Origin of the sequence: Sphingobacterium sp. (genome assembly GCF_032065005.1) — a bacterium.
In the GTDB taxonomy this organism is placed as follows: Bacteria; Bacteroidota; Bacteroidia; order Sphingobacteriales; family Sphingobacteriaceae; genus Sphingobacterium.
This window is the reverse complement of sequence record NZ_DAMBMM010000002.1, coordinates 57,672-115,342: the sequence shown is the minus strand read 5'-3', so window position 1 is coordinate 115,342 and position 57,671 is coordinate 57,672. Positions and strand designations below refer to the sequence as shown.

Genomic DNA, 57,671 nt, shown 5'->3' with positions numbered 1-57,671 from the left:
AGGCATCATTTTCAAATTGAATATTGCCCTTGCTTTTTTAGTGGTCCTGACAGCGGGTTTATGGCAATATGTAAAACCATTTCCACTCAATAACCTAATCGGACATGCCTGGTTATGGATTTTTCCTGTAATCGCTGGGGTAGGTTTGATAGGTCAGTTCTGGATCAAGAAATTTAAGAAAGATGGTATGGGATTTCTTTTCTCTACCTTGTTTATCCTGGGAAGCTTTGCAACGACCGTTGCTTCACTCTTCCCAAATGTACTGCCATCAACAAATTCCGTCAATCCATCCCTAACGGTCTACAATGTCGCCGGCCATGAATACGGCCTATCCGTGGGTGTAAATTGGTTCGTGATAGCCTTCCTGCTGGTAGTCATTTACTTTATCATCCAATTCAGGGTATTTAAAGGCAAGCTGGATGATGTGGGGTATCATTAGGGCTAGATGTGAGATGGGAGATATGAGATTTGAGAACCTTCAAACGAGTAGTTTTTGAAGATTTAAAGGAAGATGTAAACTTAAATGAGATATGAAATTTTTGACAGTTTATTCTATCTCAAATCTCACATCTCAATTCTAATATCTACGATTTAGTACCCCCTCGCTTGGTCATCGCCTCTATGGTCGGCTCCGGTTTGGAGTTTTCCGTTTTTGAGGATAACGATGTTTTCTACGCGGCCGATAGCACCTCTTTTATTGATTTTGTAACCGTCTTCTTCAAGGCTTTGGCGTGTTTTGTCGTTGATTGCTTTTTCTTCAACGTCGATTACGTCGGGTTGCCATTGATGGTGGAAACGGGCTGCTGACACGGATTCTTGTGCAGTCATGTCGAATTCCAATACGTTTAAGATGGTTTGGAATACCGAAGTGATGATCGTGGAACCACCTGGCGTACCAACAACCATTTTCAGTTTTCCATCTTCTTCGATGATGGTTGGCGTCATGGCGCTAAGCATTCTTTTTCCGGGTTCGATGGAGTTTGCTTTACCACCAAGAAGGCCGTACATATTTGGTGAACCTGGTTTTACGGAGAAGTCATCCATTTCATTGTTCAATAGGAATCCTGCACCATCTACCCAGACACAGGATCCGTAAGAACCGTTGATGGTTGTGGTCAAGGAAACGGCATTGCCATTCTTGTCCACGATGCTATAGTGGGTAGTTTCTTCTGATTCGTAACCTGGGAACTTGGCAGCTTTCACCTGGTCGCTAGGGGTAGCTTTATCCAAGCTTACCTTAGCCATACGGTCCTGGTTGAATTTGGCATCGGTCAGGTTTGCGATCGGTACGCGGTAAAAGTCAGGGTCACCTAAGTGGGTAGCTCTGTCTGCATATACACGACGTTCAGCCTCGACCATGGCACGTACGGTGCTATCATGTTGGAATCCCCATTTTGCAAGGGGGTATTTCTCAACGGACTGCAATAATGCCATCAAAGCCACCCCTCCGCTAGAAGGAGGAGGCATAGAAATCACTTTATAGTTTTTGTAGGTGCCTACAATAGGATCTCTCCAGCTTGCCTGATAATCTTCAAGGTCCTTTAAGCTGATGATTCCATTGCCACGTTTCATTTCTGCAACGATGTATTCGGCAGTCTGTCCCTTATAGAAGCCATCACGTCCTTGTTCAGCAATACGCTTCAAGGTTTCAGCCAATTCAGATTGTACGAATAGGTCGCCTTCTTTCCATTCCGTATCGCGGATGATTGCAGCGCCATTAGGATTGAATTTTTGGAAACGGGCTTTGTAGCGGTTGAATTCGCCAGCCTGTTGTTTGGTGATCGGGAAGCCTTTCGTTGCTAAGTCGATGGCGGGTTGAATCAAGTCTTTCCAAGCGATAGTGCCATATTTTTTGTAGGCAGCATCCATCCCCGCAACAGATCCCGGTACGCCAGAGGCCAATTGTCCGTAAAGACTCAGGTCTGTAATAGGGTTTCCATCTTTGTCCAAGTACATGTCTCTGGAAGCTTTTTGGGGTGCTTTTTCGCGGAAGTCAAGGGATGATACCGAACCATCTCTGCCACGAAACACCATAAATCCACCTCCCCCAAGGTTTCCAGCATTAGGGTAGACTACTGCTAGAGCAAATTTTACAGCAATTGCTGCATCAACAGCATTTCCGCCCTTTTTTAAAATCTCTACTCCCACCTCTGATGCAATTGGGTGAGCCGTCACAACTGCTCCATTTTCATATTCGGTTTGGTTGGAAGCAGTCTGTTGATTAACTGAGCAAGAGCCCAGAAAAAAGACGATAAAGAATAAATAAATCAAATTAGGTTTTTTCATGTCGCTAAGATAATAAATTGGTATTATTAGATGAATTATATTAACTTCAATCAAATTTTTAATTATGCGAATACTGAGCCTGATCCTATTGCTTTTTGTGTCCATGCAACTGAAAGCGCAAACCGTAAAAATCCTGACCTACAATATTCACCATGCCAATCCACCATCCACTCCTGGGAAAATTGATATTGAAGCTATCGCAAAGGTAATCAATGATGCGAATGCTGATATTATCGGTATCCAGGAAGTTGATATCAACGTCTCTCGTTCGGAAATGGTCAATCAGGCAGAGAAACTTGCAGAACTTACAGGAACTGAATATTTCTTCTCTAAAGGGATCGACCTGGAGAAAGGCTATTATGGCATTTTGATCTTGAGTAAACATAAGATCGTAGGTAAAAGGAGATATGATCTTCCTATGCCTGTGAAAAGTGAAAATCGTTCTTTGGCGATTGTAGATGTAGAGTTGCCAGGAGGAAAGGTCGTTTCATTGGCTAATACGCATCTGGACCTAAAGGAAGAGAACAGGATCGCGCAAGCGGAATTCATCAATGAGCTTGGGGAGCTATATAAAAAGCCTTTGATCTTGGTAGGGGATTTGAATGCAAAACCGGAGTCTAAGCCAATTCAGATCCTTGAAAAATATTTTGTAAGAAATACGACATCCAATCAGCCTACATCTCCGAATGTTAATACAAAGAATGAAATCGATTATATCATGGTGCTAAAGAACCAGGATTTTAATTGGAAAAAGTATCAAGTGATCAAAGAAGAGTATGCTTCGGATCATTTGCCTTTGTATGCGGAGATTGAGTTTTAGATATGAGATGTGAGATCTGAGATTTGAGATAGAAAGGTTAATATCTCAAATCTCATGTCTCACATCTCAATACTACCTTTTCAGCTTCTCATTATTTTTATGGCGATCTGCATCGCGCATATTTTTCTTGTCAAGGTTTTTTTCTAGTGCAGAGGTCAGGTCTATACCGGTCTGATTCGCAAGACAGATCAGTACAAAGAGTACATCGGCCATTTCATCTGCTAGGTTGACTTCCTCATCTGATTTTTTAAAAGACTGTTCACCGTACTTTCTGGCCATAATGCGGGCTACCTCGCCGACTTCCTCCATTAGCATGGCAGTATTGGTCAGTTCGTTGAAGTAACGAACTCCCGTGGTACTGATCCATTGGTCTACAATTTCCTGAGCTTCTTTGATTGTCATGTTTGTATGTGTTTAGAAGTTGTCTTTGTCTTTGGTATTCATGATTATGGTAACTGGACCATCGTTTCGGAGGTCGATTTTCATGTCAGCGCCGAAAATCCCCATTTGTACTTCCTTTCCCAGAAGGTCTGATAGATACTTTCCCATTTCTTCATACATAGGTTTTGCCTTGTCGGGCTTGCCAGCACGGATAAAAGAAGGGCGATTCCCTTTCTTGGTCTGAGCAAATAAGGTGAATTGGGATATCAATAGGATGTTGCCTTGGATATCCTGAACGGATTTGTTCATTAAGCCTTGTTGGTCTGAAAATATCCTCAGATTGACTATTTTCTGTCCCAACCATTGAAGGTCTTCCTTTGAATCCTCTTCTTCTACACCCAAAAGAACGAGTAAACCATCTTCAATTTGTCCTGTAATCTGATCGTCTACCGTACATGATGCATTGGTCACTCTTTGAATTACTGCTCGCATGGCTTAAAAGTATTATTTAATTCGGTATTGGCAAAATCAATTGGGCAATCGGATTTCAAAAGGCCCAAAAAGCGAAAATGCCCTTCCGAATGAACGAAAGGACATCTTCTGTGGGGTTTGGTACTATTAAAATCTAATATTTAATCCTAGCATGGCATTGGTTTCCGCCTGCGGATAATAGAAATTGAAATAATCTCTCTTTCCTACAGATTCCATGATCATGCTGTATGTATAACCTGAGGTTGCATATTTTTCGTTGAAGATATTGTTGATCATCAGGTTTAAGTCTACGTTTTTAAGGCCAAATACCGAGAAGGAATAGATCGCCTGGAAATTGTTGACGAAAGAAGGAGCGATGCTTCTGTTCACTTCGGAGGTATTGTCGAGGTATATTCTCGAGATGTACTTGCTCAAAAAGCTGAAGCTTAATGATTCAATCGGTTTATAGGTAAAATTATTGGATAAGACCACTGCCGGTGATTTTGCAATATCCGTAGTTTCATGCGTAATCAAATCATACTTCACAAAATCGAAATCATCACTATAAACAGGGATGTTTTCTACAAAGTTTTTGATCTTGTTTTGCGATAAAGCCGCGGTTGCTGACCAAATGAATTTAGGATGGATTCTCCAACTTCCATCAAGCTCAAATCCCATTCGATAACTTTTGTCTACATTTATCCTTACCGCAGAACCCACATCGTTCAATGCCCCTGTTGGTATCAACTGATCTTTATAAAGCATGGCATATAGGTTTGCTCCGATATTGATGTTTTCGGCTCTGTAGCGGTATCCAGCCTCAATATCCTGCATCTTCTCTGTCTTCGGAATTGCACCTATTGGGTTTTCTACATAATCGTTTCTAGTAGGCTCTTTGCTCGCAAAGGCGTAAGAAGCGTATAGGTTGGAATTGCCGCTCAAGAAATATGTAACACCTGCTTTTGGGTTGATAAAGTTGTGGGTGTCCTCAAATGTGAAGTCTTTTATCTTATCATCATCGCCTTTTCCATTATAAACTATGTTCCTGTACTGGACATCCAGATTGAAAAGGAAATTTTCTAGTCTATAATCTGCCTTTGCGTAAAAGTTGAAGTCATTTTTATTCGCATGGCTAAAGTAGTATCTGTCCTTGAGTTTATCCTCTGGAACTTGATCTGCCCAGATTACTTCACCATAGTGATCGCCTTTGTACTGGTTATAAGCACCACCAAAAGTGAAGTTCAGGTTGTTGGAGGGTTTATAGAGCAGGGAATAGGTCAAGCCATAGAAATGATTGTCCAACCACCTTCTCCTTATCAAATCGGTATCTTTAATCGTATTGCCGTTTGCCACTACTGGATCAATTCCATAATGGTCTAATCCATCCATTGGTCTGAATTCTTCATAATATCCAGCGCCGCGGGTATAGTGAAGAGCCGTATTGAAGGTCATTTTTTCAGAAGGACGGTAGGAGTAGTTCAGATGGGCATGCGTCTGCGTATAGTTATCCGTCTGGTTATCGTAAGTATAATAGTTATATTTTCGATCTCCATTTAAGAATCTCTCACGCTCTTCGTCGAATAACCAAAGGTTATCGGCATACTCCTCAATCCTTTCTTTATTGCCAGTAAATAATGGTTCAGCAAGTCCGTACCAAGCTTGGTAAGTTTTTTCCTTACCTGAAAACACGGTGGCTTTTAAGGTATGCTTATCCGTATACATGCCTGCATCAACATAGAAAGATTTTAAATTGGACGAAGCTCTATCTACATAGCCATCCGAAGAGATCCTAGATAACCTAGCATTAAATGCGAATTTATCGTTGATCAGTCCTGATCCAGCTTTTAAGGTGTTTTTCCAAGAGTTATAGGAACCAAAGGAGTTATTGAACTCTAGGTAGGGCTTCGTTTCCAGGGCGTCTGTCTGGAAGTTTAAAGATGCTCCAAATGCCGCAGGGCCATTTGTAGAAGTTCCGATACCTCTTTGAATCTGAATGCTCTCTGTACTGGAGGCAAAATCAGGAAGGTTTACAAAGAAGGAGCCCATGCTTTCAGGGTTGTTCAAAGGGATGCCATTCAAAGTGACATTGATGCGTTCATTGTCGGATCCACGAATGGTCATGTTTGTATATCCGATTCCAGCACCTGCATCAGAACCGATCACGACACCAGGAGTTTGGTCTAAGAGATATGGAATATCTTGTCCGAGGTTATTTTTCTTGATGTCTTCCTTATTGATGGTTTTAAAGGTAGTCGCGGAATTTTCTTTCGCACGTGTTGCTGTTACATAAACTTCCTCGAATTCGTACACATTGTCTTTTAATTGAATGGAAAAATTAGCTTGATTTTTCGGATTTATTCTTAAAATCTCGGATTTATAACCAATAAAAGAAATTTTTAAGTCATGGAAGCCTGCGCTTAGATTGTCAAAAACGACAATTCCGTCTTTATTGCTGGATTTGGATTGTCCGTCGATGGACACAGTTGCGGCATCTGCAGGTGCTCCAGATTTGTCTAAAACCCTAACAGTGAAGTTTTGTTGAGCAAAGCTCGCAAGTACTAGCAAACATAAGGCTAAAGTTGCCCAAAGCTTGTTAAACATAATAAAAAAAATGTTTTAAAGAGTTAAACTTTCTTGCTGTAAGGGGTCACAACAAGTTCTATTTAACCGCCCTTTCCCTACGCTGGCATTATCCAGATCAGGTATGTATTTCTTGTAATCACTTGAAATACAGGGTATAATCTCAGCCTTTGTTCGTGTTTTTCAACAAGGCACCCCTATTCGATAGCGCAAAGCTAGCCTTTTGGATAAATAAAACAAAATTTAAATATTATTGTAACAAATTCGTAATTATTATTTTATTAGTTAAACTGATAGTATTTTTTTGTAAATTGCCTGCATTGCCATCAATGGGCAAATTACGCTAACTTTAAAAAAACGGAACTATTAATTTCTTATGAAGTATTACGCTGCTGATGTTGTGTTTCCTGTTGCCGGGCCTGCTATTAAAAAGGGGGTAGTCGCGATGGATGATCAAGGGATTGTGAAAGGTGTTTTCAATCCAGGTGAAATAGATGAAAATTTAGTGGAACAATTCAAAGGAGCTTTAATTCCTGGATTTGTAAATGCTCATTGTCATCTGGAACTTTCCCATTTATTAGGTGTTGTGCCTAGAAGTACAGGATTACCTAACTTCCTTTCTGCTGTAATCAATGAACGCGGAAACCATGAAAGCAAGTTGGAAGCTGCCATGGAAGAAGCTGACAAAATGATGTATGAGAACGGCATCCAAGCTGTCGGCGACCACGTGAACTCTGCAGTTACCGCTAAGATCAAGGAAAACAGCCCTATCAAATACCATACGTTTGTTGAAGTAATGGCAACCAATAAGGAAGATGTAGTTACAAGAATCGACAATGCCAAGGAAATTGAATTCCATTTTGATTACAAACATTCCTCAATCACCCCTCACGCGCCTTATTCTGGTTCTAAATTCTTATTTAAGACCTTGAAAAAAGCAATCAGCGAAGATAATATCATCAGTATCCACAATCAGGAAAGTGACGAAGAGAACAAGCTTTTCCGTTATAAGAAAGGTGAATTCTTGGAGTTTTTCAAGAAGATGGACATGGTGATGGAAGATTTTAGAGCTCAAGCAAGAAACTCTCTGCAATCCTTTTTGCCCTATATCCCTAGCAAGAATAAATTGATCCTAGTGCACAATACCTATACTTCGATTAAGGACTTGGATTTTGTGGATAGAATGGGTAGATCGGTTTATTTCTGTTTCTGTCCAAAAGCCAACTTATATATCGAAGATAGAATTCCTAAAATCGACAATTTCTTGTTGGGAGGCCATGACATCGTGATTGGTACCGACAGCCTAGCGTCAAACGATACATTGGATATTTTAGAGGAATTGAAGGTTATCCACCAAGAGTTTCCGGAATTGGACTTCAATGAGACCATCAAATGGGCTACCTTGAACGGTGCTAAGGCTTTGAACTTGGAAAGCGAATTAGGCTCTTTGGAAGTAGGCAAGAAACCAGGCTTGGTGCTGTTGGAAGGAATGGATACATTCAAACTGAACCCGAAAGTTAAGGTTAGAAGAATTAGATAGTTTCTAATTCTATTTCTTCTTTTACCTTTGTATTCATGAAACATTGGAATATTAAGGTTCAAGGTAAAGTTCAAGGAGTCTTTTTCAGGGCTTCGACAAAAGCTGTTGCTGATCAATTGAAGGTAAAAGGTTTTGTGATGAACGAACCTGATGGATCTGTTTATATAGAAGCTGAGGGCGATGTTTTCGCCCTAGAGTCTTTAATAGACTTTTGTCAGGAGGGGCCTGAACATGCTGAAGTAGCCCATGTGGGATATGAAGAGTCCGATGAAATCAAGGGATTCCGCAATTTCGAAGTCATTAAGAAAATCAAATAAGCGTGTCGGTAGTTAAGAAATTTGTCAGCGATACGATGATCTATGGTCTTTCGACCATCTTATCCCGAATGCTTGGGTTCTTGATGACCCCTTTCTTTACAGGGAAGTTTCGCACCTCCGTATACGGAGTTTTCACCAATCTTTTTTCTTATGCTTCCCTGCTGAATGCTGTTATAGCATTTGGAATGGAAACGACTTTTTTCCGTTATCTGCAAAAGGAAGACACTGACAAAGATCGCGTATTCGACAATAGTTTCTTGATTACCCTATTTACCACAGCAATATTTCTGTTGTCTGTGTTCACTTTTACAGAGCCCATTGCCCATTTTTTAAGTGAGGGGGTAAATGTACCTGATTATATTCTATACGTCAAGTTCTTTGCGCTGATCATTGCTGCCGATGCAATCGCTGTAGTGCCTTTTGCCAAATTGAGAGCAGGAGGGAGGCCAATCCGATATGGTTTGGTGAAACTGATCAACATCTTGGTCTTCATTACCGTCAATTTTGTCTTGTTGGCATGGTTGCCAGAATGGAACAAGAACTCGGAATTCTTCAGGGAATTCAGTGCAGGTTGGTTTCGTGAAGGCTGGTTAGGTAATGTTTTTATTGCCAATTTAATGGCCAGTCTGGTCACTTTACTATTATTGATACCGCAGATTGCTGGATTTAGATTCCGACTGGACAATAAGCTGATCAAGAGTATGCTGAACTATTCTTTCCCGATTTTGATTGCCAATATCTCTTTTATTATCAACGAAAACCTGGATAAGATCATGTTCCCACGGTTGGTGCCAGGAGAGCAAGGGGAAATGGACCTTGGTGTTTATGGGGCAGTAGCAAAAATTGCCGTTTTCTTAAACCTTTTTGTCACTGCATTTAGATTGGGTGCTGAACCATTCTTCTTCTCATATGCTAAGAACGAGAATGCAAGGAAGACCTATGCCGTGATTATGGAATATTTCGTCATTGCTATGGTTATCGTGATGATTGGTCTATGTGCAAACCTTGATTGGTTAAAAGGCTTTATCCGAGGGTCTAAATTAGAGCCTGAAGCCTATTGGTCAGGACTGTTTATCGTTCCGATCTTACTCTTCAATTATGTGCTCTTGGGCGTGTATATGAACCTGTCCATCTGGTACAAACTATCCGATCAGACTCGATATGGCCTATATATATCTGGAGTAGGGGCCATTATTACCATCATTTTGAACCTCCTTCTGATCCCTCGCTATTCCTACGTTGGAGCCGCATTGTCTACCACGAGTGCCTATGTGGTGATGGTTGGACTTTCCTATTTCTGGGGGCAGCAGAACTATAGCATTCCCTATAACAGCAAGAAGATCCTGGCATACCTATTCATGGGACTGATCGTCTCTTGGTTTGCTTATTTTGGACATTTCTGGATTGGAAATCTATTATTTATCCTGTTTTTGGGGGCTGTATTCTACTTTGAAAAAAACACCTTGTTCAAGGTACTGAAAAGGCGATAATCAAAATATAGAGTCAAAAAAAGTCGCTTATTCCTAAGCGACTTCTTCTGCAAAATTAAATCTTATTTCTTCCAGTACTTCCAGGATTTCATTGACATCCTGTAAGCTGACCAGTTTCATTCTATAATCCTTGAAATTAGGTATCCCTTTGAAATAATTGGCATAATGCCTTCTCATTTCAAATATTCCTGTTTTCTCACCCTTCCATTCAATGGACTTGGTCAGGTGGGTATGGCAGATATCGACACGTTCTGATACCGTCGGGCCGTCTAGGCGCTCCCCGGTATTGAAAAAGTGCTTGATTTCCCTAAAGATCCAAGGGTAACCGATGGATGCTCTGCCGATCATAATGCCGTCAACTTCAAATTCCTGTCTCCAGGCAGCAGCTTTCTCCACAGAGTCCACATCTCCGTTTCCAAAAATTGGGATTTGAATCCTAGGGTTCCTTTTCACGTCCTTGATCATCGACCAGTCTGCCTGTCCTTTATACATCTGCGCCCTGGTGCGACCATGGATGGCCAATGCCTTGATACCGATGTCCTGAAGACGTTCAGCAACCTCATACACGTTTTTAGTGTTGTCATCCCAACCCAATCTGGTCTTGACGGTAACAGGAAGGTGGGTAGCATCCACAACAGCCTTGGTCATCGCAACCATTTTGTCGATGTCCTGCAATAGGCTCGCACCAGCGCCACGACAAGCTACATTCTTAACCGGACAACCATAGTTGATATCAATTAAATTTGGATTAGCTGCCGTGCAGATTTCAGCCGATTGACGCATGTGTTCAATATCTGAACCGAAGATCTGTATGCCTATAGGTCTTTCATATTCAAAGATGTCCAGTTTCTGGCGAGACTTAGCGGCATCACGTATCAGGCCCTCGGATGAGATAAACTCAGTATACATCATGTCCACACCGTTCTGTTTACACACGTAACGGAATGGAGGATCACTGACATCTTCCATAGGAGCCAACAACAATGGAAACTCACCTAAATCAATATGTTCGCCTATCTTTACCGACATTATTTGTTGAAATTTTTACAAAGGTAAACAAAAATAGACAATAGATAAGAGGCACAAGATTTTAGACATTCTAATGACCTCCCTTCTTTTGTATAATAATAGAGGCTCTATACCTAGATTTTGTTTACAAATTCCACTATGGCCTCCATTGGATCCTTTGTTTTCATGAAGTTCTCACCGATTAAGAAGGCATTGAATCCAGCCTTTTTAAGGGCCTTGATGGTCTCAGGGTCTGAAATCCCACTTTCGGACACTTTGATAAATTGATCCGGGATTTTATTGACCAAATCATAGGAGTGCTCCAACGAAACACTGAAATCCTTCAGGTTTCTATTGTTTACCCCAATGGCATCAATGCTGTCAAAAATGCTCCTTTGGAGCTCCTCCTCATTGTGCACTTCCAGCAATACATTTAACCCCAAAGATTTGGCGTATTCCGACAGGGTTTTGATTTCCTGCCTATCCAAGCATGCCGCAATCAGCAAGATAATGTCTGCTCCGTATGCCTTCGCTTCTGCGATTTGGTATTCATCCACGATAAATTCCTTGCGCAATAACGGAATTTCTAACACCTCGCGTGCTGCGGTCAGGTCTTCCAATGAACCTTGGAAGAAATCCTTGTCCGTCAGGACAGAGATGGCCGAAGCTCCTGCTTTTTGATAGCCAGATACCACCTCCCGTACCGTGGAGGTACCATTGATCAGGCCTTTTGAAGGCGATGCCCTTTTGTATTCAGCAATGATCCCCGTTTTGGTTGGGTCCAAGATGCTTTCCTTCAGGTTATGGCATTCCCGAGAAAATAGAGGCATGGCCTGCAAATCTGAAATGCTCAGCAATGCTTTGGCAGCTGCTACTTCCTCTTTCTTTCTGGCTACTATTTTATCTAATATGGTCATGTTAATCTTCTTTTATGGGAATTAATTCTTGCCCTTGATCCAGTTGGCGATCAATGTTTTTCCATTATCAGTCAAGATGGATTCTGGGTGGAACTGCATGCCTTTCACATCATATTTCGTATGGCTCAGAGCCATAATTACACCGTTCGGGTCCACAGCAGTAACCTTTAAGTTCTCGTTTAAACTGTCAGGATCCACTGCCCAAGAATGGTAACGGCCGATTTTTGAATCTTCCGGGAAATTCTCGAAAAGAGGCTCAGAAGGGTCCGTCACTTGGATGCTTGTAGCCACCCCGTGCAAAGGTTTGGGCATATTGTAGAGCTTGCCGCCAAATACCTCCGCAATAGCCTGTTGTCCAAGGCATATCCCAAGGATACTTTTGGTTGGCGCATATTTACGGATGACATCCAATAACAGGCCGGCTTCCTCAGGAATGCCTGGTCCTGGTGATAACAAGATCTTGTCGTATTTCTCGATGTCTTCGAGGTCAAACTTGTCATTTCTAACGACTTCATAGCGCTCGTTCAATTCTTGAAGGAGGTGTACCAGGTTGTAGGTGAAGGAGTCGTAGTTGTCGATTACTAATATTGGCTTGCTCATTTTATAAGGTTTCCGCTAATTCTAAAGCCCTGCGAAGAGCTGATATCTTATTATTTACTTCTTGTAATTCTTTTTCAGGATCTGAATCCAATACAATTCCTGCTCCAGCTTGATAATGCAATACATTCTGCTTGCTCAGGAAGGAGCGGATCATGATGGCATGGTTAAAATCCCCATTAAAGCCCATAAAACCGATAGCACCTGAATAAAATGACCTTTGAAGGCCTTCATAACGGTCGATCAGGGTAATGGCCATATGTTTAGGGGCGCCCGATAGGGTTCCTGCCGGAAAGGTATCACCAACCACATCAAAAGGATTGGTGTTCGGGTTCAACGTTCCGCTGACCTTGGACACCAAATGGATAACATGTGAATAGTATTGCGCTTCCTTGTAGGATTTAACCTGAACATGATGGCAGTGTCTGCTTAAGTCGTTTCTGGCCAGGTCAACCAGCATGACGTGCTCAGCACTTTCTTTCGGATCATTTTTCAATTCTTCAGCTATCTTTTCATCCAAGTCCATATTACCAGTCCGCTTGAAGGTCCCGGCAATAGGATAGATGGTTGCCTGATCATTCTTAATCGTTAGCTGGGCCTCTGGAGAAGAACCGAAGAGCTTAAAATCACCATAGTCAAAATAGAATAGGTATGGCGATGGATTGATGGAACGTAATGCTCTATAGACATTGAACTCATCCCCAGAAAAAGGAGTTTCAAATGCCCTTGAAGGAACGATCTGAAAAACGTCACCTCTCTGTATATGCTCCTTCATTTTATTGACCAAGGCCTTGAAGTCTTCGTCCTTCATGTTTGAAGACTCTTCACCCTTTACCTGGAAGGTATATTCTGGGAAGTTCTTGTTCTGGATCAGGAATTGAAGCCTGTCCAAGTCCGAAGGTTCGTTATCCAATAGGTTTTCAAATACATGCAATTGGTTCCTGAAATGGTCAATTGCGATAACATATTTGTAGATATGGTATTGCAGGGTCGGGATTTTCCGTCTTTGGTTTTCTTTGGCCGTTAGTTCAATGTCCTCATAGAATTCCACGGCCTCAAAGCTGAAATATCCGAAAAGGCCATTGGAAATCACGTTTACATCAGGAACGAGATCGGCTTCAAAAGATTTCCTGAAATTTGAAACCTCTTCTCTCAGGTTAAGTTCCTTCGCGTTCTTGACGGTTTTCTTCTGGTTCGGTAGGCTGATGCTCAGTTCGTCGTTTTCCAAGATGATGCTGGCGATCGGTTGGCAACAGATATAGCTGATGTTGTTGTCCCGGCTATGGTACTCCGAACTTTCCAAGAGCAGGCTGTTGGGGAAAGTATCGCGCAGTCTAAGGTAGATGCTTACCGGTGTAGTCGTGTCCGCTAAGATCTTCTTATGGTTAGTTTTGAATTTAAAGTTCATATAAGTGTTTAATAGTTTTCAAAAATAAAAAAAGCCCGACGAAATACGTCGGGCTACCATTCAGTGGTTTTGGTTGATTATGAAAAATTTTATCTAAAATATACCACCTTCCCGACTTATATAGTCAGAAGCCACCAACGGTTAGTATATTGAATTACAGTCATCATTGCATCACAAAATTAATAGAAAAATTGAATATTCAAACTTTATTTGTGAAAAAAGCAAAGATTAGGCAGGATTTTTAGTCATTTAGCAAATCCGGTCTTCTTTGTTTCGTTCGTATAAGTTGTTGCTCATGACGCCATTCTGTGATTTTGGCTTCATGTCCACTCAATAGGATATCAGGTACTTTATGGCCATTCCAGTCTACCGGTCGGGTATAGATTGGCGCATCCAACAGGCCATCTTGGAAGGAGTCGGAAAGGGCAGAGGTTTCATCGGAAAGCACCCCTGGTATGATCCTGACGATAGAATCCACCAATATGGCTGCCGGTAATTCTCCCCCCGACAGAACATAATCACCGATGGATATTTCGCGGGTCACGTAAATGTCCCTGATCCGTTGGTCAATCCCTTTATAGTGCCCACATAATATCATGATGTTCTTGGCCGAGCTTAGCCCATTGGCGATCCCTTGGTTTAAGGTCTCCCCGTCTGGAGTCATATAGATGATCTCGTCATATTCGCGCTCAGATTTTAGTTTCTCTATACAAGCTGCAAAAGGCGCAATTTGCATGACCATGCCTGATCCACCACCATAAGGATAATCGTCTACAGATTTTTGCTTGTTTACGGAATAATCTCTCAAATTATGAACATGGATGGAGCATAACCCTTTTTTTTGCGCACGCTGAAGGATAGAGTGGGCAAAAGGGCTGTCCAATAATTGTGGTAATACGGTAATGATGTCAAAACGCATACGCAAATGTACGTGATTATTGGATAAAACGGGTTTAAAAATGCATTTAGGAAAAACGAATAAGTTATGGTTAACAATTTCTTATTGTAAAATTAATTTAACCTCATTTATTATATGAAATTAATTTTTATTACACAGATATATTTTATTTAATGATTAATAGTGAAATATTTTTCAATTATCATAAAAAACACCTAAAATCACTCCTTTTCAATTAACCAAAAGCTGTATAAAATATAATTTTAATAGTGTTTTAAGTTTAATTTCGAAAATTTCAAAAAATAAATGCCCTTTTTTTGCATCCCCAATAGCATATAAATAGATTTGGCGCTAGTTTAACAATACTAACTTTTTGCCAAGAAAAATTAGAACCCAATTTTTATTAACTAAAAACAAGAAACATGAAACAAAGATTACTCAGTGTTCTGTTGCTGTGTACTATGCTAATTGGCGTCGTACATGCACAAGATCGGCAAGTGAGTGGTAAAGTGACAGCGGCATCTGACGGCAGCCCTATTGCAGGCGCTACAGTTAGGGTTGTGGATCTTAATTCCGCTACACAAACTGATGAATTTGGAAATTATTCAATTTCCGTACCAGCGAATGGTAAACTTTCATTTACCTATATCGGTTATGAAACCCAAACCATTACCGTTGGCTCCCAAACAACTATTAATGTGCGATTGGTTGGCGGAGATAATGACCTGGAAGAAGTCGTAGTAACTGCTCTAGGTATTGAAAGGACCAGAAAATCAATCGGTTATTCGGTTCAACAAGTAAAAGGAGAGGACCTTACACAAGCTAGACAAGCAGATTTAAACACAGCTTTAGCGGGTAAAGTTTCCGGTATCCAAATCAGAACGGGTTCTGGTGCTAAATTCGGTACTGCAGCTATCCGTATCCGTGGTATTAACAACTTGACAGGTGGTAACCCAATCTACGTTGTGGATGGTGTGATCACGGGTCCTGAATATGTTAACAACGACGATATCGAAAGCCTATCCGTTTTGAAAGGCCCTGCAGCAACTGCATTGTACGGTCAACGTGGTGCAGAAGGTGCAGTCGTGATCAAAACCAAATCGGGTAAAGCAACACCTGGAATCGGTATCGAAGTAAACCAAGCCACTTCATTTGAAAATGTTTATGGCTTACCAGCATACCAAAACGAATATGGTGGTGGTTACAACCAAGAGTTCTCTACATTTAAGTACAATCCTGCTATTCATGCCGATTATTTGAAAGCCTTAGATGGTGCTCAATATTACAACTTCTCAGCAGATGAAAGCTGGGGTCACAAGTTGGACGGATCAATGATCGCGCCTTGGTACGCTTGGGATCCAACCCACCCTAAATTCGGTCAATTGGCTGCTTTCTCTCCTCAACCAGACAACGTAAAGAGCTTCTTTGAAACTGGTGTTACGGCGAGTACTAACGTTGCGGTTTCAAAAAGAACGGATGATCTAAATTCAAGACTTTCCTATACCAATTTGAGCAGAACTGGGGTTATGCCTAATTCTAAACAAGGTAAACACTGGTTAGGTGCTAATGCAGCGTTGAATTTAAGTGATAAATTAACCGTTAGCACGAACCTCAACTTTATCTTTGAAAACCGTTTCAATACTCCTATCGATGGTTATAGTTCAGGTCCGCAAAGTTCATTCAACCAATGGTTTGCAAGAAACTTGAACATGGATGATCTTAAAGATTACCAAAGACCTGATGGTACGTACAGAAGTTGGAACATGATTTCTCCAACCAATACAAACCCTAAGTACTGGGACAACCCATATACACATGTGTACAAAAACATTTCGAATGATATCAGAAAAAGATTGTACGGAAACGTAAGTGCAGTGTATAAATTCAATGAAAACTGGAAAGCTTCTGCAATCGCTCGTGGTAACTTCTTTAACGGTGAGCAAAACTCTAGAATCGCTTCCAACACACTTAGCCAAGACGAGTACTACCAATACTTGAACAATCAACAAGAATTGAACTTCGTAGGTAGTATTGATTATACGACTAAGGTTCAGGATTTTGATATTGCAGCAGCTGTTTTCGTAGAAAACAGAAGAAACAAACGTACATATACTGATGCACGTACTGCAGGTGGTCTAGCTGTTCCTGATTTGTATACCCTATCAGCGTCCAAGAACAGACCTACCCTTAACTCTTTCTTAAGCGATTATAAAGTAAACTCCCTATACGGATACATTACTTTAGGTTTCAGAGACTTCTTGTTCTTAGAAGCTAATGCTAGAAATGACTGGTCTTCAAGTTTACCTAAGAAAAATAACTCCTATTTATACGGAGGTGTTTCGGGATCATTCTTGTTCTCTGAATTTATTGAGTCCGATTGGTTCAGCTATGGTAAATTAAGAGCTTCCATCGCTCGTGTTGGTACGGATACTGATCCATTCAGGGTTGCACAAACTTATTCGATCGGAAACCCTTATGGCTCTAATCCATTATTGACTGTTCCTAACCAATTGGTGAATACAGAACTTAAACCTACGCTATCTTCATCTATTGAAGTAGGTACGGAATTAAGATTCTTCCGTGATCGTTTGACTTTTGATTACAACTACTACACACGTTCATCGAAAGATCAAATTATTCCTTTGACGGTAACTTCAGCATCAGGATATGCGACTACAGCGATCAACGCTGGTCAAATTGACAACTGGGGGCATGAGTTCTCATTAGGTGGTACACCAATCAGAAATGATAACTTCTCCTGGAACTTGAATGCAAACATTGGTATCAACAAAAACAAAGTTGTTGAACTATACGAAGATCCAGTAAATAATATCGTTGTAAACAACCTAAGGGTTACAGTGGATGGTACCAGAAACTCATTTGGTTTCGTTGGTGCTCCGGTTATTGCTGTTAATGCCCGTAAAGGTGATGCATTCGGTATGTTGACTGGTTCAGGTTTCAAAAGAAATGAAAAAGGCGAAAAAATCGTTGGAGCTGACGGATTTTATGTCCCTACTTCAGGCGACGTCGATCTAGGCTCTATCCTTCCTGATTTCACAGGTGGTTTAACTTCACAGTTCAACTACAAAGGCATTACGGCTGGTTTCTCTCTAGACTTTCAAAAAGGTGGTAAATACATGTCTATTTCTTCCATGTTCGGTAATGGTTCTGGATTGTACGAAGAAACAGCAGGTGTGAACGATAAAGGAAACCCTAAACGTGATCCAGTTGATCAAGGTGGTGGTGTTCTCCTTGATGGTGTGAAAGAAGATGGAACTCCTAATGATGTGTATGTGGATGTTCAACAATTATATCAAGACAAATTGAACTCAGGTAACATTTGGGAAAACTGGGTATATGATGCATCATATATCAAAATGCGTGAAATCAACATCGGTTATACTTTCCCTGACAGAATGTTTGGTAAAACTCCATTCAAGAAAGTTTCATTAACCCTGATTGCACAAAATCCATTCTTGATTTATGCTAAAAACAGAAACTTTGACCCTTCCATCTTAGAAGGCTCATGGTTTGAAGGTGGTCAGTTGCCTAACACAAGGACATTTGGTTTTAATCTAAGGTTTAGCCTGTAAATCTATTAAGTTTATGAAAAAGAAATTTTTAAATACAATACTTGGATTTGTTTTGATTGGTCTTTCAGTTTCTTGTACCAAAGATTTTGAAGAGATTAACAAAGATCCAAATAATCCAGCCGATCCAAATACCGAGCTGTTGATAAGTAATGTGATCCGTCAAATTGGTAACCAAGGAAACGGTATCGCTGGTTGGGCAAAGGATATATATCCCCAGTATATGGCCGAGATTCAATATACCAATGAGTCTAGGTTCCAAAATAAGTTCTATGATTTTTCAGCTTATTACAATGGGCCATTATTGGATGCGCAAACCATCCTTAATTTAAACTCTGATCCAGCAACTGCAAACTTACCTTATGTTCAAAAAGGTGGTAGCACGGATAACCAAATTGGGGTATCTCGAATTTTGAAAGCTTTCTTTTATCTGCACATGACAGACAGATGGGGAATGTTGCCGTACTCAGAAGCCTTAAAAGGTAAAGAAGTATTGACACCTAAATACGATACACAAAAGGATATCTACACTTCTTTGTTGAAAGAATTGAAAGAAGCTGCTGCGCAATTAAAGACTGGTGAAGCATTAAATGGTGATATCCTTTTCCAAGGGAATGTTTCTAAATGGGTAAAATGGGCCAACTCTTTACGTATGGTTGCTGCTATTCACTTAGCAGATGTTGATCCAAATTTAGCTAAAGCGGAGTTTGCTAGTGCTTATGCTGCAGGAGCAATCGCTAGTAATGCTGACAACGCTGTTTTTGCTTACCTGAATGATGCCAATAACCAAAACCCGCTTTATAACAACTACTTTGTTGGTAAAAGAACGGATTATGCGGTAAGTGAAAAAATGATCGAAACGTTGGAAGACTTAGCTGATCCTCGCCTGCCAGTTTATGCAGAAAAAGTGGTTCAAGGGGGTGGTTATAAAGGTATGCCTTATGGTTTGGCCAATGCGGATGATGATTTGAACCAAGAAACTGTTTCGTTGATCGGTAAAAAATTCACTGCTCAAAACTATGGTTTGCCAATCACAACTTATGCACAAATTCAGTTTATGTTAGCTGAGGCTGCTTATCGCGGTTGGGGAACTGGAGACGCTGCTACTTTTTACAAAAAAGGTATCGATGCATCCATGCAACAACAAGGGGTAACTGCGCCTGCATCCTACTTTACGCAAAGTGGCGTTGCTTACAATGCAGCAAATGGCTTGAAATTGATCATTACCCAAAAATGGTTGGCTAATTACCAAGCAAATGGTTATGAAAGCTGGGTGGACTGGAGAAGAACTGGATTCCCAGAGTTACATCCTGGTCCGGCTCCTTTGTCAATCGACAAAAAGATCCCTGTTCGTCAGGCATATCCGAATACGGAATCGGGCTTGAATGGTAAAAACTATGAAGCAGCTGTTGCCGCTCAAGGTCCAGATGAATTGAACACCAGACTTTGGTGGGATACTAAATAATAATATTACCTATGAAGGGGCCGTCCAAAATTTTGGCGGTTCCTTTATTTACAAGTTCTTAAGATAAATCGAGTAGATGTCTATGATGTTCCGATCGAAATTGAATAAGTAACTAAATAATATTGTGTTTGTAATAGGCGGTTAATGCTTAGCCCTAAGATAGACTGCCTTTATATTAATCGGGGTTGAACAGTGTTCAATCCCGTTTTTTTTTCTCTGCCATACTCCCTAAAAGCTGTTTTTCAAGGTCTTGTGAAATGAATTATACTTTTGTTCTTTAATCGTGTGCAATATTTCGCCTAAAGAAATATTGTGGATTTTAAGGCTTTAAACTCATTTTTGTGTTCAAACATCCATTTTAACCGAGAAATTCAAGAGATAATATTAAAGTAACATGCATTTTACAATTTTTATGTAATAAATATTTTTGAATGAATTATTGTGTTTCAATAAAGATTGTCATAAGAGTGGTGTTTGTTGGATAAATCAAAATTATATTCTGATTAATAAACATGTTGATGACTGATGTTTTGAATTATTGTTCAGCCACTGATGAATGTTTCGTTTTTGATCTCTAGATATTTCGATGTCGTAACGTGTATATAATTTTACTTCCCCTAAAAGCTTGTTCAAACATCTAAATGAGTCAATATTTTACCAAATTTTCAATCTTGATTTCTAAATAACAGTAATTCAGTAGGATAGGGGAATAATAATCTCGTTAATATTAAAAAAGTTTTATTCATTTCAGTCAAATAACTATTAAATGGATGCTAATTATTATAAAATTTAACGTAGAAACTTATAATAGTTAACATTTCAACTTTTCTGTTACCTATTTGATAAAAATAATAGGTTACAGGAATTTATTTGTGAAATATTTAAGGTAAGTCTATATTTGTCGACTGTTTAACAAATTTTAACAGACTCTGTTTTAAAACTTTTAATTAATAGCAAAATTTATGAAACACAAATTACTCAGCTTAATTTTTGTGTTAACCTGCATGTTTAGTGTAGCGTTCGCACAAGATCGTCAAGTGAGTGGTAAGGTAACTTCGGTTACTGACGGAGCACCCTTAAGTGGTGTATCAGTAGCGCTAGTGGGAACTAGTATTGCTACTCAGACAGACGCAGATGGAGGTTTCACGATTACTGTAGCGGACGGTAAGACGGTATTGAACTTCTCATTTGTTGGATATACTTCCAAAAGAGTTGATGTTGCTAACCAAACAACAGCCAATGTACAATTAGTAGAAGATGAAATGTCTTTAGATGAAGTTGTCGTTGTGGGTTACGGTAGTACAACCAAAGAAGCTTTTACAGGTTCTGCAAAAAAGGTTGATGGTACGAAATTGCAACAAAAAAACACTTCAAACGTATCGCAGGCAATCGCTGGTGAGGTCGCTGGTCTTCAAGTAACCAATACTACAGGTCAGCCAGGTACTGCTTCAACAGTACGTATCCGTGGTTTTGGTTCGGTTAACGGTAACCGTGACCCATTGTACGTGGTTGACGGTGTGCCTTTCTCAGGTAACATTACTTCAATCAATAATGCAGATATCGATAATGTAACGGTATTGAAAGATGCTGCTGCAACTGCTATCTATGGTTCTAGAGGTGCTAACGGGGTAATCGTAATCACTACTAAAACTGGTAGAGGACAGAGCTCATTTATTGAAGCTGATGTTAACTTCGGTACAAACATGTCTTTATTGCCTCGTTATGATGTGATCAAATCCCCTGAAGAATATATCGGCTTAAGCTGGGAAGCTATGTACAACGAAGGTGTATTGGCTGGTGAAGACGGTGCTGCTTATGCTAACGAGTACTTATTCTCAGAAAGAGGTATCAATCCATTGAACAACCTTTGGAACGTAAGTTCAGTGTCTGATCTAATCGATCCTGTAACTAGAAAGGTTAAAAACAATGTAACTAGAAAGTTTGATCCTGAAAACTGGGAAGATCATGCTTTCCAAAACGCTGCTAGAACTGACATTAACGTTAGATTCGGTGGTGCATCAGATAAAACAAACTACTTTACCTCTTTCGGTTACTTAGGCGATAAAGGTTATTCAATCAACTCTGATTTCGAAAGATTTACAGGTCGTTTGAGCTTAGACCATAAAGTGACCGACTGGTTGACAGTGGGTATGAACACCAACTACTCGAAAGTAGAAAGAAATACAGGTGGTCAATCGGAAGATTCAGGAAGTATTTTCTGGTTCGTAGATAACATTCCTTCTATCTATCCTTTGTTTGAGCGTGATGAAAACGGAAACAAAATCGATGATAATATCTTCGGTGGTTATGTATACGATTATGGAACGAACTCAGGCCGTAAATTTGGTTCATTAACCAATGCGATCGCTGATGCAACTTATGACATCAAACGTCACAAACGTAATGAATTGAACGGTAGAGCCTATGTTAACTTCAATATCATTGATGGTTTGACATTTGAAAACTCCTTAGGTATCCAATACTATAACAACATCTACAATGACCGTGCAAACAAATTCTACGGAAGTTCTGCATCTCAAAACGGTTCATTGTACCAAAGTCGTACAGAGCTTAACTACTTCAACTTATTGAACTTATTGCGCTATAGAAAAGATTTCGGTGATCACTCATTGGAAGCATTGGTAGCACATGAGGCTGTTAAGTGGGAAAGCAATATCTTGAATGCTTCTGGTTACAACTTAGTGGACAACAACATCCTTGATTTCAATAACGTAATTGTTTCTAACCCAGTTAAATCGTACACTGAAGCTTATGCTTTGGAAAGTTACTTCGGACAGGTTAATTACGATTACAAAAATAAATACTACTTATCCGGAACAGTAAGAAGAGATGGTTCTTCTAGGTTCAAGAAAGATAAATGGGGAACTTTTGGTTCAGTAGGTGCTGGTTGGATTGTATCTAACGAAGACTTCATGCAAGACCAAGATATTTTCAATTTCTTGAAATATAAAGTTTCCTACGGTGTCCTTGGTGAGCAAGCTGGTGTTGGTTACTACCCAGGTTACGACTTGTACAGTGTAGATAACTTGAACAACAACCCTGCATTCTCATTCGTAACTAAAGGTAATGAGGACTTGACTTGGGAAACTTCCAAAATGTTCCAAACAGGTATCGAGTTCGAATTAGGTAACTATATCTCTGGTACAATTGAGTATTATGTGAAAAATACCGACAACTTAATCTTCGATAGAGGTGTTGGTCCATCAATCGGTTACCCTACAATCAAGGTAAACGACGGCCAGTTAAGAAACCAAGGTATCGAATTTGATTTAGTAGGTCACATCCTTAAAGGTCAAGATTACTATTTAGATCTAGGTATCAACGGTGAGAGTTTCAAAAACAAAATCACTAAAATGCCGATCGAACCTTCCACAAACTTACCTAAGGAAATTGATATCCAAGGGGTTTATGGATGGTCTAAAGATCACTCTCTTTACGATTTCTACATGAGAGATTTCGTAGGTGTGGATGCTGAAACTGGTGAGAGCCAATTCAAGGTATTCTATACGGACAACAATGCAAACGGTCAGTTTGACACTGGTGAGCAGATCACTTCATTGGCTTTGTTCGACAACCCAGAAAATAAAGAGATCAAAGAAGGAACTACAACAGTTTACTCTGAAGCAACTCAACATTATGTTGGTAAATCTGCTATCCCTAAATTAAGAGGTGCAGTGAACTTGAGAGCAGGTTACAAAGGTTTCGATTTAAGCGTACAGATGTTGTATAGCTTAGGTGGATATGCATATGACGGTGCTTACGCAATCTTGATGAACAATGATGTGATCGGTGGTAACAACTGGCACACGGATATGTTCAACAGATGGCAACAGCCTGGTGATATCACCAATGTTCCAAGATTGAATAATGACAATGATGTTGGTGTAAACTCTTCATCAACTAGATTCTTGACATCTGCAAATTACTTGATGTTGAACAACGTAAGATTAGGTTACAACTTCAAAACTAATGTGTTAGATGCTATCGGTGCAAAAGCATTAGGAATCTGGGTTTCTGCAGATAACTTGGCTATCGCTTCAGCGAGAAAAGGATTCAATCCTTCAACTCACCAAGCTGGTTCATCAAGTATGTACAGATACTCTCCTTTATCAACTGTAAGTGCAGGTTTAAGAGTTAAATTTTAATAGTTAGATAAACAATGAAAAAGTCATTAAATATAGTGTTGATTTCATCCCTGTTGTTTACTGCTTCTTGTAGTAAAGACTTCTTGGATGAAAAACCAACAGAAGAACTTTCAACCGAACAGTTGGAAGAAGCTGCAAAACAAGACCCTGCTTTGTTAAAAGGTAATATTGCAGGTCTTTATTCAACCATGTACAATTTATTCTCTGCGCAAGGTGCCGCTGAAGAAAGTCATGACGACTTTGGTCAAAAAGGTTATGACATCTATACAGACATGTTGTGTTCTGATATGGTATTGGCTGGAAGAAACTATGGTTGGTATGATCAAATCGCGCGTTACATCACGACAACTGATTATACTAAATTAGAAGCTAGCCATGCTTGGAAATATTACTACAAGATCATTTTCGCTGCTAATACGGTAATTGATGCTTTGGGTGGTACAGATGTGGAAATTCCTGCTGAAGATATCGAACAGAGACATATTATGGGTCAGGCTAAGGCCATGAGAGCTTATTCGTATTTCTATCTAGCAAACTTATATGCTAAAGAATATGGTACTGGTTCTGAAATGATCTTGCCGATCTATACTTCTACTGATCAGCCTAACCAACCTTTGTCAAGTACCAAGGATGTATATGACCTGATTGTTTCTGACTTGAATACATCTATTGCTTACTTAGATAACTTCAACAGAACAAGTAAAGATCAGATCAACAAATACGTAGCAAAAGGTTTGTTAGCTTATGCATTAGGTGCTAGAGGTACACAAGCTGATTGGCAACAAGTAGTTACCTTGACCAATGATATTTTGACCAATGGAGGATTCCCTTTAACTACAAAACGTGAATCTGCTGCTATTCTAAATGAAAATGGTATTGTAACAAACCCTGAGTCAGGTTTCAACAACGTAAATACACCAAGTTGGATGTGGGGTGTTGACTTGACCTTAGCGAGTAACCTTGACTTGGTTTCTTGGTGGGGACAGGTAGATTACTTTACCTATAGCTATGCTGCTGCAGGTGACCCTAAAACTATCGACAAAGGTCTTTACGATAAAATTCCTGCTGATGACGTGAGAAAATCTCAATTCAACGCTAAAAACTTAATGCCACTCAACAAATTCTTCGCACCAGAGCGTAAAGCAATGGGTCAAAGAAATGTGGTTACGGATTATATCTATATGCGTGTGGATGAGATGCAGATCTTGAACGCTGAAGCTTATGCTAACTTGAACAATGCCGCTTCTGCTGCTGAGTCTTTGAAAAAAGTAGTGAGCCTAAGAAAAGCAGATGTAAACTATATTTCTAACCTTTCTGGCCAAGCTTTGAAGGATGAAATCTATTTACAGACTCGTATCGAGTTCTGGGGTGAAGGAAAAAGTTACCTAGCGATGAAACGTAATAAAGCGACCATCACTAGAGGTTCAAACCACCTTTCTTTCCCTGGTCAATCTTATAGATACAATGATGAGAAATTGACTTTCCCAATCCCTCAAGTGGAAATTCAAAATAACCCTCAAATTTAATAGACTAATTTTTGATTGCTATATAAGCCTTCAGGATTTCCTGAAGGCTTTTTTTATTTCCGAAAATTCTATCCCCCAGACAGCACTTTTCCCTCTTCGATGATCTTAAGGATATGGGGCAATTCCGCCCTGATTTTCATCTCCTCCTGATCGGGTTTTATTCGAGACATATTCGAGACATATTCGAGACATATTCGGGAATCATTCGGAAATCTCCACGGTATTTTCCGAAGATTTTCTGAAAAGGAACTGTGTAAGGATTGAGGCATGTAGCCAAAGTTCCGAATGTGTCTCGAATAAGAGTGGGTTGAATTTGGCAGTTCTTGAAATTAATAGATACAAAACTTGTTTTTCACCCTAGCTGTTTTTCATTATTCCCATTTCTGCTCAATAACTATCGGAATTTATACTAGAGCGCAATAAGCGAAGGTTAAAATTAATCTAAACAATAGATATTGTTTATGATTTCAGGTTTATTTTATTGATAATTTCCCTAAAATTAATAATTCCTACCTAATTATCTTGATTATGTTAAAAATATTAACGAAATTTAGAATATATAGTTAATAAAGTTATTTAGAGCCAATTTCAAGTTAATATTTAAACAAATATTAAGTATATATAAACTTTTATTACTAAACAATTAATTTATGAAACAAAGACTACTCAAATTTATTTTTGTGTTCATATGCCTGTGCGGTACAGCGTATGCACAAGAACGAGAGGTTACTGGGAGGGTAACTTCAGCGAGTGATGGAACGCCATTGGCAGGAGTGTCGGTGAGTGTGGTTGGTACTTCTGTAGCAACGCAGACTTCAAGTGACGGTACCTACCATATTTCAGCCAATGCAGATGCATCATTGCGGTTTTCTTATGTAGGATACCAGAGCCATACGGTGAAGGTTGCTGGCCGAAGCAGTATAAACATTGTGCTGAAAGGGGGCGATGAAGCCATTGAAGAAGTATTGGTAACTGCACAAGGTATTGAGCGAACAGCCAAATCCATTGGTTATGCAACCCAGAAGGTCGGTGGGGAAGACCTAGTTCAGCGATCGGAAACCAATGTCTTGAATTCATTGCAAGGAAAGGTTGCAGGGGTGACGATCGGAAGTGCTTCTGGTCAGCCAGGTTCTTCGACCAATATAAATATCCGTGGTATTACTTCCTTTGGTGGTAATAACCAACCTTTGATTGTTGTCGATGGGATTATTTTCAGTAATGATACCGATAACAGCCAGAATACCTTGTTTGGTTCTCAACCATCCAATCGTTTGAATGATATTCCGCCGGACAATATCGAGTCGATCAATATCCTGAAAGGGCCTGCGGCATCTGCACTATATGGTTCAAGAGCGTCGGCTGGGGTCTTGATGATCACGACCAAATCGGGTAAAGGCTTAGGCGGTAAGACCGAGGTAACCTTAAACTCTTCGATGAACTTCCAAAATGTAGGGTATCTCCCGAAATTTCAGGACATGTATGGACAGGGTTCACAGAACATCTATAATAATCAATCTACCCTTTCATGGGGACCAAGATTTGGAACCGTGGATGAAGTGATCCAAGGGGGTACAGGATTAACAGTTCCCTATAGAGCGTATCCAAACAATATTAAAGATTTTTATAAAACAGGATCTTTTTATCAAAATTCATTGAACCTTGCTGGGGGCGATGAGAAGTCCAATTTTGTTGCGGGTGTATCAAGTACCATTCAGAAAGGTATTGTTCCAGAAAGTAAGTACAACAGGCATACGGCAAATATTGGTGGAAACAGGAACTTGGAAAATGGAATTAAGATCAGTGGTACCATCAATTATGCGAAAACTAGCCAGCGCGGAGCAACCATGGGGAATGGTGGTAGTGCTTTTGGACAGATTACCCGTATCCCGGTTTCCTATGACTTACACGGGACTCCCATTTTAAGCCCTGCGGGACAGAGGCAGTATTTCTTGCCAACGCAAAACAGTCCATTATGGAGTATTCAGAATGAGTTTTTTCAATCCGAAGTAGACCGTGCTTATGGTAACTTGGTTGTGGGCTATGATTTCACGGATTGGTTGAGTGCATCCTATAGGGTGACTGCGGATACCTATTTTGACCAGAGGTCGCAGATCCAAAGGCCAGGTGCTGCCCGTGCACCGTTGGGTACCATCGATGAAGATACGAGGTTCAGAAGTGAACTAAATGGAGATTTGATGATCACGGCCAAGAAAGATGATATTTTTATGGAAGGCCTGGATGCAAACCTGCTTTTAGGTCAAAACATCAATAGTCGTTCTTATCGCTATTCAGGGGTTATTGGTAGTTCATTGGCTATTCCCATGTTTGACAATGTGAGCAATGCCTCTGTGTTTACCTCGTCTTATGCAGGAAAAACCTTGCGCAGATTGATCGGTTATTATGGTCAGTTGAGCTTAGGGTATAATGATTACCTATTCTTGGAATTGACCGGAAGGGCGGATCAATCTTCGACGCTTCCTGAAAAGAACAACACCTATTTCTACCCATCTGCCTCTTTAAGCTTTGTCCCTACAACCGCCTTTGAAAATTTACGAGGAGAAATCTTATCCTATTGGAAAATCAGGGGTAATGTGGCAAGAGTAGGCCGTGATGCCGATCCTTATCTGTTGAGTTCCGTTTATGGTCCAGCAGGATATGGTAACAATACGGCCAATATCACTTTCCCATTATCTGTTGGGGGTAGCAGTATTACAGGGTTTCAGATTGGAAGTACAATAGGGAACCCTGAATTAAAGCCTGAATTTGTGACATCCTATGAAGTGGGAACTCAATTGGGCTTGTTCAATAATAGAATAGACTTGGATTTTACCTATTTCAGTACCAGAAGTGCGAGCCAGATTTTTGATGTAGCGGTGTCAAATTCATCGGGATACAATTCCTTTACCTCGAATATCGGTGAAATGACAAACAGAGGTATTGAGGTTTTGCTAGGGGGATACCCAGTTCGAAAAGACAATTTTAGCTGGCATATCAACTTCAATTTTACCAAGATCAGAAATAATGTCGTTGCCATTTTTGGCAAGGACCCAGTCGGCGGTGATGAAGTGACCAGTACGGTAATTCCGGGTATCAATAGTTTTATCGGTATTGCACCGTCCATTGCTGAAGGGTATCCTTATGGTGTCATCGTTGGTGCGCAGCATGCCCGTAACGATGCGGGTCAGTTCCTGATCAATCCTGTAACCGGTGGATTTGCTCCTGCAATAGGAAATAGAGTAATCGCCAGTCCGCAAAAAGATTACACCTTAGGATTTACCAACACCATCAATTATAAAGGCTTAAGCTTAATGGCCTTATTTGATATCCAAAAAGGTGGTCAGATTTTCTCTTTCTCCCAAGTGGATATGCGCAGCGGAGGGATGGTAGATATCACAGCTGTAGACCGGGATAAGCCAAGGATCCTTCCGGGCGTTATCGAAATCAAGGATGCAGATGGAAACGTGACGGGATATAGACCAAATGATATACAGATCTCTTCACAAGCCTATTGGCAAGGCCTAGGCGGTATTGGTTCAGAGGCTGCGGTGTTTGATGCCACCTCTTACCGTTTGCGCGAGGTTTCCTTGAATTATACCTTACCAAACTCCTTATTGCAGAAAACTCCATTTGGACAGATATCCGTAGGGGTAAGCGGTAGAAATCTTTGGATGTTTGCACCGGGTTTCCCAGGTGATCCTGAGATGAATACACAAGGTGCCGGTAATGTTCAAGGTATGGACCTGAACGGTGCGCCCACCGCTAGAAATTATGGATTTAATCTAAGAGTTACCTTCTAAAAATTGAACAATGAAAATCATAAAAAATAATATACGGAAAATATCGGTTTTTGTTCTGTCGCTTTCCCTAGTCGGCTGTAGCAATTTCCTTGACGTCAATGATACACCAAATAACCCATTGAAAGTGCCTGCAGCGACTTTGCTGCCGACGGCGCTTGCAGGTACTGCATTTGCCAATTCCAATGAATTGAACAGGTTTGCCTCTACGATCATGAGTGTTACCGCTGGAGCTTCTGGAAGCCCTGCGGGTTGGGATCGCTATATTACGAGCGGTGATGATTTTGGTAACCAATGGTCCTATGAACTGTATGGTGGCGCCATGGTCAACTATCGTAAACTGATCGATGTGGCTAACCAAGATAATGGACCTGCCTATTCAGGTGTTGCCAAGATCATGTTGGCCCTAACTTTTGCTATGACCACCGATGTCTGGGGCGATGTGCCCTATTATGAGGCCTTGATAGGTGATCAGGGTAAAACCACACCGGTGTTAACCCCACAAAAGGATATCTATTTGGGCAATGTTGAAGGCTCCTTAGGAAACCTATTTGACTTGGTTCGCTCCGGTCTTGCAGACCTAGAAAAGGAGAGCCCATTAAGTCCTCGAGTGGATGATATCGTGTATGGCGGAAATATGGAAAGTTGGAAGCGTGCAGGAAATTCCCTGTTGTTGAAATTAGCCATGCAGATCAGCGCAGTAGAGCCGGCACAATCTAAGGCAATCCTACAGGAGATCATCAGCAAGAATTACTATATCAACAGCAATTCGGCAAACCTAGCGGTAAACTTTGGTGGACAGGTTGGAAGTCAGGCGCCCATCTGGACGTTGACACATAATTCCCTTTTCCAAAATGACCTGTTGATCAGTACCCGTTTCGTGACCCTATTGAACGATAAGAAGGACCCACGTCTTGAAAAGTTTGTGACAAAACCAACCGGTGAATATGTGACCTTAGACAATGGTTTTGCAGGTACGGCACCTCCATTTAATGACAGGTCTAAATATAATGTCTATGTAACTGGACAAAGTGGCGAGGGTCCGACACGTTTGATTACTTATGCGCAGACTTCTTTTATCATTGCTGAGGCCATCGTGCGTCATGGAATTGCTGGGGATGCTCAAGCTATGTATCAACAGGGGATTCGTGCTTCGATGTCGGATGCAGGGGTAACAGCCGCAGTAATTGATAAGTATTTTGTTGATAATCCTGCAGAAGTGACCTTGACAGGAACCGCTGCCCAAAGGATTGAGAAAATCATTACCCAAAAGTATATTTCCCTTTTCTCGAATGGTTTGGAACAATGGAACGATTGGAGACGGACCGGGTACCCTGTTTTGGCAGACCATCAAAATGCCGCTGGTATTGATGGAACCAGACCGGTGCGCGCAGTATATATATTTGCAGAACAGCAACGTAATCCAAATTTTCCACAGGGAAGTAATGTGCCAAATTCGAATGTAAAAGTATGGTGGGACGCTAATTAAACTTTAATCGATGAAAAATATAATCAATACAATCATAATAGCTCTTTTTGTCACGCTGTTTTCAGCTTGTAAAAAAGAGTATACAGAGCTATATAAGGATAATAGACCTGATATTCCGGTTACCTATGAAGGTGCCACAACGTATGGGTTTAACCCTTACATCACACAGCCGCTGAGTAAGAATGAGATCAGTTTTACGTTGACCATTCCATCAGGTTCTGGCAGGACGATTAAGGAAATTTCTAAGGTGTTGGCTGGAACGACAGCGGTTAATGCCGGTGGGGTGAGAGCGGGAACTTATATTGCTGCTCCCATTCCTGGAAATGGAAATAGGGCGGTCTTTAATACAACCATTGCTGCTTTTAAGGCCAGTAGTCCTGCTAATAGTGCTTTAGTTGAAAGGTTTGAAGCGAATGCTACGGCTTCTCAATTGCAGATTGCTTTTATGTTCCTGTTGAAACTGGACAATGACCAGGAAATTATACCTGTTCAAGCACAGGTTTGGTTGACTAAATAATGAATTCTTTACCAAACATAGATTAAAAAGAGAAAGGGGCAACAGATGTTGTCCCTTTCAAATTTCTATAGGATACCCTTATGCTTTGGCAGCTAGGATACTTAGTTCCTGTGCAACACGTCCTGCAATGTCTGCAAAAGCCTTTGCTACAGGTTCATCCTGATCTAAGGCAATTGGGAAGCCATTATCGCCAGCATCGGCCACAGATTTAACCAATGGAATCTCGCCTAAAAACGGTACTTGGTTGTCTGCTGCAAGTCGCTTGCCACCATCTTTTCCAAAAATATAATATTTGTTGTCCGGAAGTTCCGCAGGTGTAAAGTAGGACATGTTTTCAATAACCCCAATGATAGGCACTTTTACGCCTTCCATCTGGTACATGGCCATCCCCTTGATCGCATCGGCCAACGCAACTTGTTGAGGTGTTGTTACAATCACCGCTCCTGCAATAGGATAACTTTGAGCGGTAGTGATATGGATGTCTCCAGTGCCTGGAGGCATGTCCACGATCAGGTAATCCAGTTCTCCCCAATCCGTGTCGCCAAACAATTGTTTGATTGCCGAAGTTGCCATCGGACCTCTCCATGGGATAGGTTGGTTCGGGTCGGTAAAGAATCCAATGGACAATAGCTTTAATCCATACCTTTCGACAGGAACAATTCTGTTTTTACCGTCTGGACCTTGTGATGACTGTGGTTTTGCACCTTCCACACCAAACATCAATGGAACCGAAGGTCCATAGATATCAGCATCCAATAATCCGGTTTTTGCACCGGTATTTGCTAGGGCCAATGCCAAGTTTGCTGCAACGGTGGATTTTCCTACGCCACCTTTTCCAGAGGAAACCAAGATGATGTTCTTGATGTTTTTCAATTGGGCGGTATCAACAGCGCGAACCCTCGCCGTCATGTTGATTTCAACTTCTACTTCCTTGGAAACAAATAAGGCAATGGCGTTTCGGCAGGCATGTTCAATATGTCCCTTTAGCGGACAGGCAGGTGTGGTGAGTACCACATCAAATTTTATTTTATTCGGTAATATTTCAATGTTTTCGATCATGTTGAGGGTTACCAAGTCCTTTTTTAGATCTGGTTCTTCCACATGACCTAAAGCATGTAAAATCTGTTCTTTAGTAATCATGGATTTAAATTAATTTAACAAAATTAAAGAAAGAAGCTCAATATCTTGTCATAATGATGTTTTTAATGATTTTTGCATATTTTTACCATAATCTTCGGTTTTCACATTAATATATGTTAGACGTAAAAAATATCAAGATTCCCGATTTCAGTTTCGTTAAGAAGAGATGGTTCATTATAACTGCAGCGAGCATCCTAGCGGTGTTGTCAATAGGTTTTATATGGGCGATGTCTGTGCGTGGGGATATGCTGAACAAGGCTGTTGCTAAGGTGCAGAAGAAATTGAAGGATGATTATGCTTTGAATTTTGAAGTCCAAAAGTATGAATTTGCAGGTTTGACCACCGTAGATTTTCAACGGGTAAAGCTGATTCCCGATAGTGCAGAACAACTGGCCTCTATCGATGAGTTCAAGGTGTCTGTTAAATTATTCCCCCTACTTTCAGGAACGGTACAGCTGGATGAATTAGACCTTAAAAACGCGGATATCACCTTGGTCAAGCATGATAGTACCGCCAATTATGATTTCCTGTTCCGCAAGAAGTCTGAAGTAGACAGTACCAAAGAAGTGACCGAAACCAAGACCTTGGCCGAAACCATTGATAACCTTTTGAAGAGAGCTTTTCAGGCCGTTCCGAATAATTTAAATTTAGAAAATGTTAGCCTATCCTTTCAAGATTCTTCTTCTACCCAAGTGGTAAAGATTCCTGAAGGGAAGATCGATGATGGCGACTATGATATCGATGTGTTCCTCAATGAACAGGAAGCAAAATGGAATTTTAAAGGGAACATCAATTCAAGCCGTCAGACGGCCAATGTAACCATATCATCGGATAATAAGGATGCGCAGATACCCTTTATTGGGAGGCGTTTTGGCTTGAATGTGAGTTTTGATGAATTGAGTTTCCATCTGGATAATGTGGCTCGGAAGGGCAAGGAAAGTTTGGAGATGCTAGGTGGGGTCAGTGCCAAGAATTTAAGGGTGAACCACCATCGACTTTCCGAAGAAACCAATGTTTTGCCGGGTGGCTCGGCAGATGGGGGATTCCTGGTTTCTGAAAATACGATCGAATTGGTGCAAGGTACCAAAGTGGAGGTAAAGGATTTTTCCTTTCAGCCAAAACTGAAGTTTACCCGTAAACCGAAGAAGATATTGGAGATGGCCGTGCATACTGGTATGTTCAAGGCCCAAAATTTCTTTGATGCCCTTCCAGCGGGATTGTTTGAGAACCTGGATGGTATCCAAGTGGAAGGTGACATACAATATGACATGGATTTCAATGTGGACCTGGATGATCCGGATGATCTGAAGTTTGCCTCCAAGATCGATGATAAAAACCTAAAGGTCAAGAAATGGGGAAAAGCCGATATTGCAGCCCTAAATGGTCCATTTGTTTATGAGGCCTATGAGGATACCCTTAAGATGAGGGATATAAAATTGGATGTTTCCAATCCTAATTTTACGCCTTTGGATCAGATTGCTCCGATCTTGAAGAAAACGGTGTTGAATACGGAGGATCCGTTTTTCTATAAACATAATGGTTTTGAACTGGAGGCTTTCCAGCTTTCCATCGTGACCAACATCAAGGAGAGAAAATTTAAACGTGGAGCCAGTACAATCTCCATGCAGCTGATCAAGAACCTGTACTTGAACCGGAACAAGACCATGATGCGGAAGTTTGAGGAGATCCTGCTGGTATGGCTCATGGAGCAGTCCAAGCAGGTCAGCAAGGACCGCCTGTTGGAAGTATACCTGAATATCATCGAATGGGGTAAAAATGTATATGGCATAGCAGAAGCTTCAAAATATTATTTTGGCAAGAAGCCTTCAGAACTGACCATCGGCGAGAGCTTGTACCTGTCTAGCATTATTCCTAGACCGAAAACCGGCCTTTCATCCTTTGATTATACCGGCCACCTGAAACCTTGGGTAATGAAGCATTTCAATACCTATGGCTATATCATGAATAAAATGAACCAGCTGGAAGGGGAGAACGTTCCTGGAAATTATGGATTCTATCAAGTGGAACTTCAGCCTAACCTACGTCCGCCAAGACCTAAGGGTGTGCCTGATTCCATGATGAACCATGATGATATCAAGGATATGGTGGATGAAATCGATAGGGAAGAGCAAATCCGCAAATCCTTATTGGAGAAACTTTTTGGCAAGGGCAGTTCAGAACAAAACGATTAATCATGAAGAATATATTTATCGACGATTTGGAATTTGAGCTCATGATTGATTATGAGCAAATCCAGAAAAGGATCCGCTTGATTGGGATTGATATCAACCTGAGGTATGAAGACCAACATCCTGTATTTGTCGGCGTATTGAATGGCTGCTTTATGTTTATGGCCGACCTGATGAAGCAGGTGCATATTCCCTGTGAAATGTCTTTCGTGAAGTTGGCTTCCTATGCTGGGACCGACCAAGGCGAAATACATGAGCTGATAGGAGTGGGCATGTCGCTGGAAGGCAGGCATATCGTAATCGTGGAGGACGTGGTGGATTCGGGCCGTTCTCTGGTCCATACCATTGAAGCATTGGAGCGATTAGGGGTGGCCAGCATATCCGTTGCGACCTTGCTCTTAAAGCCCGATTGCCTCCTGTATTCCTTCGACAATATCATGTATGTGGGCTTTGAAATCGAGAAAGAATTTGTTGTAGGCTACGGATTGGACTATAATGGGCAATGCCGTAACCTTCAAAATATCTATAAAAATATCCCCCGTACCGGCGCTATCTAAAGCTGCATGTGGTTAGGTGGTCATTCACCATGCCAACGGCCTGCATATAGGCATAACAGGTGGTGGACCCAAAGAACTTGATGCCTCGTTTCTTAAGATCTTTAGCGATGCGGTCTGAAAGCTCCGTGGTTGCAACAGCATCCTGTAATGATTCCAGCTTGTTGATGATAGGTTTCTGGTCTGGAAGAAAGCTATATAGATAGTTATAAAAGCTTCCAAATTCCTTTTGGATATCCATAAAGGCTTTTGCGTTATGGATCGTGCTGTTTATTTTCAAGCGGTTCCTGATAATGCCCGGATCCTGCAATAGCCTTTCCACATCTTCCTCTGTATATTTCGCTATCTTCTTGTAATCAAAATTGGAGAAAGCCTTTTTGTAGCCCTCTCTTTTTCTCAGGATCGTAATCCAGCTTAGACCAGCCTGTGCAGACTCCAAGATCAGGAATTCAAACAGTACTTTGTCGTCTTTTACTGGTTTTCCCCACTCTTTGTCATGGTATTCTTGGTACAATTCATCCGTGCCACACCAGCCGCATCTTACAATTTCTTTTTTACTCATGTTTTCAATTTCTAAAGCAATTATTTTGTCCTAACTTTACGCCTTTCATGAAGCACATCAACAGATTTTATATGATATGGGTTTTAATTTTTAGCAGCATTTTCTTTGCTCCTAAAAGTTATGGCCAAACATTGCCTGTTGACTCCGTGCTGTTAGTGGATTCCGTTGCTATCAAAGACTCTCTTGCACGAGTGGCCATCTTTGAGTCCTTGGACAACAACCTTAAAAATAGTCAAATTATTCTTTTCCCGGATAAGGGAATCAATTATTTGAAAGTAGCCTATGATTCTACGCTGAAAAGAGGGAATCAAGATCTTTATTTCGGGATTGAAGAAGTAGGGAAGCACCATAAACAGTCTGCCTTGCAGGATGGGATCGAGAAGAGTAACAGGCCTGCATGGGTCCTGTTGATCGTATTCCTTTTGTTCTTGATGTTAGGGGTACTTCGGATTGTATTTCCGGTGGAGCTTAAGATTATAGTCGATGCCTATTACAAAGAGCGGTTATTGCTTCAGGTCAGTAAGGAAGATAACCTAGCGACTTCGTGGCCGTATATCTTTTTGTACGCCGTTTTTAGTTTGTCCCTGGGATTGTTTGTGGTGGTGATCATGTCAAGCTTCGGCGACAAAAATTATCTAACTTTTGAAAACTTCCTCAAGAACTCCGGTTTCATCGCTTTGCTGTTTATTGCAAAGATCCTGATCATCCGCTTTGTATCATTTGTATTTCAATTAGATAAAATTGTAAGGGAATATATTGCAATTCTTTACCTAGTTTATTTTAATAGCATGTTTTTCCTAATGCCCTTTTTGTTGGCTGTAGTGTTTATTCCTGCATATTATTTTCAAACTATCTCAATAATTTACATTTGTATTGTAATTATTTTATTCTCGTATAGGTTTATTAGGACTGCTTTTCACCTGTTCGGTCATTTCAAATTTTCTATTTTTTATTTAATTCTTTATCTTTGCAGTCTCGAATTAGCACCAATTTTGATATTAGTGAGGTCACTAAGTAATTAAGAAAGAGTATATGCAGATTGATGTAGAAAGATCCAAAAAAGTAAAGAGCATTTTAGTTACTTTACCAAAGCCTGAAAACGATAAATCTCCCTACTTCACACTAGCCGAGAAGTATAATTTAAAATTAGACTTCAGAGGGTTCATCCATGTTGAAGGCGTCTCTGCAAAAGATGTCAGAAAAGAGAAGGTTAATTTTGCAGATTTTTCTGCAGTCATTTTCACCAGTAAAAATGCAGTAGATCATTTCTTTAGGGTATGTGAGGAAATGCGATTTGAAGTTTCTGCGGAACTAAAATATTTCTGTATTTCTGAAACCATTGCCTTGTACCTTCAGAAATACATTCAATATCGTAAGCGCAAGATTTTCTTCGGAAAGCAAACCGCACAGGATCTTGAGGATGTCCTGAAAAAGCACAACAAAGAGAAATTCCTATTTCCTTGTTCTGACGTTGCCAATGAGGAAACTCAGCGCTGGTTGCAAGAAAATGGATATGATTTCACGCCAGCTGTGCTATTCAAAACAGTGATTTCGGACATCAAGGACTTGAAAGATGTTTTTTACGATATCATCGTGTTCTTCAGTCCTTCCAGTGTACAGTCCTTGTATGAGAACTTCCCTGATTTTGTACAGAACAACACCCGTGTCGCTGCATTTGGCGCTACTACTCAACAGGCATTATTGGAACATGGTCTGATCCTGGATATCCCAGCACCGACACCGAATGCTCCAAGTATGACAATGGCCATTGAGCAGTACATCAAACAGGTTAACAAGTAGGCAATTGCCCAAAATAATATTTAGGCTATCCTGAGAAGGGTAGCCTTTTTTTATGGTTTCCCGTAATGGGTCAACAAACCTTCTGTTTATCTCAGCTAAAACATCGTAAAGCGATTATCAAGAAACACTTACAAATTTGATATTTATCATTTTTTGATAAATATATTCTCCCTACATTACCAAAAAATAGTCATAAATATTCCCTTCATGTGGGTTGGGTATATTTATTGTAGAAATATTTTTTTTATGTTTGCATTAACTCAAAAATGGGAATATTGTGAAATTAAAACCTGTTAATAGTATATCTGGAATAGCTCCTAAAGATTTTGTTAGGGACTATCTGAATAAGAGTCAGCCTGTTATCATCAAGGACTTTATCAGTAAGGATAGCCCTTGTTGGAATAAGTGGAGCTACGACTATTTCAAGGAAATAGCGGGTAACGAAAAAATCGACGTTTATGGTCGGGAAGAGGAGTCACAAAACCATGCAGCAAGTCCTCCGGTTGGAAAGATGACCTTTGGAGAGTACTTGGATATGATCCGTAAAGAACCTACTGAGCTTCGTCTATTCTTGTTTAACCTTATGAAAATAAGACCTGAGCTGAAAAAAGACGTTATATTCAATGATGTTACAGGTGGCAAGGTCATCCAGTGGTTACCCTATATGTTCTTCGGTGGTGAAGGTTCTGCAACTAGGAACCACTTTGATATCGATATGTCCCATGTATTCATCTCGCAATTCCAAGGAGCAAAGCGTATCTGGTTATTCCCGAACAACCAGTCTGACCTTATGTATAAATTGCCTTATAACTTCCATAGCATTGCCAACTTGAAAAAGAGCGATGTAAAGGATTATCCAGGCTTAGAATTTTTAGATGGTTATGAAGCGGTAATCAATCCAGGTGAGACCTTGTATATGCCTGCTGGATGGTGGCATTATATCCAATATGAAACTGAGGGATATTCTATTTCTGTACGCGCTTTGGCGAATTCATTGAGCGAGAAACTGAAGGGTGCTAGGAACCTTTTCGTAACACGCCACTTTGATGACACCATGCGTAAGATCTTTAAAGATAAATGGCTCGATTATAAAATCGACACCGCAACCAAAAGAGCGAACAAAGCCATCAGAAAATATAAGAAATAAGCGAATAGCTATAAAAAGAGAAGGGTTCCAATCATGGATTGGAACCCTTCTCTTTTTAATTAAACAAACTATGGTGTTTCAAATCCATATTTCTTGTAGATCGCTTTTGCTTCATCAGATTTCATGAAATCCACAAAATCTTTTGCCGCTTGAGCTCTTGGAGCGTTTTTCATCTCAGCAATCATGTATGTTGCTCTGATATTCTGGTCATTTGGAATTTCAACCATCTCTACGGGATGATCTAATAGCTTTTGATATACGACCTCCGAATACCAAACTGGGGCTGCATCAACCTCTTTATAAAGGATTTTCATAGGGCTTTCCCTGTGATGAATCTTGGTTAAGTACGTTGAGCCATCAGCTACTTTATCCTTCATGATGGTTTTCTCCAATTGTTCGCCACCTAACTTTTTATAGACCGATACAATCTGTCTTCCTATTCCTTCCCATGCAGGGTTAGGCATGGCGATCTTCACATCTTTCTTGGCTAGATCTTGGACTGTTTTTACAGCTTTAGGATTTCCTTGAGGAACCATGATCGCTAATTTATTGTATGCATAGACCTCTGTTCTAGAGAAGTGGTTTTGCATACTGTCGATCCTGTTTTTACCAGCTGCATAAACATCAGGTTTATGGGTGATCCTCATATTTCCGATGGTGATTGATCCACCCTCTATCTGTTTGGCCAAGATGCCCGGAGGCAATGTTTCCACAAAGATCCTTTCATATTTAGGATGTTTCTTTTTGAAGGCGTCCAATAGATCATCCATGACCATAAATTGGTTTCCTGCAAAAAACACCACTAACTGAGGGTCTACGATATCACCAAACAGATCCGGGACATTGTCTATACCTGGAACGGTGAAATCAACTGCCGACTTTGGCGGCGTATTCCATGGTGGATCATATTGAAAAGGGTCTTGGGCAAATGCTTTGTTCATCAACAATATAACAGCAAGTAATAATATTCGTTTTAAATTCTTCATATATTCAATATTTCTACAATGGATTAAGGTGTATTATGGTTTTACGATTACCCAGCCTTCTGAAGCACGGATCACCAGTTCACCATTGCCACTCGGTACATAGCCGATAAAATCATATAACTGTTCTTTTTTCAGTTTTCTCTCATGCAGAGAGTTTGTACACTGAGCCACTGTGACTCCTTTATCGATCAGTTCTTTCAATGCTTCTTCATAGCCTGAGTCTTTTAACATCACTTCAGTACCGCCAGAGAAAGTTATCAACTCCACTTCGATCTTATCCTTTAAGCGTGGGTCATTCAAGACGTTCTTGATGTTCCTAAAAGCCTTTTTAACAACATCAGGATTGTTGCTGTCCAATTGATAGATGGCTTTATAGTGTTTATGGTGAGTCTCCGCGCCACTAAACTTGGCGTTTTCAATCAATTTGTTGTCAATTGATTTGCTTTGTGCCTTTACTAGGCTGCTAGTCATTAAAAATAGACTGCAAATAATAATTATATTTCTCATGCTTTTTAAAAATTAAAAGGTCCGTATTTATGTTGTTCTTCTGGTATTTTATCAGCGAATGGCGGATAAGGGCTGTCCTTTGGTTTCTTGCTCAGATCAGGATAGTCGTTTTCTTTATTCGCTTTCGAAGGCCTTTCAAAGGAATTGATGTAGGCCGCTACATCATATGCCTCTTCATCTGATAGGATAGGAGCGTCAGCACTTGCTCCCAATGGCATATTGCCCTTGATGAATTTAGCTGCGGTCAGCATTCTACCCATGCCCGCGCCATCATTGAATGAGTCGGAACCCCAAAGTGGAGGATATAAATAACCTTCCTCTGGTTCATCAGCTTTTTTAGGCAAACCAAGGCCGTTAGCTTGATGGCAGCTCATACATTGTGTCTTGAATACTGACTCCCCATGTTGTAGATCGGCCTTGCGGTCAGGAGCCTCTAGTTTCACGAAGCCTTGACCTTCTATCCTGCTTCCAACTTTAACATCTTTACTCAAGTGTTTGATATAACTCACGATGGCAATCATCTCCTTGCTCTCTGAGGGCAGTTTCTTGCCGTTCATGCTCCTTTCGAAGCAGCCATTGATTCTTTCCTCTATTGTTGCAACTTTGCCCTCACGGCCGCTATATATAGGGAATAAGGCGCTTAAGCCGATATAGGGGGCTGCATATTCCTTTGTTCCGCCATTAAGGTGACAACTGCCACAGGCAAGGTTATTGCCCGAAAACACCTCGCCATGCTTGTTGTTGGGACCCAGGTATTTGGGCGTTTCTTTGATTAATTTTTCCCCATAGGCGGCCATTTTCCCTTCCTCAGAATCAGGATAGGGCGCCATTTTAAAGTCTTTGATCAGGTTCACGGAATTGGTCGCCACGCTATCCTGCTTTTTGTCAGCAGCTAGTTTGGCCTTAAATATATTGGTGTTGAACCCCAATGCTTGCATGAGGACAACGAATACGATGAAAATAAATAAGCCTGCCACGATTTTTGTCTGTTTGGCAATCTTATTTACTTCCTTGAGAAGGTTTTGTGGTTTGTTTAAATCGTTTTCCATATGAACAAACTTAAGCTTGTTAATGGAGTCGCTAAAACGGTAAAATGTTATGGGCTATAACCTCAGGTTATCTTACTTTGTAAGTGATTGATTGATAAAGCGTATAAACTGTTTTGGAAGCCCTGACAGCTCCCCGTGAAGATGAACTAAATATAACTCTCTGTTGATTTCGAAGCCCTCAACTTCTATTTGTTTTAGAATTCCATTCTCCAATTCATTCTGAACGGCATATTTAGATAGAATCCCAATGGCATTACTATATCGTATATATTGTTTAATTGATTCTGAACTCGACATCTGTACCCGATTTACCAGATCCCTGGCATTGATATCATTTTCACTAAACTTCTGGAATACGATGTCATTCGTTCCAGAGCCAGGCTCCCTGAAGATAAACTCCTGTTTTTTGAGCTCATCCAAGCAGATAGGTGATTGCTTAAATAGGGGGTGGGTGGTTCTGGCTACCCATATCAACTGGTCATCCAGGATCTTGTTGTATTTCAGGGATTGGTCTTCTGCGATACCTTCCACAAAGCCCAAACCAATCTTCCTTTCATAGAGCCAGCGATCCACCTGAGCCGTATTGCCGGTAAACAGCTTGATGTTGATCAGCGGGTTCTGTTCAGAAAACTTGGCAATTAGCTTCGGTAAGATATATTGCGCAAGGGTTGTGCTGGCACCAATGACCAAGTTTCCACGGATTTGATTGTTGAGCAGCCCCAGCTTATAATCAGCCAATTCATATTCATGGATGATGACCTTCACCGATTCCATTAAGGTAGCACCAGCCTCAGTCAACAGGATTCTGCTGCCATTACGCAAAAATAGCGCCTGACCAATGGTATTCTCCAGTTCTTGAATATGTTTGGAAACTGCAGGTTGACTGATGTTTAGTTCTCTAGATGCTTTGGTAAAGCTTAAATCCCTCGCGGCATGATAAAAAACCTTGATCCTAAAATTGACTTCTAACATGAATATTCTTGCAAAATAAAGTTTTACCGTACTTAAGCCTCCTCTTCTGCCTTTTCTGCAACACTGTACTTATAAAACAAGGTGTACGGGTCTGAAGGATAAACTATAGCATCTGGATTATGTTTGAATGGTATCTCAGGATTGAACAATTCCTCTAATGTTTCTTTCAAGAATCCTATAAATACCTTCTTTTGATCCTCCAAGTTTAAGTTTTCAAAAACCAAACTACCACTTCTGTTCCTAAATAAGGTGCCATCTTCGCGCATACGTCTTGCAACATATAGATGAGGCTCCAATCCTTTCAGTCCTGAAACCTGTTCATAGACATAAGCGTAAAATAAGGTCTGCAATAAGGCTTTGTTTTCGGTGTTTTCGGCAAATACTTTATCCAAATTACCAAAAATAACTTGATCTGCCCCAGTTTTATAGTCCACAATCCGAAGTTTATGCTGTCCATTCTTCGTAACTACCTCATCCACACGGTCAATGATCCCAAATAGATTGATCATCTCAGGAGTGCCATTGATATTGATCTCGAAGTCCAAATGATAATCCACATCATTTTCCAATTCCACGATCTTGATCGATTCATATTGCTCCATATCATATTGCAGGTACATCTTGATGTATTCAGAAGATATTTTATGCATGATACGTTGCAAACTGTTCAGGTCTTCCAAGGTGTGCAATTCCGATTCATATTGCCTGCCGATTTCCTGAATTACGACCGTATCCACTTTTTCAAGTGCTTTCTCCAATTCCGAAGTTGGAACAAAATCTTTACGGTCTAATATAGCCGTTAGCAGATGTTCCATGCAGTTATGAATGACCGTCCCCAGTTTATTCATCTCAAACTCCTGAGATATGCTGGGTGGTTCTTTGATCTCAGCCACATATTTCAGGAAAAACTGCAACGGTGACATCAGGTAGGTAGTAAATGCCGATGCTGAAAGCGGTTTTTTATTGATGATATAGCTCTCATAAAGCTTGTTCCAAATCGCTCCTTTTTTCTCGATGACCAATTCCTGAGGTTGATTAGGAAACAATAAAGGCTGTTGTTGGATATGGTTGATGAAATTAAACTTAGTTTCAAACATCAACTGCTTGATGAACCTACTTTCCTCGCCCGTACTGCTTTCATCCACGATTCCGTTGTAGAACAGGTGTATATCATCGCTGTATTGGAAATGTCTATAAAATAAATAAGCAGAAAGAGCGTCCTGGTTTTCTAAAACAGGAAGTCCGTATGCCTTCCGTAAGTTATTCGGCAGAAAGGTAGGAGAGCTGGAAGTTTTCGGGAGAATTCCTTCATTGACCCCTAAAACATACACATGGTCAAAATTCAAACATCTACTTTCAAGCAGACCCATGATCTGCAATCCGTGAAGCTGATCCCCTTCAATAGCTGAATTGATCGGAGATAATGCTTTCTTGATCAAGCCAACTTGGAACAGCACGCTCAAGTTACCCAGCTTTTCAAAACCGAGGTGCATCTGATTCAATACCTTTTTGGTTTCGATCAAAAGGTTTGATTCGATCAGTTTGGTTCTTCCTTCCAAGGCAAGACTGCTCAACAGATCATCGATGATTTTGATCATTTGAGGGATAAGCTCTTCCGGATTATTTAGTTTTCTGAAGAAATGTGGAAGCACTGAACCACTTACATCAATCTCAGCAATCGGAATTTCAAAAAGCTGCCTCTTGGCAGAATCCCGCTGTATATCTTGCTTCTGTTTCCGACTAACCTTGGTCATTGGATGGCTCAGGAAGGTCTCCAATAGCTGATAAGGTATTTTTTCCTTTTTCTGTTGAGTGATCAATAACTGCACTTCTGCCCATAGATCTAGCAATCCATAAATAGCTGATTGGATCAAGGGGTATCCTGTGGTAATATTGATGTCCATATTGGGTAGACTTTGCAGCAAGGGCACCAACAGACTTTCATCAGCCAACAGAATTGCTGCCGTTTCCTTATTGAAATCTATGTTCTTTACTGCCAGAACATCGTGCAGCAATTTTGCTTCACTGTTTTTTCCAAGGCTTTTGTATAGATTGACATCCGTATTCCGGTTGGCAATAAGATTTGGCGATTCTCCCAAGGCATTGACTAGGCCGGTATTAAATAAGTTCCGACGTAGGAATAAACCCGCCTCCTGAATTTTATCATCCAGGTAATGCGCATCCGCATCGAAGTAAAACAAAGCCAAACCCTCTTCCTGCCACTTTTTGAACAATTGTGCTTCAGCTCTGTTCAAGGCGTTGAAACCTACAAAAAGCACTTTCTTGTGCTCTTTGATAAAGTCTTGATTCTCGGCTTTACCTTCGGCCAATTCCCGATATAGAATAGGGTAGTTGGTCTGCTTCTCGTTTTTTAATTTCTCCTGAAATGCTTTATATAGTTTTGGTAATCGCTTCCATAGCGCCAAAAAGCGCTGCTGAACGGCTGTATGGCCTTTCATGCTAAAGGATTTCCAAAACTGCTTGATGAATGACTGTTGCTCTTCCGTGAAATGTTGGAAATGAAGGTCTATTTCGGAGGTATCGAACAACTCCATATAGATCTGGTCTACCGGTACCAGATCATAGTCGATCTGCCCAAAATCACTTAAGATGATCTCCGCAATAGGGTAGAACTCCTCCAGGGTCTCTGGATCACGACCTTCCTTGGTCAATAATTCGTTGTGCAGTTCAAAAAGGTAGAAGAACTGACTTAATGCCGTTGCCTGCAAATTACTGCTTGATTGGGCAAAAAACTCCTGAATGGTAAAGAACTGTGGTGACCAAATGGCCTTTCCATATACATCTACCAAATGTTTTTTCAGATAGGTAATAGGCCTCTTATTATTGAATACAATGGCAATATCTGATATGTCTTGGCCAAACTCAGCCTGAATGTCTTCTGCAACGAGTCTTAAAAATGCTTTTTCCATGTTCTTTCCTTATTTCACCTCCACTAATTCTTTCGACTTAGCGTAGTATAGATAGCCTTTGATATGGCCGTAACCTACATTGCTCAATGCATTCATGTATCTTCCTACCTGCGTTTTATGATTGATATAATCTCCTTGAGTAAATTTAAAGTCCAATACGATGGTTTCCTGATCATTGGTAAACACCTTGTCCGGTCTTTGGGTACTGCCATCCTCCAGGATGATGCTCGATTCATTCCACACCTTATAATTTCCCGTCAACCATTGGTTAATGATTGGATGGTTCCAGATCTGCTGTATTTCTTCCAGGAGAAGGTCCTTCTCTTCCCTGGCCAAAATACCTTCCTCAATATATTGGTTTACCAGTTTGTCGATTTCCGATTCATCCTTTACCAGCGAAACGATCTCATGTGCCAGTACCCCATATTGTGCAGCCTTCTCCATCATCAAAATGGTGTTGATGTTCCTTGAGGTCGATTTTTCCAAAGCAGTTTCTAGCGCTAAAGATTGTGGATAATCCTTCAGTTCAATTTTTATGCTAGCTTGTTCAGTTTCCTTTTTCTTGCTTGACTGCTCAGCGGCTAATGGCTCATCCAAAAGAATAAATTCATTGTTCTCTAATCGGAATGGAGAATTGCTGGCAGATAGGACCTGAATCAAAAGGTCTGAAATAAAATCATTCTTGACCTCGGAACCTAATATCTCACCGGTTTTCTTGTCAACCTCATCTTTAAATTGAGGCGCAGTAATATAGAGATGGCTTTTTGCCCTTGTGGTTGCCACATAAAAAGTGTTTAGGGCATCCATATAGTTAAACAGCATCTCTTCAAAATATTGTTTGTAAAAGATCGACTTGCCTAAGGTTTGGGTATATTTTACAGGTATTTTTCCGAGTTCTGAAAAAGGAGAATCCATTACATCGATCCAAAAATCGCCATTGGTCATTCCATCCAGTTTCCAGGAAGAGAATGGGATCATCACCACCTCATAGGCCAATCCCTTAGATTTATGTATTGTACTGACCTCTATGGCATCGACCTTGCCACTCGACGGCAGTACAGCCCTTTCGCCATCCTCATCCCAATATTCCAGGAATTGTATGATTCCACGTTCCCCTTGGGTGGAGAAAGCCGTAGCGATATCCTTGAAGGCTAAAAGGTATGGTAAATGAATACTTCCTTCATTCCCTAATTGATAAACATCGATCAGTTTTTCCACCAGATGGACCAAAGGCATTTTTTGCAATTGACTCCATGAGTCTATCAATGTAAGCGGAAGCACATCCGACAGTTCCTTAATACTATTGTCCTTGAACTTCAGCCATATCGATTCCTCGAAGTTGGATTTCCCCTGCGCCAATTGGAAAAGATAAGCCATGTTGGCAAGGTGTAAAACGTGTTTCTCCGATTGAAAAACCAAAGACCTTAAGGTTTCAATGATCAGATTGACGGCATGGTTCGATATTAGACTTAGGGCGTCTCCAGAGATGACCTCAAAGTTGAGGTTCTCGGTGTTTTTGAAGCGCATCAGTTCTTGAATGACCAATTTTGCCTGCGCATTGCTCCTGACAAGGATCCCAATATCCGCTGGCTTATATTTTCCGGTCCTGATCCATTCGGCAATCTTGGAACAAAGGGCTTCTACCGAAGCCTCCATCACTTGATTGTTCCGCGCTCGACCATCACTGACAGGGAAAAAGGAGATTTCGATATTTCCCATGGGTTTGCCGTTCTGAAGCTTATGTTCAGGGATCAGTTGCCTGCTGTTTTGATAAGCTTTTTCAAGTAGGCTATTGTTGCCCGTAGCATTCCACCAAGTCATGCCTTCTTCGCCCAGACTTTCGCCAACTTTCTCGTTCAAAACTTGCTGCAATAGACTAGGGATCTTTTCGTATAGGTAGTTGTTGAAATTAATGATATTCGGAAGGCTGCGGAAATTAGTGTCCAACGTTCCGTTATCTATAAATTCATTTATTTGATTTTCCTTGAGGTGGAAATTCTGCGAAACCTGCTGGTCAATCTGTTGCAAAAGGATCCGCCAGTCCCCATTTCGCCAACGATAAATACTCTGTTTCACATCGCCTACCACTAGATGCTCAGCAATCTTGCCCGTAGCATCAGCAAGGGCATTTAGGAGCAATGGGCTATAGTTTTTCCATTGTATGCGTGAAGTGTCCTGAAACTCATCAAACAGGAAATAATTGTATCGGTTGCCAATCTTCTCCCAGATAAAGGTCGGGTCACTGTGTTCATCTAAACCCAATTTGTTTAGCAGTATCTGCGCATCCGAGATCAATTGTGCAGAGTTTTCCTTTCTCCATTGACTCAGGAGGTCACTCATTTCCTTGAGCAACCTCAGGAAATACAGGTTGGTCTGTACGGCTTGGTAAGCAATATAATTTGCAAAATGCTGCTGTAGGGAAAGGATGGCGTCCAATGCCGGACGGATGCCCTGCATGTATTCATACCTAACCTCCTTTTTATCGTCAATATAATGCTCTTCATTATCCAACAAAACCAAAAACTTGTCAAATATCTTTTCCTGGATATCAGAGGTAGAAATCTTTTTGGGGTCTATGTTGATCTTGCTGGCCGCTACGAGTCTGTTTCTGGACTTTCCCTTCATTTCTGAATCATCAACCCCCAATCGGCGATATTCAGCTTTGAAAGTTTCTATTCCTTGAACCAAGGCATCCAAAAAGGCATTCGTCTTTTCATCAATTTCTTTGTTGAGCAGGTTGAAGATCCTGTCTGTATCAGCAGAAATCATAAAACTGTCAAACTCCTGGAAGTTCTCCGAGAAAATCAACCCTGCCAAACCCATTAACTGCTGTCGGTAGTTCCAGTTCTCATTCTTCCCGATCTTCTGTTCAGCATAGTTGATGATCCATTCCAACAGGTCAGGTCTTTCATCCAATAGTTGGTTTAGCATAACGGTCAGGTCACGCTTCACTTTGTTGGTGTTCATCTCGATGGCATAGCCAGAATCGAGGTTCAGTTCGTAGGTAAAACTACGGATCACCTTTTGCGAAAACCCGTCAATGGTACTTACCGAGAAATGGCTGTAGTCATGGAGGATCCTCCTGTAGATCCGATTGGCTTTTTCCTGAATGCTTACAGGGTCCCATTGCGTGTTCTGCTGCAATAATTGCTGTCTGTACTGCTCAATGTCATCTGCTGTACTGCCGATTGCCAAGCCATGAAGGACGGACATGATACGGCCTTTCATTTCGGCTGTAGCCTTGTTGGTAAAGGTAACGGCGAGGATTTCCCGATAGCTGCTCTCTTTTGATAGCAACAGGGTCAGGTAATGTACGGTGAGAGAAAATGTTTTTCCAGATCCAGCGGAAGCTTTTACAATCCTTAAAGGAGCAATTCTTTGCATAAGATGTCAATGGTTTGAAGTATCTGAATATCGGTATTATTAGGAGATTACTCAAATCTTTTTCAAGATTATAGCTCGGAAGGAGGGCATATTTTACAGATAAAACAGCTTTAAATTCTCTATTGTATTAATTGATAATACTTTGTATCTTTGCGTCCCCTCCTGCATGAAGCAACGGGGGATATGTTGAATACATAAATAAAGAAAAAACATGGCAACTAAAATCAGATTGCAGAGACACGGTAAAAAAGGAAAACCTTTTTACCACGTAGTAGTAGCAGACGGCCGTTCACCACGTGATGGTAAGTTCATCGAGCGTTTAGGTTCTTACAACCCAAACACTAACCCAGCAACTATCGTTTTGGATTTCGAAAAAGCGTTAGACTGGATGAACAAAGGTGCCCAACCTACTGACACAGTTCGCGCTATCCTTTCTTACAAAGGTGTTTTATACAAAAAACACTTACAAGGCGGTGTGAAAAAAGGAGCTTTTGATGAAGCTAAAGCTGAAGAACTTTTCACTAAATGGGCTGAAGGTAAAGATGCTCAAATCGAAGGAAAGAAATCAGGCTTAGCGAAATCTAAAGATGAGACTAAGAAAGCTGCTTTAGCTGCTGAAGCTAAGAAAAAAGAAGACAGAGCTGCTGCTATCGCTGCTAAAAACGCTCCTGTTGCTGAAGAAACAGCTACAGAAGAAGCAGAAGAAGCTGCTGATGCTACTGAAAACACTGAAGAAACTGAAGGATAATCTCTTCATAAAGTATTCAAAATGGCCGGATCATTCTATGAACCGGCTTTTTTGTTCCCATTTTATCTTGATTTTACATCCCTAAAATCCCAACAGAAAAAGAATTCCGTATTTTTGGAAATTAATTTGTGAATATGACGAAAGATCAATGTTTTTATATCGGTTATGTCAGTAAAACCCGAGGGTTGAAGGGTGAACTGCAACTGTTTTTTGAATTTGATAACTATATGGACCTTGATCTGGATGTAGTTTTCTTGGAGATGGACAAGAAATTGGTGCCATTCTTTGTAGAAAAGGTCAAATTTCACAATAACAGCACAGCTTATGTCAACTTTGAAGATGTTGACCATATTGACAAAGCCCAACCTTTATTGAGAAAGCAAATCTACCTGCCAAACGATAAAATGCCAGAACGTGATCCCGATGATTTTACCTATCATGATCTGGTAGGTTATACCGCCATTGAGGAAGACGAAGGCGAATTGGGCGAAATTACCCATGTCCAAGAGATGCCACAGCAATTTATCGCAACCGTAGATATCGATGGCCGAGACGCCATGTTTCCCCTTAATGAGGACTTCATCGTCGGCATAGACCCCGAAGAAAAGATTATCGTATTGAACCTTCCTGAAGGTTTGATAGATATGTACCTAGAAGATTAATAAGATATTTTGAAAAGAGAATGGGCGTTTCATAAACGCCCATTTTTTTATGATCATACCTTCTTCCATTCATTTATATGTCCCATCCATCCAACCCTGATTCCTTCTGATTCAATGCCATCCGCAAAGTTTTTTCTTGAAACATTTTGAGATTACCTTGCTATTGACGATATTAGCCCTCGCTTATAGAGAAAGGCAGAGGGACTAGACCCGCTGAAGCCTTAGCAACCTGACACCAGTCAAGGTGCTACATTCTACCCCCAAAATGGGAAAGATAAGCCAAAGAATCAGTGTTCACTGTGTTCTCTCTAAGCCTTAATATATTTTTATGAAAATCGTAGATCACATCAAGAACGCGAAAGGCAAGACCTTATATTCTTTTGAGCTGTTACCTCCTGCTAAAGGGCAGGGTATCCAAAGTATCTTCCAAACGATGGATGAACTGATGGAATTCAAACCTCCCTTTATCGATGTGACGTACCACCGTGAGGATTACCTGTACAAACAACATGCTAACGGATTGTTGGAAAGGGTATCCTATAGAAAAAGACCTGGTACGGTAGCCATCTGTGCTGCCATCATGAGTAAATATAAAGTTGATGCGGTTCCGCATCTGATCTGCGGTGGTTTCACCAAAGAAGAAACTGAAAACGCACTTATCGACCTGAACTTCTTAGGTATCGATAATGTATTGGTGCTGAGAGGTGATGCCAGAAAAGGTGATGCCGACTTTATCCCAACCGCTGGAGGACATGCTTATGCAACCGACCTATTGCGACAAGTGGTGGATATGAACGAAGGTTCCTACCTACATGAAGATATAGGCTCATCCGAAAAGACCAATTTCTGTATCGGCGTTGCCGGATACCCCGAGAAACATTTTGAATCACCTAACTTCAATACCGATTTTAAATGGTTGAAGAAAAAGGTAGAAATGGGAGCTGAATTTATCGTTACCCAAATGTTTTTTAACGTAGAAAAATATAAGGAATTTGTGACGAAGTGTAGGGAAAATGATATTCATGTTCCTATTATTCCGGGACTGAAGCCGTTGACAACCAAGAAGCAATTGATTACCCTTCCTCGGATTTTCCACTTGGATATTCCAGAAGACCTAAGCGATGCCGTGGAATCCTGTAAAACCAATGCGGATGTTAGGCGAGTTGGCGAAGAATGGCTAGTACAGCAATGTAAGGAATTAATAGACTTTGGAGTTCCAGTACTGCATTTCTACACCATGAGTAATCCTGGACCTACTAAAAATATCGTTGAAAAATTAGTGTAATTAAATTGACTAACTCTAAAATAAGAACAAAGGGCGGATGATTTCATTCGCCTTTTGTCGTTTATCATGAGGAGAGTTTTTTAACCAATATAGCAGTCTCATTCGAGACAGCTTCGAGACAGCTTCGAGAATGACTTGGATAAAATTCTATTCATTTTGCGAGTTTTCGGAATGTGGGTAAAACAAATCCAAATAAAGCTCCTGAAAATCCAGCAATGATAAGGCCTTTTTGGAAGAAAGAGAGCAGCCGTATTCCATGTTAAATAATGTTAATCACAAATGTGGGAGATAATTCTTTTTTAAATTTAAATCACATTTATTACCTACTATTATGAACTATAGCAAAATCAACAATCTTCTCGGCTGGCTATGTGCTGTTATTGCGTTTGTATTGTATGCATTCACTGTGGATCAATCCATCAGTTGGTGGGATACCGGTGAGTTTATTGCGGCATCGGATAAGCTGGAAATTGTACATCAACCTGGGGCACCCTTGTTTCTCTTGGTTCAGAACCTGTTTTCAAACCTTGCTCTTGGAAATAAGGAACATATTGCACTTTGGATGAATTTAGGTTCGGCATTTTGTTCAGCCTTGACCATTATGTTTTTGTTTTGGACCATTACAGCCTTGGCAAGAAAACTGCTTTTAGGAAAGTCAGAAGGGAATAGCCTCCAAAATCTGCAGATTTTCGCTGCTGGAGCGGTAGGAGCTCTGGCATATGCCTTTACAGATTCCTTTTGGTATTCTGCTGTGGAGTCAGAGGTCTATGCCATGTCTTCACTTTGTACCGCCATTGTATTTTGGTTGGCGTTGAAGTGGGAGAGAAGGGCAGATGAACCGGATTCCAATAAATGGCTATTGCTGATTGCCTATGTGATGGGACTATCCATCGGAGTTCATCTGTTGAATTTATTGACGATTCCAGCCATAGCACTCCTGATCTATTTCAGGAAGTCTAAGCAGGTGACCTGGAAAGGTGCAATTAAATCCTTTGCTTGGGGAGTTCTCGCCTTAGCCTTTATTCTTTGGGGAGTGATCCAATATTCTGTAAAGATAGCAGCAGGATTTGATCTCTTCTTCGTTAATACATTGGGTATGCCATTTGGTTCAGGCATTGTTCTGTTTGTCCTGCTCTTAGTTTCAGCAGCGGTTTTCGGCATTATGTATTCGATCAGAAAGAACAAGCCTATCCTAAATCTCTTGATTTTAGGTACTTGTTTGGTCTTTTTCGGGTTCACGTCCTTTAGTATGATAATAATCCGTGCTCAAACGAATATTACACTGAACAATAATGCTCCTGATAATGCATATTCCTTTTTGGGCTATTTGAGCAGGGAACAATACCAATCTGAACCCCTGTTTAAGGGACCGACCTTCAATTCAAAAATAACGGATGTTAAGGAATCCGTAGGTTATAGGAAGGATACCGAGCAATATGAGCAATATGAAAATGTCAAAGGCTATAAATACGACAAGGAAGTATTGTTCCCGAGGTTGTACAGCCAAAAGCATACTGAATTCTATAAACAATATTTGAATCTACAAGATGGGGAGGATCCAACCTTTCTGGATAATATGAAGTTCTTTTTCAATTATCAGGTAGGTCATATGTATTCCCGTTATTTCATGTGGAATTTCGTGGGCAGACAGAATGATACACCTAGCCAAGGCGAGTTGACTGCTGGCAATTGGATTTCAGGGATTGGTTTTTTGGATGAACTGCGTTTGCCGGGAATGGATGCCATTTCTGATCGAATGAAAGAAGATCCAAGTAGGAATACCTACTTCTTCCTTCCCCTACTGCTCGGATTTGCCGGCTTGATCTGGCAAGCAAAGCGAAGCAAAAGGGACGCCAGCATTGTTGGTCTATTGTTCTTCTTTACTGGATTAGCTATTGTGCTGTATTTAAATCAAACACCGCTACAGCCGCGAGAGCGTGATTATTCCTATGCAGGTTCGTTTTATGTATTTGCTATATGGATCGGTTTAGGAGTCCTGGGTTTGATTGATTTTATGCAAAAAAGGAGCAAACTTTCCATGAAGGCAATTACCTATTCTGCCGTTGGATTTGCTATGCTTGCTGGCCCTATATTGTTGGTCAAGGAGAATTGGGACGACCATGACCGTTCTGGTCGTCATATGACGAGGGAAGTGGCCTTGAATACCTTGAACTCCTGTGAGCCCAATGCCATATTGTTCACCTATGCTGATAATGACACTTTCCCATTATGGTATCTACAGGAAGTAGAGGGAATCCGGACAGATGTCAGGGTCTTGAATTATGGCTACCTAGGCTCGGATTGGTATGTAAAGCAGGCGATGGAGGGTGTCAATCAATCCAAGGCTTTGCCGATCGCATTCGACTTTAATAAAGTAAAAAAGGGTGTTCGTGACGTGATTCAGGTGGTTGACCTAGGAATTGAAGGCTATACAGATGTGGATCAATTGCTGGATGTGATGCTTTCGGACGATAATAGGAACAAGCTGGAAACAAGTGATGGCAGTTTTGTAAATGTGATGCCGACGAAAAAGCTCCAACTTAAGATAGATAAGGAGAAAGCCTTGAAAAATGCCAATATTCCAGCGGAATGGCAGCAGTTTATCCCAGAGCACATGCAATGGGAGCTCAAGGAAAATCTGGTGACCCGAGCAGACTTAAGCTTGATGTCCATTTTGGTCAATAACAATTGGGAAAGGCCAATTTACTTTGTCTCCTTGAGTGCACCGGCAATCTCCATGGGCATGGATAAATACCTTGCTTCAGAGGGCTTGGTCAGCAAACTGATGCCTGTAGATATGGGGCAGTCTTCAAATGGCAACGGACTGATCAATGCAGATAAGATTTACGATAATGCCATTCATAAATTTGAATGGTCCAATATTAATACGTTGAAGCATTTCGATGTTGATTCCAACCAATACTATGAGGGATGGATCTACCCTAATGTCTATACAGATGGTATGCAAGCCTTGGTTAATCAAGGAAAGTTAGATGAGGCAAGGGAATTGGCCTTGCAAGCCTATGATTTTCAACCGAGGGAGACCAAAAGCATGCGACAGACCTACTACAATACTGTACTTGTGGACACCTTGCTGAAGGTAAAGGAAGTCGATAGAGCAAAGATGTTGGCGGGTAGGCAATTGGAGGCCATTAAGGAAAATTTGGACTATCAATTGGCAATCTATCAAAAAGCAAAAAGGGGGTATGATTCCATTTCCATTCAGTTGGGATTGGCGGCATTAGACCAGTATGTTCCGATCTTGAAAGAATTGGGAGATGAACGGTTGATGGCTGAAGCCTCCCGAATGGACAAGAAATACAAGGCCGTGTGGTTGTAAAACTATCGGGCCATAAAAAAAGGACAAGAAATTTACTTGTCCTTTTTTTATGCCTTAAAACCAGATTATTTTTTAGACTCTTTAGCCCAAGAGTCTTTCAATGTTACTGTTCTGTTGAAGACAAGTTTATCTTCAGTTGTATTCTTGTTATCAAGGTTAAAATAACCTAAGCGGATAAATTGATATCCTTTTCCAAGCTCAGCATTTGCCAGATCAGGTTCAGCATAGGCTTTTTCAATGATCTGTAGGCTATTTGGATTGATAGAAGCTTTGAAGTCTTCGGCAGCAGCAGGATTCTCATCTTGGAACAGACGGTCATAAAGACGTACTTCCACTTCTTTGGCATGTGGTATAGAAACCCAGTGAATGGTTCCTTTTACCTTCATGCCTGATGTATCTTCACCAGATTTAGAATTAGGAACATATTCACAGTACACTTCCGTAATATTACCGTTTTCATCTTTTTTGAAATCAGTACAGGTTACGATATAGCCGTGTTTCAAGCGCACGGAAAGACCTGGCCCTAACCTAAAGAATTTCTTAGGAGCGTCTTCCATAAAGTCCTCACGCTCGATCCATAGTTCTTTAGAAAATGGGATTACCCTGCTACCCTCTCCACCTTCAACTTCTGGGTTGTTTTCGCCATGTAGTTCCTCAACCTTTCCATCAGGATAATTTGTGATGATTAATTTAATTGGGTCCAATACGGCCATTCTGCGCCAAGCTGTTTTGTTCAGGTCCTCACGGATACAGAACTCCAATAGGCTGACATCGATCATGTTTTCACGTTTTTGGATACCGATGCGTTCGCAGAAATTACGGATACTTTCAGGGGTATATCCACGTCTACGTAGGCCTGAAATGGTAGGCATCCTAGGATCGTCCCAACCTTCAACGAACTTTTCGTTTACCAATTGAAGCAATTTACGCTTGCTCATCACCGTGTAGTTCAGGTTCAATCGAGCAAACTCATATTGTTTAGATGGGAAAATCTCCAAACTGTTGATCAACCAATCGTATAATGGACGGTGCGGAATAAATTCCAAGGTACATACCGAGTGAGTTATCTTTTCGATGGAATCAGATTGTCCATGAGCAAAATCATACATAGGATAGATGCACCATTTGTCACCAGTACGGTGGTGGTGGGCATGTTTGATACGATAAATGATCGGATCGCGCATGTGCATATTAGGGCTCGCCAAGTCCACCTTGGCACGCAATACCTTTTCGCCATCTTTATATTTACCATCGCGCATCTCTTCGAAAAGTTTTAGGTTTTCTTCGATAGAGCGGCTGCGGTATACGGTCGGAGTTCCTGGAACGGTAGGAGTTCCCTTAGATGCAGCGATTTCTTCTGAAGTGCTGTCGTCTACATAGGCCAATTCCTTTTTGATCAATTCGACCGCAAAGTCGTAAAGTGTATCAAAGTAATCTGAGGTGTATAATTCCTCGGCCCACTGGAATCCTAACCATTGAATATCTTTTTTGATGCTATCTACGTATTCCACATCCTCTGTTACAGGGTTGGTGTCGTCAAAACGTAGGTTTGTTTTGCCATTGTACTTCTGCGCTAAAGAAAAATTTAGACAGATTGACTTAGCATGCCCAATATGAAGATAGCCATTTGGCTCAGGAGGGAAACGGGTCAATACACGCCCATCATTTTTCCCATTACGAAGATCCTCTTCGATAATCTCTTCAATAAAATTCAATGATTTTTCTTCTTCTACCATGTAGCAAAGTTAGCTATTTCAACGATATAATGGATAATAGCATAACGAATACTTGTTTGATTTTGCTTATTTTCGATTTAAAATTATGGAACTATGAATTTGAGAGTCCTAACCTTTCTTTGTTTGCTATTTCCCTGTCTGGTTTGTGCACAAAAAAAGGCAAAACCAAAGATGTTCGTTTATGGATCGGACATTACTGCCCTGTCTGCTGCAATACAGGCTGCCAGATCGAATGTTCCGACCGTCATGCTGATGGACAGGCCGATTTTGGCAGAGGAAATCACTTCCGAGGTCCTTCAATTTGAAGGCAACAAAAACTTGGATGGAGGGATATGGATGGGCATTCTGATGGAAATGGCTATCAGCAAGACCCGTGATGATTCCTTGGCCCAGGTAGTCAAGAAGGATTTTAATCCACAATTGGCAAGGAATGCCATTGACAAGTATATGCGAGAATTGCCAAACTTGACCGTCATTAAGGAACAGAGCATATCTAAAGTAACCCGAAATAAAAGAAATTGGGAAATTATCCTTTCCAATAGACAGAAATTTGAAGTGCTGTCGGTAGTAGATGCCAGTGAAGATGCAGGCCTGGTTAAGGCATCTGGACTTAAATTGGACTCGGCATTGCAAGGCGGCTATACTCAGGCCAAGGATATGGGTCTGGCAATCAGCAGGACCAGTTTGGCCGTAGGGGAGTTGGATAAAGCTTCTTCTGTGGTCTTCCTGAAAGATTTGTTGGATTTTGAAAAAGAAAACCTGTTTGATATCGGGCGATTGAGGTCCATGGCTAAATCTCCGGATAATATTGGGTTCAGATCTTCCTTTGGGCAGGCCATTGGTGCTACAGCTGGTTATACAGCATTCTTCAAGACCGATAGCAAGAAAATTGATATCCGAAAGCTACAAGCAGAGCTTTTAGCTTTCAAGGCAAGATTGATCCCATACCAGGATGTGGAAGTTAAAGACCCTCATTTTGCTGCCATCCAAAAATGTTATTTGACCGGCTTCTTTTTAGGGAAGGACGTCGAAGGGAAGTATATCTTTGATGGGGACCAAATCGTCAAATTTAGTGATGTCAAACCTGTCCTAAATGATATTTATACCCGTAGCCAATTATGGTTCTTGGATAATTACCGTGAAGACGAGCTGACATGGAAAGATTTATTGGGCATGATCAAATTCATTGCCTTTAAAGGTGATGAGGTAGATAGACAGATCGCGAAAGATTGGAAAACCAAATTGAAGTTTGAGGGGGAGTTTTCACCAGAGAATAAAGTGACCCGGGATCAATTTGCAGTGGTGGCCGATCTTTTTTCCAGTTCATTTGCAAAAGCTATCAATTTAGATGGAAGCTTTGTCAAATAGGAAAGAACTTGATATATAAAAAAGGCCCTTCAACAATTTGTTGAAGGGCTTT

At 40.8% G+C, this 57,671-nt stretch carries 40 protein-coding genes and 2 riboswitches (1 of these 42 only partly in view); of the genes, 22 read left to right on the top strand and 18 right to left on the bottom strand.

The genetic code is table 11. The features are described from left to right. On the top strand, positions 1 to 439 hold the 3' end of the coding sequence (gene cydB / locus RT138_RS03230) for a cytochrome d ubiquinol oxidase subunit II (RefSeq protein ID WP_313189502.1). 632 nt of this gene lie to the left of the window's left edge; the window shows 439 of its 1,071 coding nt (coding positions 633-1,071); the start codon falls outside the window, past its left edge; its stop codon occupies positions 437 to 439. Positions 440 to 591: 152 nt separating this feature from the next. Here cydB and ggt read toward each other — a convergent pair whose 3' ends face one another. Further along, positions 592 to 2,286, bottom strand: a complete 1,695-nt coding sequence (gene ggt, locus RT138_RS03225) for a gamma-glutamyltransferase (protein ID WP_313189501.1) — start codon at positions 2,284 to 2,286, stop codon at positions 592 to 594. Between the two features lie 64 nt (positions 2,287 to 2,350). Between ggt and RT138_RS03220 the strand changes: the two genes are divergently transcribed. Further along, on the top strand, positions 2,351 to 3,106 hold the full coding sequence (locus RT138_RS03220) for an endonuclease/exonuclease/phosphatase family protein (protein WP_185213910.1): 756 nt from the start codon (positions 2,351 to 2,353) through the stop codon (positions 3,104 to 3,106). 72 nt (positions 3,107 to 3,178) lie between these two features. On the opposite strand, the gene RT138_RS03215 is transcribed toward RT138_RS03220, so the two are convergent. The 3 genes from RT138_RS03215 to RT138_RS03205 all read right to left on the bottom strand — a co-directional run bounded on the left by RT138_RS03215 (position 3,179) and on the right by RT138_RS03205 (position 6,559). Next, positions 3,179 to 3,508 carry a nucleotide pyrophosphohydrolase gene (locus tag RT138_RS03215; RefSeq protein ID WP_313189500.1) on the bottom strand — a complete coding sequence of 110 codons (330 nt, stop codon included), beginning with the start codon at positions 3,506 to 3,508 and terminating at the stop codon, positions 3,179 to 3,181. Between the two features lie 12 nt (positions 3,509 to 3,520). Beyond that, a complete protein-coding gene (dtd, locus tag RT138_RS03210) occupies positions 3,521 to 3,979 on the bottom strand; it encodes a D-aminoacyl-tRNA deacylase (RefSeq protein WP_313189499.1) in 459 nt (152 codons plus the stop codon). Positions 3,980 to 4,105: 126 nt separating this feature from the next. Further along, on the bottom strand, positions 4,106 to 6,559 hold the full coding sequence (locus RT138_RS03205) for a TonB-dependent receptor (protein ID WP_313189498.1): 2,454 nt from the start codon (positions 6,557 to 6,559) through the stop codon (positions 4,106 to 4,108). A 57-nt stretch (positions 6,560 to 6,616) separates the two neighbouring features. Next, positions 6,617 to 6,747, bottom strand: a riboswitch (TPP riboswitch). 167 nt (positions 6,748 to 6,914) lie between these two features. On the opposite strand from RT138_RS03205, the gene RT138_RS03200 reads away from it, so the two are divergent. Genes RT138_RS03200 through RT138_RS03190 form a run of 3 tightly spaced genes read left to right on the top strand, consistent with a single transcriptional unit; the run spans position 6,915 to position 9,885 of the window. Continuing rightward, entirely contained in the window at positions 6,915 to 8,078 is a 1,164-nt protein-coding gene (locus RT138_RS03200; protein ID WP_313189497.1) for an amidohydrolase family protein, read from the top strand. 35 nt (positions 8,079 to 8,113) lie between these two features. Further along, a complete protein-coding gene (locus RT138_RS03195; protein WP_313189496.1) occupies positions 8,114 to 8,395 on the top strand; it encodes an acylphosphatase in 282 nt (93 codons plus the stop codon). Positions 8,396 to 8,397: 2 nt separating this feature from the next. After that, on the top strand, positions 8,398 to 9,885 hold the full coding sequence (locus tag RT138_RS03190; protein WP_313189495.1) for a lipopolysaccharide biosynthesis protein: 1,488 nt from the start codon (positions 8,398 to 8,400) through the stop codon (positions 9,883 to 9,885). Positions 9,886 to 9,918: 33 nt separating this feature from the next. Here the strand turns inward: RT138_RS03190 and dusB are convergent, their stop codons facing one another. The 5 genes from dusB to trmD form a co-directional block, all read right to left on the bottom strand. Continuing rightward, positions 9,919 to 10,914: a tRNA dihydrouridine synthase DusB gene (gene dusB, locus RT138_RS03185; RefSeq protein WP_185213916.1), complete on the bottom strand. Its 996-nt coding sequence runs from the start codon at positions 10,912 to 10,914 to the stop codon at positions 9,919 to 9,921. Positions 10,915 to 11,027: 113 nt separating this feature from the next. Beyond that, positions 11,028 to 11,810 carry an indole-3-glycerol phosphate synthase TrpC gene (gene trpC / locus RT138_RS03180; protein WP_313189494.1) on the bottom strand — a complete coding sequence of 261 codons (783 nt, stop codon included), beginning with the start codon at positions 11,808 to 11,810 and terminating at the stop codon, positions 11,028 to 11,030. A 21-nt stretch (positions 11,811 to 11,831) separates the two neighbouring features. Continuing rightward, a complete protein-coding gene (locus RT138_RS03175) occupies positions 11,832 to 12,410 on the bottom strand; it encodes an aminodeoxychorismate/anthranilate synthase component II (protein ID WP_313189493.1) in 579 nt (192 codons plus the stop codon). A gap of 1 nt (position 12,411) precedes the next feature. Beyond that, positions 12,412 to 13,815 carry an anthranilate synthase component I family protein gene (locus RT138_RS03170; RefSeq protein WP_313189492.1) on the bottom strand — a complete coding sequence of 468 codons (1,404 nt, stop codon included), beginning with the start codon at positions 13,813 to 13,815 and terminating at the stop codon, positions 12,412 to 12,414. A 241-nt stretch (positions 13,816 to 14,056) separates the two neighbouring features. Then, on the bottom strand, positions 14,057 to 14,734 hold the full coding sequence (trmD, locus tag RT138_RS03165) for a tRNA (guanosine(37)-N1)-methyltransferase TrmD (RefSeq protein WP_185213920.1): 678 nt from the start codon (positions 14,732 to 14,734) through the stop codon (positions 14,057 to 14,059). A 401-nt stretch (positions 14,735 to 15,135) separates the two neighbouring features. Here trmD and RT138_RS03160 point away from each other — a divergent pair, with 401 nt between their 5' ends. The 7 genes from RT138_RS03160 (at position 15,136) to RT138_RS03130 (ending at position 31,260) form a co-directional block, all read left to right on the top strand. After that, entirely contained in the window at positions 15,136 to 18,306 is a 3,171-nt protein-coding gene (locus tag RT138_RS03160) for a SusC/RagA family TonB-linked outer membrane protein (protein ID WP_313189491.1), read from the top strand. A gap of 13 nt (positions 18,307 to 18,319) precedes the next feature. After that, entirely contained in the window at positions 18,320 to 19,768 is a 1,449-nt protein-coding gene (locus RT138_RS03155) for a SusD/RagB family nutrient-binding outer membrane lipoprotein (RefSeq protein WP_313189490.1), read from the top strand. A gap of 1,004 nt (positions 19,769 to 20,772) precedes the next feature. Further along, entirely contained in the window at positions 20,773 to 23,934 is a 3,162-nt protein-coding gene (locus tag RT138_RS03150; protein ID WP_313189489.1) for a SusC/RagA family TonB-linked outer membrane protein, read from the top strand. A 14-nt stretch (positions 23,935 to 23,948) separates the two neighbouring features. Continuing rightward, a complete protein-coding gene (locus RT138_RS03145) occupies positions 23,949 to 25,460 on the top strand; it encodes a RagB/SusD family nutrient uptake outer membrane protein (protein ID WP_313189488.1) in 1,512 nt (503 codons plus the stop codon). Between the two features lie 650 nt (positions 25,461 to 26,110). Further along, the gene (locus tag RT138_RS03140; RefSeq protein WP_313189487.1) at positions 26,111 to 29,257 is read left to right on the top strand and encodes a SusC/RagA family TonB-linked outer membrane protein; all 3,147 of its coding nucleotides are present in this window, start codon (positions 26,111 to 26,113) and stop codon (positions 29,255 to 29,257) included. A 10-nt stretch (positions 29,258 to 29,267) separates the two neighbouring features. Next, entirely contained in the window at positions 29,268 to 30,743 is a 1,476-nt protein-coding gene (locus RT138_RS03135) for a SusD/RagB family nutrient-binding outer membrane lipoprotein (RefSeq protein WP_313189486.1), read from the top strand. 10 nt (positions 30,744 to 30,753) lie between these two features. Beyond that, positions 30,754 to 31,260, top strand: a complete 507-nt coding sequence (locus RT138_RS03130; protein WP_313189485.1) for a hypothetical protein — start codon at positions 30,754 to 30,756, stop codon at positions 31,258 to 31,260. Between the two features lie 78 nt (positions 31,261 to 31,338). On the opposite strand, the gene RT138_RS03125 is transcribed toward RT138_RS03130, so the two are convergent. After that, complete coding sequence (locus RT138_RS03125; protein WP_313189484.1) at positions 31,339 to 32,400, bottom strand: Mrp/NBP35 family ATP-binding protein; 1,062 nt, start codon at positions 32,398 to 32,400, stop codon at positions 31,339 to 31,341. 113 nt (positions 32,401 to 32,513) lie between these two features. On the opposite strand from RT138_RS03125, the gene RT138_RS03120 reads away from it, so the two are divergent. Together RT138_RS03120 and RT138_RS03115 are read left to right on the top strand one after the other, a co-directional pair. Then, positions 32,514 to 34,592, top strand: coding sequence for a transglycosylase domain-containing protein (locus tag RT138_RS03120; RefSeq protein WP_313189483.1), 2,079 nt, complete (start codon positions 32,514 to 32,516; stop codon positions 34,590 to 34,592). A gap of 2 nt (positions 34,593 to 34,594) precedes the next feature. Then, on the top strand, positions 34,595 to 35,146 hold the full coding sequence (locus RT138_RS03115) for a phosphoribosyltransferase (protein ID WP_185213930.1): 552 nt from the start codon (positions 34,595 to 34,597) through the stop codon (positions 35,144 to 35,146). Here RT138_RS03115 and RT138_RS03110 read toward each other — a convergent pair. Further along, positions 35,139 to 35,705: a DNA-3-methyladenine glycosylase I gene (locus RT138_RS03110; protein ID WP_313189482.1), complete on the bottom strand. Its 567-nt coding sequence runs from the start codon at positions 35,703 to 35,705 to the stop codon at positions 35,139 to 35,141. The two genes, RT138_RS03115 and RT138_RS03110, sit on opposite strands and share 8 nt — an antisense overlap. A gap of 71 nt (positions 35,706 to 35,776) precedes the next feature. Here RT138_RS03110 and RT138_RS03105 point away from each other — a divergent pair, with 71 nt between their 5' ends. The 3 genes from RT138_RS03105 (at position 35,777) to RT138_RS03095 (ending at position 38,652) form a co-directional block, all read left to right on the top strand. Then, on the top strand, positions 35,777 to 36,727 hold the full coding sequence (locus RT138_RS03105) for a DUF4271 domain-containing protein (RefSeq protein WP_313189481.1): 951 nt from the start codon (positions 35,777 to 35,779) through the stop codon (positions 36,725 to 36,727). Between the two features lie 10 nt (positions 36,728 to 36,737). Beyond that, complete coding sequence (locus RT138_RS03100; RefSeq protein WP_185213933.1) at positions 36,738 to 37,505, top strand: uroporphyrinogen-III synthase; 768 nt, start codon at positions 36,738 to 36,740, stop codon at positions 37,503 to 37,505. Between the two features lie 277 nt (positions 37,506 to 37,782). Continuing rightward, entirely contained in the window at positions 37,783 to 38,652 is an 870-nt protein-coding gene (locus RT138_RS03095) for a cupin-like domain-containing protein (protein ID WP_093101040.1), read from the top strand. 68 nt (positions 38,653 to 38,720) lie between these two features. Here RT138_RS03095 and RT138_RS03090 read toward each other — a convergent pair whose 3' ends face one another. From RT138_RS03090 to RT138_RS03065, 6 genes are all read right to left on the bottom strand, one after another. Continuing rightward, entirely contained in the window at positions 38,721 to 39,638 is a 918-nt protein-coding gene (locus tag RT138_RS03090) for a substrate-binding domain-containing protein (RefSeq protein ID WP_313189480.1), read from the bottom strand. A gap of 33 nt (positions 39,639 to 39,671) precedes the next feature. Beyond that, positions 39,672 to 40,145, bottom strand: coding sequence for a DsrE family protein (locus RT138_RS03085; protein ID WP_313189479.1), 474 nt, complete (start codon positions 40,143 to 40,145; stop codon positions 39,672 to 39,674). Positions 40,146 to 40,150: 5 nt separating this feature from the next. Further along, complete coding sequence (locus RT138_RS03080) at positions 40,151 to 41,194, bottom strand: c-type cytochrome (protein WP_313189478.1); 1,044 nt, start codon at positions 41,192 to 41,194, stop codon at positions 40,151 to 40,153. A gap of 72 nt (positions 41,195 to 41,266) precedes the next feature. Next, entirely contained in the window at positions 41,267 to 42,166 is a 900-nt protein-coding gene (locus tag RT138_RS03075) for a LysR substrate-binding domain-containing protein (RefSeq protein WP_185213937.1), read from the bottom strand. Positions 42,167 to 42,198: 32 nt separating this feature from the next. Continuing rightward, positions 42,199 to 45,096 (bottom strand): PD-(D/E)XK nuclease family protein, encoded by a 2,898-nt coding sequence (locus RT138_RS03070; RefSeq protein ID WP_313189477.1) that lies wholly within the window; start codon positions 45,094 to 45,096, stop codon positions 42,199 to 42,201. A 9-nt stretch (positions 45,097 to 45,105) separates the two neighbouring features. Continuing rightward, positions 45,106 to 48,480 (bottom strand): UvrD-helicase domain-containing protein, encoded by a 3,375-nt coding sequence (locus RT138_RS03065; protein ID WP_313189476.1) that lies wholly within the window; start codon positions 48,478 to 48,480, stop codon positions 45,106 to 45,108. Positions 48,481 to 48,691: 211 nt separating this feature from the next. Here RT138_RS03065 and RT138_RS03060 point away from each other — a divergent pair, with 211 nt between their 5' ends. From RT138_RS03060 to RT138_RS03045, 4 genes are all read left to right on the top strand, one after another. Further along, positions 48,692 to 49,228, top strand: a complete 537-nt coding sequence (locus RT138_RS03060) for a 30S ribosomal protein S16 (protein ID WP_185213940.1) — start codon at positions 48,692 to 48,694, stop codon at positions 49,226 to 49,228. Positions 49,229 to 49,362: 134 nt separating this feature from the next. After that, positions 49,363 to 49,890, top strand: a complete 528-nt coding sequence (rimM, locus tag RT138_RS03055) for a ribosome maturation factor RimM (protein ID WP_185213941.1) — start codon at positions 49,363 to 49,365, stop codon at positions 49,888 to 49,890. Positions 49,891 to 50,070: 180 nt separating this feature from the next. Then, positions 50,071 to 50,171: riboswitch (SAM riboswitch) on the top strand. A gap of 47 nt (positions 50,172 to 50,218) precedes the next feature. Further along, positions 50,219 to 51,175, top strand: coding sequence for a methylenetetrahydrofolate reductase (locus RT138_RS03050; RefSeq protein WP_185213942.1), 957 nt, complete (start codon positions 50,219 to 50,221; stop codon positions 51,173 to 51,175). Between the two features lie 331 nt (positions 51,176 to 51,506). Continuing rightward, positions 51,507 to 54,515: a protein O-mannosyl-transferase family gene (locus RT138_RS03045; RefSeq protein WP_313189475.1), complete on the top strand. Its 3,009-nt coding sequence runs from the start codon at positions 51,507 to 51,509 to the stop codon at positions 54,513 to 54,515. A 65-nt stretch (positions 54,516 to 54,580) separates the two neighbouring features. Here the strand turns inward: RT138_RS03045 and RT138_RS03040 are convergent, their stop codons facing one another. Continuing rightward, positions 54,581 to 56,251, bottom strand: a complete 1,671-nt coding sequence (locus RT138_RS03040) for a glutamine--tRNA ligase/YqeY domain fusion protein (protein ID WP_313189474.1) — start codon at positions 56,249 to 56,251, stop codon at positions 54,581 to 54,583. A gap of 93 nt (positions 56,252 to 56,344) precedes the next feature. Here RT138_RS03040 and RT138_RS03035 point away from each other — a divergent pair, with 93 nt between their 5' ends. Beyond that, on the top strand, positions 56,345 to 57,619 hold the full coding sequence (locus RT138_RS03035; RefSeq protein ID WP_313189473.1) for an FAD-dependent oxidoreductase: 1,275 nt from the start codon (positions 56,345 to 56,347) through the stop codon (positions 57,617 to 57,619). The last annotated feature ends 52 nt before the right edge of the window (positions 57,620 to 57,671 follow it).

Excerpts from the sequence above, each read along its gene's own strand:
- ggt (WP_313189501.1), bottom strand. The coding sequence starts at position 2,286 with ATGAAAAAACCTAATTTGATTTATTTATTCTTTATCGTCTTTTTTCTG.
- RT138_RS03220 (WP_185213910.1), top strand. The coding sequence starts at position 2,351 with ATGCGAATACTGAGCCTGATCCTATTGCTTTTTGTGTCCATGCAACTG.
- RT138_RS03215 (WP_313189500.1), bottom strand. The coding sequence starts at position 3,508 with ATGACAATCAAAGAAGCTCAGGAAATTGTAGACCAATGGATCAGTACC.
- dtd (WP_313189499.1), bottom strand. The coding sequence starts at position 3,979 with ATGCGAGCAGTAATTCAAAGAGTGACCAATGCATCATGTACGGTAGAC.
- RT138_RS03205 (WP_313189498.1), bottom strand. The coding sequence starts at position 6,559 with ATGTTTAACAAGCTTTGGGCAACTTTAGCCTTATGTTTGCTAGTACTT.
- RT138_RS03200 (WP_313189497.1), top strand. The coding sequence starts at position 6,915 with ATGAAGTATTACGCTGCTGATGTTGTGTTTCCTGTTGCCGGGCCTGCT.
- RT138_RS03195 (WP_313189496.1), top strand. The coding sequence starts at position 8,114 with ATGAAACATTGGAATATTAAGGTTCAAGGTAAAGTTCAAGGAGTCTTT.
- dusB (WP_185213916.1), bottom strand. The coding sequence starts at position 10,914 with ATGTCGGTAAAGATAGGCGAACATATTGATTTAGGTGAGTTTCCATTG.
- trpC (WP_313189494.1), bottom strand. The coding sequence starts at position 11,810 with ATGACCATATTAGATAAAATAGTAGCCAGAAAGAAAGAGGAAGTAGCA.
- RT138_RS03175 (WP_313189493.1), bottom strand. The coding sequence starts at position 12,410 with ATGAGCAAGCCAATATTAGTAATCGACAACTACGACTCCTTCACCTAC.
- RT138_RS03170 (WP_313189492.1), bottom strand. The coding sequence starts at position 13,815 with ATGAACTTTAAATTCAAAACTAACCATAAGAAGATCTTAGCGGACACG.
- trmD (WP_185213920.1), bottom strand. The coding sequence starts at position 14,734 with ATGCGTTTTGACATCATTACCGTATTACCACAATTATTGGACAGCCCT.
- RT138_RS03160 (WP_313189491.1), top strand. The coding sequence starts at position 15,136 with ATGAAACAAAGATTACTCAGTGTTCTGTTGCTGTGTACTATGCTAATT.
- RT138_RS03155 (WP_313189490.1), top strand. The coding sequence starts at position 18,320 with ATGAAAAAGAAATTTTTAAATACAATACTTGGATTTGTTTTGATTGGT.
- RT138_RS03150 (WP_313189489.1), top strand. The coding sequence starts at position 20,773 with ATGTTTAGTGTAGCGTTCGCACAAGATCGTCAAGTGAGTGGTAAGGTA.
- RT138_RS03145 (WP_313189488.1), top strand. The coding sequence starts at position 23,949 with ATGAAAAAGTCATTAAATATAGTGTTGATTTCATCCCTGTTGTTTACT.
- RT138_RS03140 (WP_313189487.1), top strand. The coding sequence starts at position 26,111 with ATGAAACAAAGACTACTCAAATTTATTTTTGTGTTCATATGCCTGTGC.
- RT138_RS03135 (WP_313189486.1), top strand. The coding sequence starts at position 29,268 with ATGAAAATCATAAAAAATAATATACGGAAAATATCGGTTTTTGTTCTG.
- RT138_RS03130 (WP_313189485.1), top strand. The coding sequence starts at position 30,754 with ATGAAAAATATAATCAATACAATCATAATAGCTCTTTTTGTCACGCTG.
- RT138_RS03125 (WP_313189484.1), bottom strand. The coding sequence starts at position 32,400 with ATGATTACTAAAGAACAGATTTTACATGCTTTAGGTCATGTGGAAGAA.
- RT138_RS03120 (WP_313189483.1), top strand. The coding sequence starts at position 32,514 with ATGTTAGACGTAAAAAATATCAAGATTCCCGATTTCAGTTTCGTTAAG.
- RT138_RS03115 (WP_185213930.1), top strand. The coding sequence starts at position 34,595 with ATGAAGAATATATTTATCGACGATTTGGAATTTGAGCTCATGATTGAT.
- RT138_RS03110 (WP_313189482.1), bottom strand. The coding sequence starts at position 35,705 with ATGAGTAAAAAAGAAATTGTAAGATGCGGCTGGTGTGGCACGGATGAA.
- RT138_RS03105 (WP_313189481.1), top strand. The coding sequence starts at position 35,777 with ATGATATGGGTTTTAATTTTTAGCAGCATTTTCTTTGCTCCTAAAAGT.
- RT138_RS03100 (WP_185213933.1), top strand. The coding sequence starts at position 36,738 with ATGCAGATTGATGTAGAAAGATCCAAAAAAGTAAAGAGCATTTTAGTT.
- RT138_RS03090 (WP_313189480.1), bottom strand. The coding sequence starts at position 39,638 with ATGAAGAATTTAAAACGAATATTATTACTTGCTGTTATATTGTTGATG.
- RT138_RS03085 (WP_313189479.1), bottom strand. The coding sequence starts at position 40,145 with ATGAGAAATATAATTATTATTTGCAGTCTATTTTTAATGACTAGCAGC.
- RT138_RS03080 (WP_313189478.1), bottom strand. The coding sequence starts at position 41,194 with ATGGAAAACGATTTAAACAAACCACAAAACCTTCTCAAGGAAGTAAAT.
- RT138_RS03075 (WP_185213937.1), bottom strand. The coding sequence starts at position 42,166 with ATGTTAGAAGTCAATTTTAGGATCAAGGTTTTTTATCATGCCGCGAGG.
- RT138_RS03070 (WP_313189477.1), bottom strand. The coding sequence starts at position 45,096 with ATGGAAAAAGCATTTTTAAGACTCGTTGCAGAAGACATTCAGGCTGAG.
- RT138_RS03065 (WP_313189476.1), bottom strand. The coding sequence starts at position 48,480 with ATGCAAAGAATTGCTCCTTTAAGGATTGTAAAAGCTTCCGCTGGATCT.
- RT138_RS03060 (WP_185213940.1), top strand. The coding sequence starts at position 48,692 with ATGGCAACTAAAATCAGATTGCAGAGACACGGTAAAAAAGGAAAACCT.
- rimM (WP_185213941.1), top strand. The coding sequence starts at position 49,363 with ATGACGAAAGATCAATGTTTTTATATCGGTTATGTCAGTAAAACCCGA.
- RT138_RS03050 (WP_185213942.1), top strand. The coding sequence starts at position 50,219 with ATGAAAATCGTAGATCACATCAAGAACGCGAAAGGCAAGACCTTATAT.
- RT138_RS03045 (WP_313189475.1), top strand. The coding sequence starts at position 51,507 with ATGAACTATAGCAAAATCAACAATCTTCTCGGCTGGCTATGTGCTGTT.
- RT138_RS03040 (WP_313189474.1), bottom strand. The coding sequence starts at position 56,251 with ATGGTAGAAGAAGAAAAATCATTGAATTTTATTGAAGAGATTATCGAA.
- RT138_RS03035 (WP_313189473.1), top strand. The coding sequence starts at position 56,345 with ATGAATTTGAGAGTCCTAACCTTTCTTTGTTTGCTATTTCCCTGTCTG.